The following is a 57,671-nucleotide window of genomic DNA, read 5'->3' on the forward strand; positions in this document are numbered from 1 at the left end:
ATCCGATCACCCTCGAACCTGGGGAAGAGAACTATGTCCATTATGCCATTCCGATCAGAAATAAGATGGATTTGAAAAGTTTGTCGGTCCTGACGCCAGAAGACTTTGTGGGTGAGGACAACAAACATACCGAATATCTGATTGGCAGATTGACAATAACACCGCCAGGAGCTAACGATGTGCGGTATTTTATGAATCAATTATCACAATATGAGTGGAACAAACCGCTTCAGATAGACCCTTTAACGAAGCTGATTCGGCCAGAAATCAGTGTTTCCATGGTAGATCTTCGCGTCTATGAAAGTGCGGGTGGCGGATTTAAAGCCGCTGTGGCCAAATTCAAGCTGCTCAATAAGAGTGAAAGCCCCTTGCAGGTTCCTCTTTTTCAGACGGTCCTGACAAGCAGCAGCGGTAATAAATATTTGGGTACAAGACAAAATACGCAGGTAGACACACTCATTCCTAATCTAAGCTACGTCATCTACTATTCCTTTATTATTCCGAATGCCGAAAACGGTGAGCAGTTAGCCATGGAAATTACGGATGGGAAAAGTGTACAGCCCTACAACCTGCCAGTTGCAGCATTCAAGACGAAAGTTATGGATGAGACGGATGATAAGGATGCCGCCTTCTTTCCTTTCCAAGTCACGTTGAATAATTGGTCAATTGGAATTAACTACAATATGGGACAAGGAAGTGTCCCCTACTCGTATAAAAACAATCTGGATTTCGGCATTAAACTTCAGGATGAAATCGTCGTTGATCAAAGCTTTTCCCAAATGAGACTTGAGTTCGCCGATGCCAAAAACAGAATCATGGCTTCCAAGGTCTTAACCTTTACAGGAGATAATAAGCTGGTTAGCGGCGCACAATCCATCGATTTTAACGCGGACCGATTGGAAAATACCGTCTATCTTCGGATCTATGAAATCATTGATACGCCATTTGGTGAAGCAAGACGCCTTGTCCAAACTGTGAAACGATAGGAGAGCGAATGCGATGAACGATGAAACGAAAAAAGTACCCAAACTGTATACTCGCCCCATGGTTCTAAGTCAACAGCCGGTTCGCTTTGAGACAGCGCAGAGCTGGAACAAAGGCAAAGGCAATTTGAATCACCCAGGTAAAGGGAATGGCGGCATTAATTATCCCAACCCTCCGTATACCGGACCTCATAATGGCAATGGAAACGGCAAGAATAAGTGAATTTATTCGAAGAGGTTAACGGCTAGCTGCCGTTGGCCTCAACGATCAATAAAGTCCCAAGGGGATGTACAATGGCGCGCATTCACACAACGATTGGAGAGCATCTGGTTCAAATGATTTGCGACTCCGATCAGATGACATACTGGATTGAGCGAAATTTCCCCGTGATAGATACGAGCAATAGGAACCCGGATCTCTTCATTCAACTTACAGGGGGATATGGGACTCCTTTCGTTGACTATCACGTGGAGATATCCAAAGAAACACACAAGATCTTATTTCAAAGGGCTGATTATTGCATCGAGACCAGCTTGGATTATCAGGACTCCAACATTTCTGTGCATAATGAGTTGGCGTTAAAGCACGCGCTGATGAATCTATACAGCTCCTATCTGGTCTACCATCAGTGCGGACTGCTGATCCACTCATCCTGTGCGATAGATAAGGGCAAAGCCTATATGTTTGCAGGACACTCGGGGGCCGGAAAATCTACGGCGGCTAAGCTGTCGCATCCCCGGGAGCTGCTTTCCGATGAGGCAACCATTATTAAAATTTCTCCTGGTCAGATTACCGTCTATGATTCACCATTTCGAAGTGAACTGGTTAGAACAGGTGCAGGAGAGACTAGTCCGTTGACCAACATCTATCTATTGCATCAGGCAATGGATAATCAGATCGTTTCGCTTAGCAAATCGAACAGCCTTCTTTTTCTTATGAATAAAGTGTTTTATTGGTCTCACAGCTTGGAAGAAACAAGGAAAATCTTCCGTCTGCTGCAGCAGGTCGTTCATTCGGTTGCGATTTCCGAGCTGCATTTTCAAAAAAACGAGACATTCTGGGAGCTGATATCCTAATGACCAAATACCTTCGGATGAATGATTATGAGTTTATACAGCTGGATATGGAATGTATTATTTTGAACACGGATGAATTTACGTTGACGAAATTAAATGAAGTAGGCGGTTACTGCTGGTCGTTACTTGGTGTGGCTCAGACAGTAAACTCCATAAGCGAAGCGGTTCGCGAGGAGTATGCCTCCGTCGGTGAGAGCGTCGAAGAGGATGTTGAAGCCTTTTTGACGGAGATGATAGGGCGGGGTTTGGTCCAATATGCTGTTTCCTAAAGAATCGATCCAACTTCTTACACGTGTGATGGCCAAAAATGGCTGGATTGAACTTCCGGCACGAGGAACAAGCATGTATCCTTTTATCAAAAAAGGTGACATTTGCCGTTTCAGCATTACGAACACGAAAAGCATAAAGAAAGGCGATGTCCTTTTATTTCGTACGTTAGGCGGAAACTTGGTTGCTCATCGATTTTGCCGGATGGTCACAAGGAATCAGCAGTTGTATTACCTATGCAAAGGTGACACCAATTTAAAGCATGATGAAGCTATCGGGCTGGATCAATTGATCGGGAAGCTGACTTGGATTGAGCGGAAAAGGCGGATCATCCATACAACAGATCTATTTGCTTATGTTTGGGGAAGAATTATTCTGACATTTCCAATGATAGCGTTATTATTAAGATTTTATCTAAATCGGAAAGAGAGCTTTCAAGTCTAGACTTACAGTGGAGTGTCGCGGGTATGATGGGAAGATTGGCCATAAAAGATGTTCGCACGACTTACTCCATATTGAAGCCCTACATGATTGCGCATCGTAAGGCATACATGGGGCTATTCCTTTTGTTATTCGTGGATATCGGTTTAACGTTATCCTTCTCATGGTTTTTTGGCCATCTCACGGATGCGGCCATTCATAGTCATTTTGGGCTTATGAAATGGTTGGTGCCTTTAGGCGCGTTGCTGGTTGCCGTAAGTATTGCTTCGACGTATCTCACAACACTGTGGGAGACCATTGCAACAAATGGGGTAAAAAGGGACTTCTCCGCTGATGTGTTCAAACATATTTTGCAGCTGCCTGGAAAGCACATCGACGGTAAACATTCCGGGGATTTATTGGCGCATTTCACGAATGATATTCATAACCTTGATGGCATTATTGGCAGCAGCCTTATTTATTTGATTAAATTACCGTTCATCTATGTGGCTGTTTTCATTTATTTGCTTCAAATCAGTTGGAAACTGGCGCTCGTTAGCGTGTTTGTGGCGCCTGTTGCCATGGTTTCCGGGGTTGTTTTTGGCTTCATGCTTCGGAAAAATAACCGGCTGATTCAGGATTTAGTAGCACGAATGAACGTGTTGCTGAATGAAACGTTCAGCGGTTTGTTCGTTATCCGTTCTTTCCTCATGGAAAAGTTCATTTTCGCGAAATATGTAAATAGGAATCAGGAACTATATGCACTGGAGCTGCAGAACGCCAAATTGCGCGGATGGTTTTATGTGGGGAGTCAGGCTGCTGCTTCCGTCACATTTCTGATAAGCCTATGTTTGGGTTCGTACTACGTCTCAAGCGGTGTCTTGACCGTAGGTGCCCTATTAACGTTTATCAACCTTGTTAACCACTTGGTATATCCGCTGACAGAACTGGCCGGACAATGGGCAGGCCTTCAAAAATCCATTTCCGCCATGGAAAGGATATTTAAGATCCTGGAAATAGAGATTGAATCCGACAGCTTGCCTGAGGCGATTGCTTATAAGCCTATGCTGTCAGCCATTCATTTCAAAGATGTTTCGTTTAGCTATGATGGGCAAAAGCTTGTTTTCGATCAATTTCATATGCAAATTCCGCCCGGAAAGATCGTCGCTATTGTCGGTTTAAGCGGGGCAGGAAAGAGCACCTTGTTTCATTTGCTTCAGGGCTTTTATTTGCCGCAATCAGGCAGCATTACAATCAACGGTCGTTCGACTGCTGCGCTGACCGTTTCCGAACAGAGAAGCTTATTCGCTCATGTTTCCCAAGAAACCGTGTTGTTCAGCGGTACGGTCAGAGAGAATCTGCAGCTAGCCAAACCTGGCATCACAGATGCCCAGATGATACAGGCGGCGTCTATTGCCGGCATCCATACCTTTATCACCGCTCTTCCGAATGGATATGATACCGAAATCGGGGAGAGAGGCTCCAGACTATCCGGTGGGCAGCGTCAGCGTATGGCTATTGCACGTGCCTTGTTAAAGGATGCTCCGATCCTTCTGTTGGATGAAGGCACGTCAGCTTTGGACAGCGAAACGGAGTATCATGTGCAAAAGGCGATGGAAAAGCTGCTGCATAATCGCACCACATTAGTGATTGCTCATCGACTATCCACCGTACAAAATGCGGACCTCATCCTTGTTATGGATGAAGGAAAGATTGTGCAAATGGGCCGTCATGAAGAGATCATTAGGCAGGAAGGGCTATATCGTCGATTATACCGGTTGCAAGCGGAGAAAGGAGCTCCTCCAAGTGATGATCATTCCTTTGATACACGCGTTGTATGATCCGCGGGCTTCTTTACCTCAGGATGTTACCTTTTATGAAAAAGCGTTAGAGGATATTGCGTACTTTGGCGTAGCTTCCCAGGTTTATTTCTTAATCCAACAACAAGGCAGAGGGTCGCAAGTTCCGCTCTTTTTTCAAGAACGATTAAAACAGGAATATAATGAAACGTTATATCTCAATCTTTTTATTAAAAATCAAACGGACCGGCTGCTGAAGAAATTCGAGGAGTTGGGGATTTCTGTCATTCCGCTTAAAGGCGTCTATTTGGCTGAAAAATATTTTGGCCACCTTGGAGCTAGAGGGACAACCGATATTGATGTGTTGGTGCAGAAGCATGATCTGGAGCGGGCTATTCAGTGTGTGAAGTCACTGGGATATACCAACGAACAAGAGAGCACAATGTCGCATTTCCACTGGAGCTTATCCAAACCTTTGCCCCACTGTTCAGTTCCGCTCACGGTTGAACTCCATTGGGATTTCCTGATCGAGAAAACTTCGAATTTAAATATGGACGAATTTTGGGGAGAAGCGCTGCCGATGGCCTCCTTCCAATATGTCAAGGAGCTGTCTGTTTACCATTCGTTTTACATGATTTGCCTGCATGGCTGGAGCCATTATATGAATTCGCCCAAATATTTCATAGATATTATCCAAATTCTCCAGGCAAGGCATGATCAGATTGACTTTAACCGGTTATTAGAGGATGCCGCTGCACATAAAACGCTGCGCAGAATGATAAGAACATTGCTTATCGTGTATCGTTATTTTCCTCATTTATCGGAGATCAAGGAATTGCCGTTGCGATTGCCGCTTCGAAGTAAGCTCAACTTTGAGGGGGCGTATAGGGGAAGAAGCCGTCGAAATTTCAAGCAATTTGTAAGTAAAGTTTATGATAAGTTTTTCAATTTTGATTCCCTTGGACATTCATGGGCAGCGCTTGTTCAATTCGTATGTAACCTAGGAAAAATGATGTTTTCGAGCGAGATAAAAAAGTTTTAGGAAGCAGTTGACAGTAAAGAATGAAGATGATATCCTGAAATTGTTCTCGATAAAGAACGACAAGTGGTCAAATAAATAAAAAGTAAGTCGGGTAATTGAACTAGATTTATAAGGCATACGTTCACTCGGTTGTTCTTTAAAAAGAACATCCAGGCAGTGAAATGCCAATTACTAATTGTACTGTGGGGTAGAAAATGAGTGCCATCGCCGGGATATTCCATTATGATCAAGAACCGATAAATACGGAACATGGTCATCGTATGATGTTCGATTTAGAGAAATATCCTGCTGACGATATTCAGGTATGGCATCATGAGAAGATCTTCCTGGGCTGTCATGCACAGTGGATCACGCCAGAGTCGATTGGTGAGCGATTACCCTACTATGATCAGAATAGAAAGTTAGCGATAACCGCTGATGCGATCATTGATAACCGAGATGAATTATTTGAGAAGCTTCAAATAGAGCGAGACCGGAGAGCTAGCATACCGGATAGTGAGCTGATTTTACTGGCCTATCACAAATGGGCTGAGGATGCTCCAAAGTACTTGATTGGCGATTTTGCTTTTATGATTTGGGATGAGAGGAAGCAAATGCTTTTTGGCGCCCGGGATTTTTCGGGGAGTAGGACGCTTTATTTTCACTCTAATGCAAAACGGTTTGCGTTTTGTACGGCCATTGAGCCTTTGTTGACGCTGCCCTATGTGAAGAAGGAGCTTAATGAACAATGGCTGGCGGAATATTTGGCCATCTCTGCTGTGGTTGAAGCGGTAGATGCTTCAATAACACCGTATCAACATATTGATCAATTGTTACCTTCTCACAGCATTTCGATTACCGGCGGGCAAATAAAGCTTACAAGATATTGCACGCTAACTGCGGGAGAGCGGTTGAAACTGAAATCAAATGATGAGTACGTAGAAGCTTTCCAAGACGTTTTTCGAACAGCTGTCCAATCGCGTCTACGGACGAATCGTGGGGTCGGTGCTCAATTAAGCGGCGGATTAGATTCTGGCTCCATTGTCAGTTTTGCTGCTAATGCTCTAAACAAGAATGCCAAACGATTGCATACATTTAGCTATATCCCTCCCAAGGATTTTAAGGATTATACACCCAGGCATTTAATGGCGGATGAACGACCCTTTATTCAATCGACCGTGCAGCATGTGGGTGGCATAAACGATCATTACTTGGATCTTGAGGGTAAAAACTCGTATACAGAAATTGACGATTTTCTGGAAATAACGGAGCTTCCCTATAAATATTTCGAGAACTCCTTCTGGATTAAAGGCATATTTGAGAAAGCGCAGCAGGAAGGAATTGGCGTGTTATTAAGCGGCGCGCGAGGGAATTTGAGCATATCCTGGGGATCCGCTTACGAGCATTACGCCCTACTTTTTAAAAAAATGAAGTGGGTTCGTCTTGTACAAGAGCTGCATCACTACAGTAGTAAAGTGGGAGGGCCAAGACTGCGGAGGCTTCCAGAAGTGGCTAGAGTAGCCTTTCCATTCATCGACCGAATATTTCCATCAGAGGATAAATCCTATATATTCCCAAGAATCATTAATCAGAATTTAGCTAAAAGAACGAATGTATTTAACAGACTAAAAGACTACGGTATAGATCAAACAGGTTGGTTTTCCTCTACTGCTAATCTGCATGAACTAAGGAGAAAGCATTTCAAGGATGTATTCCACTGGAATACGACAAACACATTAACGGCAAAGTTGTCATTACGTTACTCGCTATGGCAGCGTGATCCAACCAACGATTTACGGGTGATCCGGTTTTGCCTTTCTGTACCTGAAGAACAATATGTGCAAAACGGTGTTGATCGGTCTCTTATACGAAGATCTACAGAAAAGTTATTGCCGGATAAGGTCAGGTTAAATCTGCATTATCGAGGGGTTCAGGGTGCTGACTGGGTTCATCGGATGATTCCACATTGGGATACATATAAAGCTGAGTTAAAACAACTCAGCAAGGATGATAGAATCTTGAGCTATTTAGATGGTGATGTGTTAAATGCTGCGTTGGCAAAGGTTGAAGCTGGGGCTATCCCGGAATATGCGACCGATGCTGATTATAAGATTTTAATGCGCAGTTTAATCCTATACCGATACATGAAAAAATTTGCTTGAAAGGAGGTGAATATATATGAAAAAAGAATGGCAAAAACCGGAATTAGAAGTGTTGAATGTAAACATGACAATGCTTGATCCTAAAAACGGGAATCACCTCGATCATAATTATCCGACAGGAACGCCTAAAGACCAATTAACATGGAGCTAAGATTAACTTAGCTTAAAAACTAACTAGATTTCTTACATATGTTAAAGCCCTTATACATCAAGACAGTATAGGGGCTTTAACATAATCATGGTAACAATGGAGTGAAATAATGTTAGAAGTCAAACAAAAACTTATTTATAAAGCCTTCGGGTTAACCATATCAAGCGATATGGATTTGCCGGAATTAATCAAAGTGAGTGAGCAGCAAGAAGTAGCGGATATTGAAATACGTATTGACCCGGATCTCACGCCATTATACTTTGATTTATCCGATGATCCCAATCAATTTCTAGTCAAAGAGAATTTAACGATGTTTCATATTCCTGAAATCGCAACGTTCTCTATTCAGGATGGGAAAAAAATCACGGTTTCACCGATGAAAGAAGCAGAAGAAGGCGAGATTCGACTTCTCGTTCTTGGAACATGCATGGGTGCCATCTTGATGCAGAGAAAAATATTTCCTCTGCACGGAAGTGCTTTAGCAATTGATGGTAAGGCTTACGCAATTGTTGGGGATTCAGGTGCGGGGAAGTCAACGCTAGCTTCAGCGTTCATAACTCGTGGATATCAGCTTCTAAGTGATGATGTGATAGCAATCACGTTGTCACAGGATAACATCCCATACGTTACTCCATCCTATCCACAACAGAAGCTATGGCAAGATAGTCTTACCAAGTTTGGTCTGGTATCCAGCAATTATCAGTCTTTATATGGCAGAGTGGATAAATATTATATCCCGGTATCCACAAGCTACTGTACGGAATCCTTACCTCTCGCCGGCGTGATTGAGCTTGTGAAAACAGCGAATGAAGATATAGAGATTCGTCTCATTGAAAAGCTCGAACGTTTCTATCCGTTATTTTATCATACCTATCGCAATTTCTTTATTCCTGGTCTAGGATTAGTCGATTGGCACTTTAAAACATCGGCGAGCATTTTGCATCATATTCAAATGTTTCAATTAAGTCGACCAGTATCTAGCTTTACAGCTCCTCAATTGGTTTCGACCATCCTGGGAACATTAAATTTGGGGGAATAAACCATGATGAATCATGAAACAATTTCACTGCAGGATTGTGTATGTCAAGGAAAAGGGAACATCGTCAGCGATATGGGCGGTGAAAAAGTCATGCTAAGTGTTCAGAACGGAAAGTATTACAATCTAGGAGAAATTGGCGGTAAAATATGGGATTCTATTGAAAATCCTATTTCCATTGGTCAGTTAGTTTCTACATTAATGCAGGAATATGATGTCGACCAAAACGAGTGCGAGCAGCATGTAAAATCCTTCTTAGCACATATGGCAGGAGAAGGCTTGGTTCAAGTTGGAGCCGATGGGCATCGTGAATAAAGTTAGAAGTTTTTTCTCATTAGATACGAAAACAATGCTTTTATTTATAGAAGCTTATATCTATTTAGGGTGGGCGCGTTTGCTGCTCTTTCTTCCTTTTTCTAGGGTCGCACCTTCGTTAGGCGCTCAGATGGAGGAAACAACGAATAACCAAACCTTACCTAACAAGGCCACATTAAGCAGAGTTCACGATGCGATTCAGATTATGAGTCGACATACGTTCTGGGAGAGTAAATGTTTGGTTAAGGCTATAGCTGCTTTAAAAATGCTTGAAAAACGTCAAATCGAAAGCACACTGTATCTTGGGACCGGCAGGGACGAGTCTGGCAAAATGGTAGCTCACGCTTGGCTCCGCAGCGGTCCCTATTATATTACCGGAGCAGATGGCATGGAACGGTATGCCGTTGTTGGTAAATTTGCTAAAACTATCAGTCGGTAGATAATGAAGGAGCAGATCAAAAATGATGGACAATACTGTTCGTTTGGATTCGGCACCTTTTTCTGATGAATTGAATTTATTGCTATCCATCATGAGAGAGGATCAGGTAGAAATAACGAATATCGATTGGGATAAATTCCTTGCCCTGGGAAGACATCATCGGGTTTACTCCATTCTTTTTAACCATCTCAGGAAAACAGATGAAGTGGGGATTCCACTGAGAGTCAAGCAAGCTCTGAAAAAAGACTATGAAAGTAACACCTTCAATATGCTGCGCTTGAGCGCACAGATGGAAGAACTTTGTAAGCAGTTCTCCGAAATGGATATCCGCGCTATCGTCTTGAAGGGACCCGTACTTGCAGCTGATCTTTATGGCGATGTATCCCTTAGAACATCACGCGACTTAGACATCCTGATTCCCATACATGATTTGAACAAAGCAGAGGAATTGCTCAGAGGATACGGCTACGTGAAAGAAGAGGAATACAAGACGATACTGAATGATTGGAAATGGAGACATCATCATGTCACCTATATCCACGAAATAACGGGAGTTACCCTCGAGGTGCATTGGAGATTAGGCCCAGGTCCTGGGAAAGAGCCTGCTTTCGATGACTTGTGGGAACGAAAACGGATAAGTACGATTACGAGTAATCCTGTCTATTACTTAGGGAGAGAGGATTTATTTCTATTTCTTGCTGCACATGGGGCTCGCCATGGATGGTCCCGTCTTCGTTGGTTGGCCGATATCGATCGGATTGCCAGGCAAAACCTGGACTTCCCTAAGCTATACAAACTGCTGAAAGAATTCAGACTGCTCCACATTGGTGCACAAGCGCTTATTTTGGCTAAACAGCTTCTACATACTCCGTTAACCATGGATCTGGAATCAATTACTGCAACCAAGAATGCTAAACAATTAGCAAATGACGCCCTATTCTATATTGGGCAAATGATTAATCTTCATACGCCTCCTTTGCCGGAGCATGTGGCTAATTATCATAAACGTCATTTATTTTCACTGATGCCGACTCCACATAAGATCCTTTTCGTCATGAGTTTCTTGTATCCATACCCGGAAGATGCCGAGACACTGCCTTTACCTAAACAATTGCAGTTCCTCTACTTCCCTTTACGTCCTGTCTTGTGGGCATGGAGAAAAACATGGAAGCGTAACTTGTCACAGGGAGAAGTGTAATGGAACATCTCTTATATTTTATCAAACAGTTGCATGGCTACGCGGGTAAGATTTTATATGTGAACCTTCTGGCTATGATGCTTATCAGCTTCCTTGACGGCATGGGGATATTTTTATTGCTCCCATTGCTCGGCATTAGCGGTATCATGGACATTAATACGGGATGGAGCTCCCATCTAGGCATCATTAAATTACTGAATGAGCTTCCTAAGTCAGTATCGCTGATCATCATCGTAGGTGCGTATATTGCACTAATAACAGGTCAAAGTTTAATTCAGCGGAATCTCAACCTTAGAGATATCAAAATCCATACCGGATTTATCAATCACGTAAGATTAGAGACATACAACGCCTTACTTCATGCGAACTGGGATTTTTTCATTAAGAAAAGAAAATCAGATCTCATTAACTCGTTGACTGGAGAGTTGGGGCATGTAACAACGGGATCCTATGTTTTTATGCAGTTCTTAACATCGATTATATTTACTTTAATCCAAGTCGGGATTGCCTTATGGTTATCCGTCAAATTGACGGTCTTTGTCCTATGCTGCGGACTAGTCGTCTCATTCTTTTCTCGTACTTTTATTAAAAAAGCAAACAAGATTGGAAATCAGTCTCTAGAGATCGGGAGAAGTTATATTGGCGGAATAACGGATCACTTCAATGGAATCAAGGACATTAAAAGCAATATGCTGGAGGAGTCACGCCGTAACTGGATGATAGATTGGTGTCAACAATTCGCACGGGAACGATTTGCAGCTGCTAAAATTAGTGCGAATTCCCAGCTGTACTACAAGGTTTCGTCATCACTAATCATTGCTGTTTTTATTTACGCATCCGTTATGCTCTTCCATACACAAGGACAGCAGCTGATGTTAATTATCCTCGTGTTTTTTAGACTTTGGCCTCGATTTCAAGGTGTTCAGACGAATCTCGAACAAATCGCCACGGCAATTCCTGCTTTTAAATCCTTGAAGGCATTACAAAATGAATGTCGAGCATCAAGGGAAGTTAAAGAAGAGAACCGTGACTTTAATTATGTGAAACCACTTCATATTGCGGATTACCTCGAATGTCGTGATGTGTCTTTTCGATACAATCGCAATGAAGAGGTTCGTTCACTCCAAGATATTAACTTGCGAATTTACTCCAATCAAATGACAGCAGTTGTCGGTAGATCCGGCGCAGGCAAAAGTACTTTAATTGATATCCTGATGGGATTGCTACAGCCCGAGAAAGGGCAGGTCCTTGTGGATGGAGTTCCCCTTACAGGAACGAATTTATTATCTTTGAGAAAATCGATCAGTTATGTCCCCCAGGATCCGTTCCTTTTTAATGGAAATATACGTGAAAACCTGCTAATGATCGCTCCGGATGCAACAGAAGAGCAGCTCTGGGATGCCTTAGAGTTCGCCGCATCGGCTGAATTTGTCAGGAAGCTTCCTCAAGGGCTGGATACACTCATTGGAGACAGAGGCATCCGATTGTCGGGTGGAGAAAGACAACGACTTGTTTTAGCGCGAGCCATATTACGCAAACCTTCCATCCTGATTTTGGATGAGGCGACCAGTTCGTTAGACACAGAGAATGAGACGAAGATTCAAGAAGCGCTGGATCGGCTTCAAGGCAAGCTGACCATTATTGTCATCGCTCATCGCTTGTCGACAATCCGAAATGCTAATCAGGTTATTGTCATGGATCAAGGGACAATCGTTCAAAGCGGCGGATTTAACAAATTAGCGGAAGAAAAAAATGGGCTGTTTGCAAAATTTCTAGGGAATCAATTGACAGACTTGCAAACGACGGCTGCGACGTAAATCTAAATTTAATAATCCGGATCATTGACATGTTCTTTATTAAGAACTACAATTGATATGAAAGACAAGGCGTTATTTCTTTCCCCTCATTGCTTCTTTAATTACTCATGTGTAGTAGTTCACTATAAAGAACGAATGATGTGCCAGTAGTAAGCTCTGGAATATTTATATGATCTAGGGGGCAATATCCTTGAATAATAAAAGCAACAGAATTCCAAAGATTATCCATTATTGCTGGTTTGGCAAAAACGAGCGGCCAGAAATCGTTAAAAAGTGCATAGCCAGTTGGCATAACCATTTAACTGACTATCAATTCATAGAGTGGAATGAAAGCAACTTTGATGTCAACAGAAATGTCTATGTGAAGCAAGCGTACGAAGCAGGTAAATTTGCATTCGTTAGCGACTATGCAAGGGTGTTTGCACTATATCACTTCGGCGGCATCTACTTAGACACGGATGTTGAAGTGTTCAAATGCTTTGACGACCTACTGCATCATGAGTCATTCTGGGGATTTGAGCAGGAGAATTTTATTGCAACGAGTACGATCGGGGCTGCGAAAGAAAATAAGCTGATCAAAGTTTTTATGGATTCCTATCAGGATAAGAACTTCATTCGGGAAGATGGCTCCTTTGATTCGTTAACCAACGTTGCCTTGATAACGAGGATGTTAGGAGACTGGGGAGTTAAGCCCAATGGCCTCTATCAAGAGATAAGCGAGGTTGGCACTTTTTATCCTCAAACGTATTTTTCCCCCTATGATTACATTAACTGCAGAACATTTATGTCCAGTAATACTTATGCCATGCATCATTTTTATAAGAGCTGGTTGCCGCCTAAAGCGCGGTTTAAAGGTCAGATGAAATGGATGTTGGCCAAAGTAATTGGTGGCAACAATATTGCAAGAATGAGGGAAGCTCTCAGGAGGATCCAATGAAGAATATATTAATTGCATCCTTTGATATGGAAGTAGGGGGAGTAGAGAGAAGTCTGGTCAGCATGCTTGATCAGTTTGACTATAACTCGCATGAGATTGATTTAATGCTCTACAAACATCAAGGTGAGTTTATGAATTTGATTAATGATAAAACTAATTTATTAAATGAAGTCCCGCAGTACACCACTTTTAGAAAGTCAATTGGAGAGACCTTTCAAGATAAGCATTACACAATTGGCATATCAAGAGTCTTATCCAAATTACACGCGGAAATGTTTAGACGAATCAGGCGGGTGGCTGAGCCGGGATATTATCAAATGCAATTGATGTGGAAATATGCGCTGCCCTATTTACCCCAAGTTGAGAAAGAATATGACGTGGCAATCAGTTATTTATGGCCTCATTATTTTATAGCCCATAAGATTAAGGCAAAGAAGAAGATAGCCTGGATTCATACCGATTACTCCAATGTAGAAACAAACGTACAGATGGATCTGGAAATGTGGAGAGAATTTGATCACATTGTAGCCGTCTCGGATGCATGTAAGGAATCGTTTTTATCCAAATATGGGGAATTAGAAAATAAGGTAATCGTTATAGAAAACATTACCTCTCCAGACTTTATTAAAGTTATGGCTGATAAAGAATCAGCTGAACCTATTATGAATGATCCAAGATTTAAATTAATGACCGTAGCTAGACTATCACATGCCAAAGGGATTGATAATGCTGTTAAGGCTTTAAAGCTTTTAAAAGATAAGGGCTATAAGGATATTGCATGGTACGTTGTTGGCTACGGCGGGGATGAGGTGGCCATAAGGGAGTTAATCGAGAGTAATGGATTAGAAGACCAATTCTTCCTGTTAGGCAAGAAAACAAATCCGTACCCGTATATAAAAGCCTGCGATCTGTATGTACAGCCGTCCAGGTACGAGGGCAAGGCAGTCACCGTAACGGAAGCGAAAATTTTAGGTAAGCCTATCTTGATTACGAATTATGCTACCGCGAAGAGTCAGGTCGAGGATGGTATTGATGGGGTTATCTGTGATCTTAATATAGAAGGTATAGCAGCTGGAATAGAGCGGCTCTACAAAAAATATGAGCTAAGAAACAAATTAATTAACCATATTACGAATCAAGATTACAGTAATACGTACGAATTAGAAAAGCTGTATGGGGTGATGTAGACATGAATATTAAAGTGAGTGTAATCATCCCCGTCTATAACGCTGAAAATTATTTGAATCATTGCTTGGATTCTCTTATTGGTCAGTCCTTACAGGAGTGTGAGTTTATTTTTGTTAATGATGGCTCCAGAGATCAAAGCGGGCACATGATTGAAAACTATGCGAAGCATGATCCAAGAATAAAATTGTTTCATCAGGAGAATAAAGGTGTAAGTATGGCTCGAAATAAGGGGCTAGAAGAAGCTGCCGGTGAATATATCGGATTTGTTGACGCAGATGATTTTATTGAAGAGGACATGTATGCGACATTGTATAGCGCAGCTCGTGAAGGTGGCTATGATGCCGTTATTTCGAATTTTGAAAGTGAGATTGAGGGGCGGAAGGTTACAACCAGGTATCCTTTCCCAACCAATACCATGCTTACAAGGGAATATATTGAGGAGAACATATTACCTTTCTTCTTGCAGTCTGATCAATTAAATACAGCTTGCAACAAGCTTTATAAACGCCAAGCAATCATTGACTTCCAAGCAAAGTTTCCGGAGAAAGTTGCATTAGGTGAGGATGGAATGTTTAATATGCAATTTTTTAGCCGTGCCGGCAGTTCGATGTATATGGATTATACAGGCTATCATTACCGTGAAGTGGCGGGAAGTGCAACTAGAAACATTTTGGAAAAGGACTATTTCAAAAGAGCATTGGAAGTGTACACACTCGCCATGCCAGAAGCGCTTATGAGGGGTGTGAATCCATTAAGGCATAAGCAACTAAAATCGATCAAATTAATTCATAGTGTAATGTCTTATGTTTATGTATATCTAAATGCATCAAACGGGTTAAATTTCAGCAAAAGACTTGGCTATGTGAATGATATGATAAATAACCCTTATGTAAGAGAAGCCTTACCATTTTACTACAATGAAGTCTATGGGACTTTAAGTAGGTATGAAAAATTTGTCGTGAATATGATTCGAAGGAAATCAACCATAGGATTATACTGTGCCACGACTTACAGCCGAATAAGAAATAAATCGAGTTAAGGAGATCAGAACATGAAGATTATGATGTTTGCTCATGATGGCAGTTTGAATAGAGGTTGTGAGGCAATTGTTCGCGCTTCGACTAGTATTATTAAAGAGAAGATGACAGGAGCCAAAGTATTTTTAGCCTCGGGGAAACCGGAGACGGATCGTATCATTGCCAAAATAGATGGGATTTATGACGGATCACCTCGTGCTATTAAGAGATATTCGTATGACTGGCTTCTCTCATCAGTTAACGTAAAGCTTTTTAACAATGAATCGTATGCACTTGGAAAAATACACAATAACATCGTTAAACATATTCCTCAAATGGATATTTGTCTTTCTATTGGTGGGGATAATTATTGTTATGGTGAACAACCTGGCTGGTATGAAATTAACAAAAGAGTAAAAGCACAAGGCAAAAAGCTAGTCTTATGGGGATGTTCGATAGGTCATGAAGATATGTCAGACAGGAAATTAGAAGACTTAAAGTTGTTTGATCTCATTCTTGCTAGAGAAACGTTGACGTATCAAATGTTAAAAAGCAAGGGTTTGAATAACGTCAAATTATGTGCAGACGCCGCATTCACAATGGAGAAGGAAGAGCTGGATCTGCCTAGTGGGTGGCAATCTGGAAACACTGTTGGTCTTAACTTTAGTCCTTTGGTGTGGAAGAAAAATGAAAAATCTCAAACGGCAGTCAGAGACCTCATTACCCATATCCTAAAAACAACTGATATGACCATAGCTCTTACTCCTCATGTCATTGAAAATGGAAATAATGATCATGAAATTCTTCAGAAGTACTATGAGGAGTTTCAGCATACCGGTCGGGTGATTTTATTGCCGGGTCATCTAAATGCCATTCAGTACAAGGGTTATATATCAAGAATGAGATTTTTTATTGGAGCTAGAACACATGCAACAATAGCAGCTTATTCCAACTTTGTACCAACGATGGTTCTAGGATACAGCGTGAAGTCCAAGGGCATAGCCAAGGATATTTTTGGAGAAGAAAAGTTGGTCTTAGGCATCGATGAAATCTCGAATAGCCTACGCTTAATTTCTAAATTCGATGAGATGGTTAGAGAAGAAGAAACAATCAGAGAGACTCTGCAAGTGTCAATTCCTCGTATCAAACAAATGTCCTATAAAGCTGTTGAGTACCTAGACCAACTAGTTCAATAAAAATGAGGTATACAATGAAAAAAAAATTACTCTTTGTTATGCCTAGTCTAAGCGCAGGTGGCGGGGAAAAAAGTTTAGTCACTCTACTAAACAGAATTGACTTCAAGGTCTATGAGGTAGATTTGTTTCTATTATCTCACGAAGGGATATTTATGGAATTTATTCCGAGTGAGGTACGCCTTTTACCGTTACCGGAAACCTATCATTTATTTTCATTACCTTTGTTGCACTCAGTTAAGGAATTTTTGCTTAGAGGCAACGGTGGGTTAGCCTTTAATAGATTGATGTTCTCTATAAAGAATAGATTTCCAGGAAATATAGCAAAAAAAGAACAATATAGCTGGAAACATATTTCAAAATCATTAGAACACTTACAAGATAAGTATTATGCTGCTATTGGGTTCCTAGAAAAAACCTCTACATACTTTTGTGTGGATAAAGTGGCCGCCGCGGATCGAAAAATAGGTTGGGTTCATATCGACTATGATCAGCTAGGAATGGATTCGCGGTTCGATAATGATTATTTTGAAAAGTTGGATCATATTGTTACCGTCTCGGAAGAATGTGCTCATATTCTTGAGAAGCGCTTTCCTAAACAAAAAGATAAAGTAGAAGTTATATACAATATCGTATCTCCATCAATCATTAATAAAATGGCAACACCAGATGCCCTAGATGTATATGAAAAGCAGGGAGACGAAATAATCATTCTTTCAATTGGCCGATTACACTATCAAAAGAACTTTGATTTGGCAGTTGAGTCTTGCAAGTTATTGGTAGATCGTGGTTACAAGATACAATGGAATATCATTGGGGATGGTGAAGAAAAGGAAAGGCTTTTGAAGCTAATCGAAGAAAACCATCTAGAGAACAATTTTAAGCTACTGGGCTTAAAGTCAAATCCTTATCCTTATATCAAGCAAGCTGATATTTATGCACAAACATCAAGGTTTGAAGGGAAGTCTATAGCTATTGATGAAGCCAAGATATTGAACAAACCAATTATTGTTACAAATTTCAGCACAGCTAAGGATCAAGTTAATGATGAAATTGATGGATTAATTGTAGATATGGATGCTATTGCAATGGCAGATGGGATTGAAAAGTTAATTAAGGATAGTCATCTTAGAAAAAGACTAACCACTAATCTTGCGAATTTGCAATTGGGTACAGAAGAAGAAATCGAAAAATTATACGATATCATAAATAGGTGATGTTATGAAAAAAAAGGTGCTTTTTGTAATGAACAATTTATGGTGTGGTGGGGCCGAAAAAGCACTCATTTCATTATTAGAGACCATAGACTACTCGAAATACGATGTCGATCTATTTTTACTTAAACATGAAGGGCTTTTTCTGAATAACATTCCAAAGCAAGTGAACCTGTTAGCAGAACCACCAGAATATAAGTATTATGATATGCCTATTAAAACGGCAGTATTAGACTGCATTAGAAATGGAAAATTGGATGTTGCTCTTTATAGAATCCTAGCTGGTACCATTTATAAGAGTGAAAAAAATAAGATTCGATGTGAACAGCGAGTCTGGAAATACATATCGAAATCATTAAAAGATATAAATATGAAATATGATGTTGCTATCGGATACCTTGAAAAAAATCCGATTTATTTTTGTATAGATAAAGTCAACGCTGCTAATAGAATTGGCTTTATTCATAATGACTATGACAAATTAGGTATGGATCCTGCTCTGGATCAGCCTTATTTCGATAAGTTGGATCATTTGGTTACCGTATCAGAAGAATGTGGCAACATTCTGAAAAGAAGGTTTCCGATGTACAGCAACAAAGTGGATGTGATGCATAATATTGTATCTCCAACTGCTATTCATAAATTATCAAAAGAACAGATCGCTATGAATGATACCGAGATTAAACTAGTATCCGTTGGAAGACTAAATTACCAAAAGGGCTTCGAGCTTGCAATTGATTCGTGCAAAATGCTTGTCCAGGCCGGATATTCTGTGAAATGGTATATCATCGGCGAGGGAGAGGAAAGAATTAAGCTCGAACTAATGATAAAAGAGCAGGGGTTGGAAGGAATTTTCATACTCTTAGGCATTAAGGAAAATCCTTATCCTTACATAAAAGAAGCGGATATTTATGTTCAAACATCCCGATTTGAAGGGAAATCAATTGCCATCGATGAAGCCAAGATTCTACAAAAGCCGATTGTTGTAACTAATTTTAACACGGCTAAAGATCAAATTAATAATCTTGAAAATGGGATCATTGTAGATATGACCGCTGAATCTATAAGCGAGGGAATTAAAACATTAATTGATAATGAGGACTTGAGACATCAATTTAAATTTAATTTATCTAATGAACATCTAGGCACTGAGGATGAAATCCATAAGCTTTATGCGCTGTTTAATTGATCGGAAAGGACAGAAAACAATGATTTTTCAAATATTAGGACTTTTAATCTTAGGGATAGTTGGAATCGTTATATTAATTGATGTAATTCCTATTTTTATGGATTGGTTAAGTCGGATTCATATCGGAAGATTTCAAGAAAAACAGATATGGAATAAGTCCATAACCAATGTAGGAATAAAATGGTTACAATCGACTCCCAAGATAAAAGTGACCGATCAGACAAGATTAGTTGCCATCGATATGCTACAAGGGAACTATACCAAAAATGCCATTCAATATTGGCAAGAAGCCTCTCTATTATTAGGGTTGGCTGGGTATGTAAAGAATAGTCCGGATAAAGAAATTAAACAAGGAATCATAAGGTTCTTGGATTCAAAATTTAATAAACAAGGTGATTGGATAAATAAACCAAAACATGTAGATGCGGCTATACTTGCTTACGCTGTTATGAAGTTAGATTTTGTCGACATAGATCGCTATAAGGCTGCGCTCGACTCTGCATGGGAATTAATTCGAGAGCATATTGGTGAAGAGGGGTCTGTTACCTATCGAAAATTCATGAAAGATTATAGGTATGTGGATACTATCGGATTTATTTGCCCTTTTCTGGTTGCATACGGTATTCGATATGGCCATGAAGAATGTATAGAGTTGGCTGTAAAACAAATAAGAACCTATGAAGAACACGGTATGCTTGAAGGATATTATATTCCAAGCCATGCCTACCAAATAAATAGCAAAGTACCTCTTGGATTGTTTGGGTGGGGAAGAGGCCTCGGTTGGTTTGCCATAGGTCTCATAGATGCTTGGAATGAACTACCCCAAGAACATGTGTATAAAGGTGTTTTAGAAACAAGTGTCAAAAGATTCGCAAAAGCTGCTATTCAATTTCAACAAGAGCAAGGTAATTGGAATTGGACTGTAACTAGGGGAGAGAGTAGACCAGACTCCTCAACAACAGCTACATTAGGATGGTTCATGCTCAATGCTTCACAGATCACAGAAATATCTGAAGAATGTTTAGTAAGCGCGAAGAAAGCTACCAACTACTTGATGAAGGTTACAAGAAGGAATGGAGCAGTTGATTTTTCTCAAGGAGATACGAAAGATATAGGTGTGTATTCGATGTTATTTAATATACTGCCGTTTACACAGGGCTTCTGTATTCGCATGATGAATTCTCATTTCAGTTCTAAGGTTATATAAAATATAAATGAGATAGGATTTGTGGTATGAGAACAAAAAATTCAATAATCAACATCTCTGTAGGAGTAGGTAACCAACTTATTATTACTTTCCTAAGCTTTTTCTCACGAACTGTTTTTATCCACACACTAGGGGTAGAATATTTAGGTATAAACGGTCTGTTTACAAATATTTTAGCGATGCTCTCTCTAGCTGAGGCAGGAATAGGATCCAGCATTATTTATAATCTTTATAAGCCTGTCGCGGATAATGATAAAGAAAAGATCATAATGCTTATGAAATTATATAAAAAGGCGTATCTAGTCATAGCATTAATTGTCTTAATGTTAGGGCTATCTATAATGCCTTTCCTTTCATATTTTGTAAAAGATACAAAGGTTGAGCATATTCATCTGATCTATCTCGTTTTTTTAGTGAATACGGTTACGCCTTATTTATTTCAACATAAAAATTCTTTCCTGAATGTGAATCAAAAAGGATATATTGTGACAGGATTGTTTTCAATATCATCCATTCTATCCATGTGTTTGAAAATTGGCATTCTTTATGCGACTAAAAACTTTTTATTGTATTTAATTATTGATAGTATCATAACAATCATAAACAATGTTATTTTATCGATAATTGCTAATAAGTTATTCCCGTTTTTAAAGGAGAAAATAGCAAAGAACATCGATGCTTTGACCAAGAGTAAACTGATCAAAAATATAAAGGCTATTATCTTGCAAAACATTGGTTCCTACCTAGTATTTGGTACTGATAATATTATTATTTCTTATTATGTAAGTGTGGCGGCTGTTGGGTTATACTCCAATTATTACATGCTTATTGAAATTTGCAGAACTTTTATTAATCAAATATTTAATAATATTTATCATAGTGTAGGAAATTTAGTGGCTAAAGAAAGCAAAGAGAAAGTATATTCTGTATACAAGGTTACGATGTTTCTTAATTTCTGGTTATATTCCATGTTTGCAATTATTCTATTTGTAACTCTAGAACCATTTATAACCTTATGGATCGGCCCAGAGTTTCTTATGGATAAATTGATATTAATTGTATTAGTGGTTACCTTTTATGAAAGAGGAATGAGAAACTCAATCACAACAGTGAAAACAACCGCGGGAATATTTCATGAGGACAGGTATGTTCCATTGTTTCAAGCTGCGGTTAATCTTGTATTCTCTATCATTTTGGTTCAATCCATTGGGATTGCTGGTGTATTTATCGGTACGTTAATAAGTGCAATGATTGTTCCTTTCTGGACGACACCATATTTTGTATATAAGAAAGTATTCCAAAAGCCATTAATTGAATATTTTATTAGTTATTTTTACTATGCAGGAGTAGGAGTTGGCACTTGCCTGGTCACGTACTACGTATCTCATTTATTTGTTGCAGATACGATTATAACGCTATTGATGAAGGGGCTTACGTGTTTGATCCTGCCTAACTTGATTTACATACTCCTATTTCATAAAAGTGATGAGTTTAAATATTTAATGGGAATAGTCAAAAGTATAATATCTAGATTGCAGCAAAAATTTATGCCTAAAGGTAGAACTGAAACTTATTAACTTACTAGATACTGCTGTATTATTGTTCTTAATAAAGAATATTTCAAAATTTAGACTTAATTGAACTTCCTGATTATTTCCAAATCTTTGTATAATAGAAGAAGTAAGTCGCTTTGTGTCGTTTCTATTTCTATAAAAACAGAGGGGGTTATAAATTATCTTAGTTTGTAAATAATGAAAATTAGTTAAACACCGCTTCAAGGATTCTTAATAACAGTTTTGGGTTTAAGATAATCTTATAAGGAGTGAAATTTTAAAATGCGTAGGGTTGTTTTTATGGCATTGTCAGCTTTTATGCTTTTCTTCTTAACGTGGCCTGGTGCTTCAGAAGCACAGACCACGTTTTCTGTGTCTAATCAAGAGCGTGTGTATGAGTTGGATTTAAAAAAGTGGAATATCTACAACGATAATTCTCATGCAGCTGAAACAACAGACGGAATAAATAATGCACTTACATGGGCCCATGAGCAAGGATATACTGTTTTCAAAGTTCCCGCAGGAACGTATCGCATAGCGAAAGGAACCAATGGACAATGGGACCCTCGCGGACGCATCAACATGGTCAGTGACATGACATTTTGGCTTGACGAAAAAGCCATTATTCAAAAAGAAACAAATGGATATGCAGCATACTCTACATTACTTGTTGATGTAGGAGTCAAGAACGTAACTATCAAGGGCGGCACTTATATTGGCGACAGGGAGACACATAATTATTCAAGCGGCGGAACTCACGAAAATGGATACGGAATATTAACTAAAGGTTCTTTTAATGTAATGATCGATGGTGTAAAGACACTAAACTTTACAGGAGACGGGCTTTGTGTAGGCGGCGGAAGTGGTACTATGCAGGATTTGTATGCGAAGGATTTTGAAGCTGGAGGGATTGACGACAACGGAAAACTTATACCTGATCAGACAAAGGTCAGAAGCAAGTTGAGTTGGAAACTTACGCATCCTTCGTATGAGTTAACACACGCTGTTATTATTGACAATGCGCAGTATCTTTCAAATGAGTTTGATATTTACTTTTACAAGGCTGATGGTACGTTCTTATCTAAAGCAAAACAACAAAGTCAAGGAGAGTATATTTCTATTCCTCCTGGGAGCGACTCCATAAGGCTTGCTTTTAAAGGGACTATTCAAAAAGGACAATATCTAGAAATATGGAACAGGGTTCAATCGACTAATGTTACTGTTCAGAATTCGGAATCTTCTTTTAACCGCAGACAAGGATTGACCATTAATGGCGGTAAAAATGTTCTGGTACAGGGCAATAGCTTTCATGACATTGGAGGCAAAGACGGTACTGCTCCTATGGCAGGAATCGATGTGGAAGGAGGAGCGGGTGATAATGGCTTTATCAATGAAAACATTTCGATCAAAAATAATCAGTTCTACAAAAATAGCAGATATGATGTTATTTTCTACGATGGTCATGATGGGACGCTAGAAGCTAATCAGTTAGCTTCTGTTGGAGCGATTGGCTTAGCAGTGTCAGCTCCGTTTACAGGTGCTACAATAAAAAATAATAATTTTGAAGGTACAAGTATTTATGCAGCTCATGATGTGACGTTTATTGGAAATACGATGACTGATTCACTAACGCATTTTGAAGGCCCCAATATCAATATTAAAGGGATGACTGTAACAAATACGAACTTTGCTATCAGCAGCTCAGTTCCATTTGGTGTAAACGCTTCAGATGTAGTTATTAATATAACCAAAAGGACTGCAAATGCAGGTTTATCGATATGGCAAAATCCTGTTCATTTGACTAACATCACAATCAATGGAGCACCCTCATTAAGATCAGTTTCAGGTGGCAAGGTTGAAGGAAATATTATTGATAATCTAATAGTAAATGATTACAATTCAACCTACGGATTGGATTTGCCGCCGGGGACTTACAACAATTGTGTATTTAAAGGGCCTAATGATGGAGGGAAAGCAGTACCAAGTGTAGGGCAGTCTGGAGAATATGTATTCAATAATTGCTCATTCACTGGATATGGCGGAATCAGTGCTGGGAACCCGAACTTGGATCTTACAGTTACGAATTCAACATTTTATACGACTGGAAATACAGCTGCCATTTCTGTAGATTCAGCTAAAAAGGTCACAATTGAAAATAACGTGATCGTTGCGAATGGGATTACTACAAAAACAACAGAAATTATTAAAATGAATGATTACTGGCAAAAAGACAAGCCATACGATATTTTATCGGCATTGATTAGAAGTAATAAAATCACCTCCAATATCGAAGCGATTGGGATATCTACGATATATGCTGGAGTTGGTGCACCTGCATTCACAATTGACGGTAATATTTTGGAAAATGCAAATTTTAGTTTAAAAGCCAACGATATTAACGATAACAATTAAACAAATGAAAAGGGAAGACAGGGATTTCCCAATCTTCCCTTTTCAGATTGCAATTAGAGGCTAATGTTATCGATCATTCTAGTATTCGAGTTAGTGTCTGCTGTTACATTTTTGAAAATGCATCTTGCGATTGTCATGGATTTATCACGTGTGAGCCAGTGGAAATTGAGTTTTGTATCTTCAAGATAGCTAGTACTGATGACAGCCATGTTGACATTATCAGCTTTACTGATACTTGAAGTGATAAAAGTGCTGCGATTGTTTGTTACGTTTCCATTAAAGTTTATTCCTACATTTTGAAATGTACAGTTATCGACAACTAATTTTCTTGTATAGCGCGCATCATTCGTTCCCAGAGAAATATCTCCACCAAGAATTCCGGTTTTACTTCTGGTAAAGGAACTATTGATTAAATTACACCCTTCAAAGTTAGCTCCACCTTCAATAAGGGTAATCCCATCTATCTGTATGGGTCTACCTACGTAATTAGCAAGTGGGCGAACATCAATTTCATAGTTTTTAACAGTAACATTTCTAATGATTCCACCTGTCAGAATCAATTGGAAATTGGGGGATAACGTATTGTCGTTTCTCCAATCCCGTTCCACAACAATATCTGAGATATAACATCTGCCGTAATTAAATCTGCTTATGTTGAACCCAGTTATCCCACTGTCTGTTATCGCCACAGGAGCACCGTTTAGTGTTTCTGATACTTGAAAACTATTTGTTTTAACATTTACAGTGTAGTAGAGTTTATCCACACTGATGCCAGTAGGGACTTTACCAACCCACTGTTCAAAAGAAATCTTTGCACCATTTCCCATTCCGTGCGGCGTACTATAAGTGAACGTGCTTGAAGGAACATCGACCGTGGGAGTGCCAAAATATCCATATACACTTGAGCCGTAGAAAAGGCCATTTTTTACCTGACAATTTGAAATTATTGCTCCTGTAATATCAGCGATTTTAATATTACCGTTATAACAAATTGCTCCATTTACAAAATTGTCGCCTTTGACGACAAGTTCACAATTAATTATTGTATTGTTGAGATATTTTACGTACATGTTGTTCGGGTATGAACTGATTCCGCCAACATTGTAACCTTCAAATGTGTTATTCTCTAGAACTACATTAATACCATCCGCATTCACGAAGTGCCCGCGGCTATTATTAGATATATAGTTGTCTCTAATATAAATTCTAGTGTTGAGTTCTAAACCAGTTTGATTAAGCTCGGGTCGCCATGTTGGTATGTTTGTTTCTGACCACATTGACTCGATGTCGATGCCGAACATGGGGGCGGTTCCATCTTCAGTTACGCCATCATCAGCTTTACCAATATGATGGATTTTATTGTTCATAATCGTTACATCAGTTGAGCCAGCATTAGAAATTCCCTGTCTCCTGCAGTGATTGAGATCACAGTCATGAATATAGATATTGGATCCCATTTGTTCTTGGGTGTAATCAGTAGGGTTAAGTTTGTATTCTAGCCAGGAAGTAAAGATTGCATCTCCAGTGCAATTACTGATATCTACATGATCGATTTCAATATTGTTAGAGCCGGCAAGTTCAATACCATGTCCCCATTCATGAGTGTAGTTTTGGGAATCAACTTTTGCATTAATTTGTGTAATCTGTGCGTCACTTAGAGGGCTTGAAGTAATGTCGATGGCAAATACCATTTTGTTAGCATTCTCAATTTCTGCAAACCACCCACGTCCTGTTGGGGCTGCGGGAGCGAATTGTCCGTTCGTTCTGGACCCAACTAACGTACTATTGGATACCGTATCTTTGTATTGATAGAAGCTATAGCCTGAGGCTGTTACTCCACTGATACTCCAAAGCCTGAATGCTTTTAATAACCCGGGATTACTATACCTGTCCACGATCTCGCTGCGGATGGAGTTAGCATTATTGTTTAGTGAGCCGTCGGCATTAACTCCTCCTCTTACAAACTTTACGCTTAGTTGGTATATGTGTGTTTTCTTGTCACCTACAAGTGTTCCACCAGAAATTCTTCCATTTGTTACGCCTTTTAAACTGAAGATCCTATACCAAGGTGATGAATTCGCTTCCAATTGTATAATACAACCAGCAGACATTTCGAAATGCATATCGCTTTGCATAAGAATACAAGTGAAGGAGGTGCTGTCAATTTTTAAAGTATAAGTACCACTTGGCAATGTGCAATGAGTAATATTTTGGGATTTTGCCCAGCTAAGTGCGTCGTTAATACCTTTTGTCGTAGCAGCGGACTCAGTGCCATCATTTTTTATGTTCCATCTGTTTAAATCAATGACAAATGGATTAGAAACAGCACCACTTGTAGTAGGTTTCTTTGGAATCCAACTGGATTGAGTACTGTCATATGTCAGGACATCATTGTTAGTAGGGAGATTGGCCGTTAAGTTAACGTCATCCAGGTCTCCAAGATTAGCTTTTATCACTACCGATCACCTCTTTCTACTTTTCTAGTAGTGTATGATTTACCAGATAAAATAGTTCCAATTTAGAGTCACAATGGGCTGAACAACTCAAATTCTTATTGACATGTTCTTAATAAAGAACTAAACTCAGGGGAGTTGATTGCAAATAATAGAGAGAATGTAATGATTCATTCTTCATTAAGAATGTTGGAGGTTCTTATAGATATAAATAAGTCATTTAAACTCTCATCGCAATATGAAATATTAAATAGCAGAGGTGAAAGTGTGAATAAACTTTATAATAATTTCTTAAAGGCTAATAGCCTATTAGAGGGAAGAGTATCTATTTATTTGGATTTTTTACGAGGGTTAGCTGCGATTTTAGTATTGATGGAACATCTGGGATCTAGACTATTCCTAGGCTATGGATATTTACAGAACCCCACCGTAATTATTAAATTACTCTATCTTCTTAACTTACTTGGAGGACCATCAGTTATAGTTTTTTTTGTTCTTAGTGGATTGTTTATATCGAGATCTGTTTTAAAATCAATCGTTGACAATAAATGGTCTTGGAAATCATACCTTGTTAATCGACTGTCAAGACTATACGTAGTATTAATTCCAGCTTTATGTTTAACACTCATTGCCGATAAACTAGCTAGTTATTATTTTGATTATAGTAAGTACAGTGATAACTACACCAACATTAAGGAATTTGTTGGGAACCTATTCTATTTACAAAATATTTATGTCGGTAATTATGGGTCAAATGGGCCATTATGGAGTCTGGGTTATGAGTTTTGGTATTACATGCTATTTCCTATTATTATTTTGCTACTTCGAAATCAGAAGAAAATCTTGAAAGTTGCGTACCTATTTACTGCTCTAACTGTCATTTTCTTAATTGGGCAACGAATGAGTTATTATTTCTTAATATGGTTGGTGGGAATGCTCGTTTTACTTTTGCCAGCTACCTCAAGAGCAAAGAATAAATTTATTATGACGACATCATTCTTGCTTGTTTGTTTGGCAATGTTCATGAGACCGCTGATAAACAATGGAAGACTATTTGTTGAACACCATACAAATAACTTATTTATTATAGATTTTTTTATAGGGCTATCCTTAGGTCTTCTAATTTACATACTTATACATGGTACTGCAGCACAGAAAGCAAAGACTGAAAATAAAAATAAATGGTTTGAAAAAACCTCAAAGTTGGTAGCTAGTTTTTCATTTAGTCTTTATTTAATTCATTATCCCATTATTAATTTTGTTTATTATTGGGCATCTAAAAATGGTTTTAACGGATTACAACCAAACTTATTATCTGTACTAATTGAAATATTAATCATAGCCTTAATGTGCACAATTGCTTTCATGTTTTCAAGAATAACTGAAGTACGAACTAATGTTGTAAGAGCTATGATAATGAATATTTTAGAAAGATTTAATTATAATCATCAAAAAACAAAAGTGATGAAAATGGAAAACAATCTATCTAAATAAAGAGATCCTCAAGCCTCGAGTCAATCGGGGCTATTTTATGTGCGACGGGTAGACGTAACTTTAACTCGTGCTAATAGTGTATTTTTTATACTTGTAAAAAAACAATCGATCTGATATTCTTTAAAAAGAATACATTGTTCTTTATAAAGGATTTAAGGAGGGTTGTATGCATAGTCGATATGATGAATTAGATTCTCTAAGGGGTTTAGCTGCATTAGCTGTAATGATGCTTCATTTTTACGGAATTTTTTCATTTGACCAAACAATAAAATTCCTAATTGAATATAGTCCATTAAGAATATTTATCTCTGGTGGAGAAGCCGTTATATTATTTTTTGTTCTAAGTGGGTTTGTATTATCACTACCATATTATAATAATAAGCAATCAAACTATCTTCCTTTTATAGTAAAACGTGTCTTTAGGATTTATATCCCTTATATAGTTGCTATGATTGGAGCGATAATTTGTAAAGAGTTATTTTATCATGGGAAGATTTATGGCCTTAGTGGTTATTTTAATTCGTTTTGGAACTTACCCATTAGTAGTCAGTTACTAAAAGAACATCTAATATTAATCGGCACTTTTCTGAGTAATTTAGATCCCGTTGTATGGTCACTTGTTCATGAAATGAGAATTTCAATAATTTTTCCAATTTTAATGTACATTTTAATAAAGTTAAGTTGGAAAAAAGGAATTGGCTTAGCTCTATCATTTAGTTTAGCTAGTGTAATTCTATTTACCCTTTTTAAATATGATGTTTCTACTGCTACTGGAACAGAATTAGTAGCTACTATTAATTATACTGGTATGTTTATATTCGGTGCATTACTCGCTAGACATAGGGAATTTATTCAGAATAAATTCATGGGTTTTAGTGTGAAACATAAAGTTTTACTATTTGTACTAGGATTGATGATGTATGCCTACTTACATCCTTCATTTGCTATTAAGATGTTCATTTTTCACAATATTGACCTTTTTTACAGAACTGTTATTGATTCATGGGCGGTAACGTTTGGAGCAGCAATACTAATTATAACAGCAATGAGTTCATCATTATTCTCGAGAATTTTAAGAAATAAAGTAATAAATCATTTAGGTAAAGTATCCTATAGTTTTTACTTGATACATGTAATTATTTTATATGCTTGTGTGCATGCACTGCATAGAACAATTTCAGTATGGGCTATTTGTTTGATTGCGTTTTTTTTAACAATAATTGTTTCGAGTATTATGTATACGTTAGTCGAAAAACCCTCAATGATATTGGGAAAGTTACTATTTAATAAAAATATGAAAGTGAAGCGTTTACCTAAAAGCATGTTTGAGAAGAAAGTTGGGCAGGAAAATAATAATACGATTTAGTGATTTTCTTAAATTCTAAAAGACCAAAATAATTTAAAGATTTAATAGGCGGATTCACTGAGATTCGTCTATTTTGCTTTAATTTTTAATAGTTGAAGTGGAACTGATGCCGTAGCTCCTAATGAACGTTCACAGTCATGTTTTTAATATAGGATTAATGGGGTTATCGCAGTTAGCACGTAATATTTTAACGGAAAGTAGTTGTTAAGTTAGCAACATCCGAATTAGTATTTATCACGTTTACAAGAAATATATGTTTTAAATGAAATAGTTCCAGCTCAAAGTAATAATAGTAGGTCTTAGAATATTTTTCGTTGACACGTTCTTTATAAAGAACTACAATTGAGCTAAGAGAAATGGCAATCTGTTTTAAGCGTTGAATTCTACACGTTAGTTCTTTATAAAGAACAAATGACAATTATAATGTTCTTTATAAAACCTTTAAGGATTAGGTAAAACTTTTTGTTCTTTATATGGAACACCTCAAGGTGGGTGTATTAGATCAGATGTCACACGAGTAGCTAACATTAAATTTACTTCGGTGATGCCTCCTAACCGTTATCAACGGAGGCACTCGGCCATGCTGTGGGTTGAATCGACCTTAGACGCGAGTCGTCAAAAGTGTGGTGCGAGGTGGGGTTAGATGCCCTAATAAGATTAAAGGATTTAATTATATGGTCTTTTTACACAAAGGCCTTATACTTAAGAACTTTAGTGAGAGGGTGCATTCATTTGTCATATCGACAAAGATTATCTTTATTAGTCTTCATTGACTCCTTTATCGTTATCACCTCCATTTTCTTTAGCCGTTTTTTATTGAGTGCAAGTCTAGACGTAATCACGTTGCCTTTGGTTGTTAGCTCCATCACCTTACTACTTAGCCATCATGTATTTTCTTTCGTGTATAAGCTGTATAAGAAAGCTTGGGAACATGCGAGTATTGGGGAACTCATTTTTATTATAAAAGCTACTACCTACTCGTTAATTACCGTCGCTTGTGTTCAGCAGTTAATTATTCATGATATTTACTTTCGGTTACTTGCGGTGACATGGATGCTGCATATGATTCTTATTGGAGGTTCACGTTTCTGTTGGCGAATCATTCGGAATACATACATTAAGAAGTCAGTTGTTAAGAAAAGAACACTGATTGTGGGCGCTGGGTCAGCTGGAACCATGGTGGTCAGACAGTTGATCAAAAACAACGATACCGAAATGTTTCCTGTAGGTTTCATTGATGATAATGTGAAAATTCACAATCTTGATATTTTGGGGATTCCTGTTATTGGGGGAATTGATCAAATAGAACGCGCGGTTAAAGAGCTAAATATCGATAACATCATCATTGCAATCCCATCCCTCAGCAAAAAAGACTTAAACCTTATCTTCCAGGAATGCACAAAAACCAACGCGAAGACGCAAACTCTCCCCAAGTTAGAAGATCTGGTATCCGGAAAACTTTCGGTAAATCACTTCATGGATGTGCAGGTAGAAGACTTATTAGGCCGAGATCCTATCGATTTGGATATAGATAGTATTTCAGGATATGTCACGAATAAAGTGGTATTGGTAACCGGCGCGGGTGGTTCGATTGGTTCTGAAATTTGCCGTCAGGTCGCGAAGTTTACTCCTCAGAAGCTGGTTTTGTTAGGCCATGGTGAAAACAGTATCTATTCCATCGAAATGGAATTAAAGGACTTATACGAGTCTACATCCATAGAGCTCTTTACGGAAATCGCAGATATCCAGGATGTTAAGAAGATGATGTCGATCATGAACAAGTATCATCCGGACGTCGTTTATCATGCCGCTGCTCATAAACATGTGCCTTTAATGGAAAGAAACCCTGAAGAGGCACTTAAAAACAATGTGATAGGTACGATGAATGTAGCCATTGCGGCAAGCCAAAGTGCGGTAGATACGTTCGTCATGATCTCTACGGATAAAGCTGTGAATCCAACCAGTGTCATGGGCGCCACCAAAAGAATGGCCGAGATGATTATTCAGGATATGGATCGAAACAGTAACACGAAATTCGTGGCGGTTCGTTTCGGCAATGTGCTGGGAAGCCGTGGCAGCGTCATTCCTCGTTTTAAACAGCAGATTGTAAAAGGCGGTCCCGTCTCTGTCACTCATCCTGATATGATCCGCTACTTTATGACGATTCCAGAAGCCTCCCGGCTAGTCATTCAAGCAGGTGCGTTAGCCAGAGGCGGGGAGATATTTGTCCTTGATATGGGAGAACCCGTGAAGATTGTTGATTTGGCCAAAAACCTGATCAAGCTTTCAGGAAACTCGCTAGAAGATATAGGCATTGAATTTACGGGTATGAGGCCGGGCGAGAAGCTGTTTGAAGAGTTGTTAAATAGCGATGAGATCAATGAAAAACAGGTCTATCCGAAGATTTATATCGGGAAAACATCGGAATTGTATATGGAAGAAATAAAGGAAATGATATCCACCTACACCACACTAGATAAAGAAAGCCTAAGAACTCAATTATTGAACCTAGCCAATAGTCATGTCATACCAATTCCGAAAAAATTAATCTCAATTGTTTGAAGAGGAGTTTTGAATCCATGAAAGTACGTAAAGCCATTATTCCAGCTGCCGGTCTAGGCACAAGATTCCTGCCTGCAACGAAGGCTATGCCTAAAGAAATGCTTCCCATTGTCGACAAGCCGACCATTCAGTATATCGTAGAAGAAGCAGTGGAATCGGGAATTGAAGATATCATTATTGTGACGGGTAAAGGGAAAAGAGCGATTGAAGATCACTTTGATAATTCCTTTGAACTTGAACAAAATTTATTTGAAAAACAAAAGTTTGACTTATTGACCGAAGTTCAGAAGTCGTCCAAAGTAGATATTCATTATATCCGCCAAAAAGAGCCTAGAGGCCTGGGGCACGCGATCTGGTGTGCACGAAAGTTCATAGGCGACGAACCATTCGCTGTGTTGTTAGGAGATGACATTGTTCGTGCGGATAAGCCGTGTCTGAAGCAAATGATGGATCAATATGAGTATCGCCATTCCTCTATCATTGGTGTCAAGCACGTTTCTGACGATGAAGTATCCCGCTACGGCATTGTGGATGGAAGACAAATTGAAAAGCAGCTATTTAGCATCAATCATTTGGTGGAGAAACCTAGGAAAGAAGAGGCTCCGTCTAATCTTGCCATCATGGGGCGTTATATTTTGACAGCACGAATTTTTGATATTTTGAATGACCAAAAGCCAGGCGCCGGAGGGGAAATACAGCTTACGGATGCCATTGAGGCGTTAAATGCCCTCGAATCGGTTTATGCTTATGAATTTGACGGTGAACGGTTCGATGTGGGTGAGAAATTGGGTTTTATACAAACCACGATCAATTACGCCTTGCAACGTGAGGATTTAAGATTCGATTTACTCAAATATCTTTCTTCCGTTCTGGAGAAAGAATTAATTAAGTAGGGGATACAGATGTCTAAAAAAGTGCTGTTATGCGCCACTGTTGATTATCATTTTAAAGCATTTCATTTACCTTACATGAAGTGGTTTAAGGAGCAGGGGTGGGAGGTCCATGTTGCCGCTAGCGGTAATATGGACCTTCCTTATGTGGATGCAAAGTTTAATATTGCCATCCAAAGGTCCCCTTTTAAATTAAAAAACCTTAAAGCCTATGGAGAGTTAAAGTCAATTATAGATGAAAATAAGTATGACATCATTCACTGCCATACGCCAATGGGTGGTGTGCTCGCACGTTTAGCAGCGCGGGAAGCACGCAAGAGTGGGACAAAAGTGATCTACACCGCTCATGGGTTTCATTTTTGCAAGGGAGCTTCACGCCTAAACTGGATGGTTTATTATCCACTTGAAAAGATTCTTTCTTATTTGACGGATTGTCTTATAACGATTAATGAAGAAGATTATCAACTGGCCGTTGATCGCCGTTTCAGAGCAGGTCGAATAGAGCATGTGCATGGTGTAGGCGTAGATACCGTTCGATTCCATCCCATAAATGATTTACATAAGTATGAGTTGAAAGTAAAAGCTGGTTACCATTCAGAGGACATCCTCCTTTTTTATGCCGCAGAGTTTAATCAGAATAAGAACCAGCAAATGCTTATTCAGGCTTTAGCCTTGATCAAAAACGATGTCCCGAATACCAAATTGTTGCTTGCAGGCGAGGGGCCGCTACAAGAGCAGTGCCGTAATCTCGCTAGAGAGTTAGGTGTGGAACATCAAGTTGATTTTCTGGGGTATCGAGATGATATTCACCTCATTCTGCCAATGTGCGATGTTGCCGTTGCATCAAGCCTGCGTGAAGGGCTGCCTGTAAATATGATGGAGGCTATGGCTTGTGCTCTCCCAGTAGTTGCTAGCAGCAATAGAGGACATAGAGAGCTGGTACGTAATGATAACAATGGCTGGATTGTAGAGCCCAATGATTATGAGGCAATGGCAATGAAGATCAAGGAGTTAGCTCAGAATAAAGAAATTCGATCAAAGCTAGGCCAGCACGGTAGAAATATGGTTGAGATCAGATATGCCATTCAAACTGTGCTAAATGAGAAAAGAAGTATTTATTCCCTATACATGAACGAAAAGGTGGATGTCATGTGGGCGATCCAATAAGGATTTTGCAAGTCGTCGTCAATATGAATCGTGGTGGAGCGGAGACCCTGCTCATGAATTTATATCGTAATATGGATCGATCCAAGGTTCAATTTGATTTTCTTACCAACAAACCTGGCGTTTTCGATGCTGAAATCGAAGAAATGGGTGGAAGAATTCATCGCATTCCGTATGTATCGGATATAGGTCATACGAAATATATGCAAGCTCTGGAGCAGTTCTTTGAGACACATCCCCAATACCAAATTGTGCATGCTCATATGGACAAAATGAGTGGTTTCGTCTTGCGGGCCGCGAAGAAAGCAGGCGCGCCTGTTCGGATTGCTCACAGCCACAATACAAGTAGTGAAGGTGGAGTTGCCGCGAGAGCCTACAAGTGGGTCGCTGGAACATTTATATCCTCTTGTGCAACTCATTTTGTAGCATGCTCGAATAAAGCGGCAAAATGGTTATTTGCCAACAAGGTGAATAAAGCGATGATTTTAAAAAATGGGATTGAGAGTGAGAAGTTTGCCTTCTCTCCTGAGGTTAGAGAGCAAGTTAGGCAAGAGTTGGGGCTTTCTTCGGAGAGTTATGTTTTAGGGCATGTAGGAAGGTTTGCGCATCAGAAAAATCATTCGTTTCTTATTGATATTTTTGCACAGCTGCATCAAGAGAAACCGAATGCTGTCCTTATCTTAGCAGGTGATGGACCGCTGCGTGCAGAGATCGAAAAGAAAGTAGAAGCTTTGCATATACAGGATAAGGTAAAGTTCCTAGGCGTACGAAGTGACATTACCCGTTTACTCCAAGCTTTTGATATGTTTGTATTTCCCTCTTTACATGAAGGTTTACCTGTTACACTCATTGAAGCGCAAGGGGCCGGTTTGCCTTGTCTTATATCCGATGAGATTACCCAGGAGGTGGATATGGGCATTCAATTGGTAGAGCGGATATCGCTCGAAAACAAGTCGGTTTGGATAGAGCGGATAAATAGTGTTATCGCAAGAAATTTACCGAGGCATATCCCCTCGTTCTCTTTATCGAACAATGGATACGACATTAAGAACAGCGCATCCTGGACGGAAGGGTTTTATTTAGGCGTATTGAGGTGATTGGATGAAGAAACTTACTGTGTTTACACCTACATATAATAGAGCTTATTGTCTGCATGTTTGTTACGAAAGTCTTAAGCGACAAACATCCAAAGATTTCGTTTGGCTGATCATAGACGATGGCTCGACGGATAATACGGAACAAGTAGTGGCAGGTTGGATTTCGGAGAATGAGATCCAAATTCGATATCACCGCCAGGAAAATCAAGGGATGCACGGCGCCCATAATACAGCTTACAGGTTAATTGATACAGAGTTAAACGTATGCATTGATTCCGATGATTATATGCCGGATGGTGCCGTGGAACAAATCAACGCTTTTTGGGAAATACACGGTAGCGAGCATGTAAGTGGAATCGTTGGACTTGATTCTTTTACAGATGGCCGTATTATCGGCACGAAGCTGCCGGAGAATATGAAGCGTTCAACACTATTTCAGCTATACAGCAAACATGGCGTAACTGGGGATAAAAAGCTGGTTTATCGAACAGCACTTACACGGGAGTACCCTTATCCCATTTTCGAAAATGAAAAATACGTCGGCTTAGCCTACAAGTACTATAAGTTAGACGAGCAGTATGAATTGCTTCTTATGAATGAAGTGCTTTGCTGCGTGGAGTATTTACTGGACGGCTCTTCAATGAACATGCTGAAGCAGTACCGCAAGAACCCAAAGGGGTTTGCTTTTTATCGTAAGGAGCTAATGAAGCTGCCGTTCGCTAGTTCACTTTTTAAATTCAGGCAGTCTATCCATTATGTGTCCAGCAGCCTGACTTCCGGCAATCGCAATTTCATGAAAGAAACACCTGCGAAACTGCTCACTCTTCTCGCAATTCCCCTTGGTGTCATGCTTTACTGGTATGTTATCAGAAAAACGAGTGTCACATAGTACGCGAAAGGAAATCAAAAATGGCCATCCTATGGGTTAATCTGATTGTTGTCTATATCGCCTCCTATTTTTCAAGGATTTTGGCCAAACCTGTGGCAATTGGTGCTGAGGCCCTAGCAGTGAAGCCTAATAAATGGCTGGCGGGTATCGTTATGGCAACATTCGTAGTCATAGCCGGGCTCCGCAATAATATTGGTGATACTTTCTTTTATATGTATTCTTACAGATTAAATAATTACACATGGGAACAAGTAAAAGCTGAGAAGGATATAGGCTTCGGTATTTTACAAATGATATTGCAGAAAATCACTGATGATCCACAGTTGTTAATATTTATTACAGCATTAGTGACTAATGTACTCATTGTCTATGTGTTATACAAATATTCGAGAATGTTTGAATTAAGTATTTTTATATACATAACTTCGGGGCTATTCTTAGTTTCCATGAGCGGTGTTAGACAGTTTTTGGCTTCGGCTATTATTTTTGCTGCAACCAAATATCTATTTGAAGGAAACTGGAAGAAATATTTTCTTGTGGTATCTTTCGCCTCTTTATTTCATGGTAGCGCCCTAATTCTTATACCTATGTTTTTTGTTGTGAGAAGAAAGGCATGGACGTCATCCACCTTCGTCATCCTAATATTGGCTATGTTATTAATTCTTGGATATAGTGTATTATCTGATGCAATATTCTCTGCAATCGCCGATACGCACTATAGTGAGTATCAGAATTTCCAAGAGGGGGGAGCTAACATCATTAGGGTAGCTATCAGTGCCATTCCTCTAATCTTTGCTTTTATTGGAAGACATAAGCTTAGTGAAATTTTTCCTTATAGTGATTATGTTGTCAATATGTCAATAATAAATTTTGTTGTAATGGCAGTTGCTACTCAGAATTGGATTTTCGCTAGGTTTACCATCTATTTCGGAGTATATAATGTGATACTTATATCATATGTCATAAGTCTATTTGTAAAAAGAGAACAGAAGTTGATGTATTACATGCTCCTAGGTTTTTACTTGATTTATTTTTACTACGAGAATGTAGTTAGTCTAAATATTATTTATCGAAGTGACTACTTAAAATTCTAACTAACAGTCAGGAGGTTCAAAATGCCAATACTTATAACCGGTGGAGCCGGCTATATCGGAAGTCATACTTGTGTAGAGTTACTGAACGCAGGATACGAAATTGTTGTTGTTGATAACTTAAGCAATAGCAGCCTAGAGTCTTTGAAACGAGTAAAAGAGCTAACAGGTAAAGACTTTGCATTTTATCAGATTGATCTGTTAAACCGTCAGGATGTAGAGTTGGTTTTTAAACAAAATAAAATTGAAGCTGTGATTCATTTCGCAGGACTAAAAGCAGTAGGTGAATCCGTTCGTTTACCATTGCGATATTACCACAACAATATAACGGGCACGATTGTGTTATGTGAGCTAATGCAGGAATATGCGGTGAAAAAAATCGTATTCAGTTCGTCAGCAACCGTATATGGCATGTCGGATCAAGTGCCAATTACAGAAAATTTTCCACTAGGTGCAACAAATGCATATGGTCGTACAAAACTGATGATTGAAGAGATCATGCAGGACATGTATGTGTCCGATCCCACATGGAGCATTGCGCTGTTACGCTACTTTAACCCGATTGGGGCTCATAGTAGTGGCAGATTAGGCGAAGATCCAAACGGCACACCTAATAATTTAATGCCTTACATTACTCAAGTGGCAGTAGGGAGATTAAAGGAATTAATGATTTATGGAAATGATTATCCAACTGTAGATGGCACGGGTGTCAGAGATTATATCCACGTCGTTGATTTGGCATGTGGGCACGTGAAAGCATTGGAGAAGATTATGGCAAGTACAGGGGTAGAGGCATACAACCTTGGTACGGGGCAGGGGTATAGTGTTGTGGAAATGGTGTTAGCATTCGAAAATGCAACCGGACAACATATTCCATATCTGATGACAGATCGAAGACCAGGTGACATAGGCGTCTGTTATTCGGATCCGAACAAGGCTAAGCGTGAGTTAGGCTGGAGTGCTCAGAGGGGCATTAAAGAGATGTGTCTGGATTCCTGGAGATGGCAAGCCCATAATCCATATGGTTTTCATAAAAAAGAAGAAGAAGTAACGGTATAGCGAGGGCTTACTCATGCGTATGTCGGTACTGACTGAAGGGGGATGAATGTTTGTTCCCTATAAATCGGAAGTTTCTTAAAAAAATAAAGAGTTTAATTTCCCTTATGAAGAAGGGAATAGTTACTCAGATTTGGTCGATCAAGGTTTTCAGTTCCGCTGATATGATCACGACGTTGCTAAATGAAACCGAATTAGACATGGATAAACCATCTATACAAGCTTCAGACGTAAATGATGCGCCTGCTGAATTTGTAGCAGATCCCTTTATTGTCAAAGAGGATTCGAGGTTTTATCTGTTCTTTGAGATCTTTAATAAAGAACTTGAACGTGGGCAAATTGGCTTAGCCATAAGTGCTGATGGGTTGAAATGGGAGTATCAACAAGTCGTTCTAAGTGAAAACTTCCATTTATCTTATCCGCAGGTTTTTAAAGTTGAGGACGAGATGTTTATGCTGCCTGAAACGATAGAAACCAATCGTGTTTTATTGTACAAAGCCAAACAGTTTCCTAATCAATGGGAAGTTGCATGTGAGCTGTTAGATGGTAACTTCATGGATCCCTCTATTATCAAATACGATAATAAATGGTGGATTTTTGCAGGGACTGAAGGTGGGAATCTTCACTTATTCCATTCGGAGCAATTGGAAGGACCTTATTTCGTACATCCCCAAAGCCCAATAATTACTAGTAACCTGATGATTAGCAGACCCGGAGGAAGATTCATTTTTTCAGATGGAACGATCTATAGGTACACACAAGCGGATTATCCTCATTATGGCGATTCGGTAAGAGTGTTCAAGGTAAACAAGCTAACGGAGTTTGAATATGAGGAGGAGGAAATCTCCTTAATCTTGTGCGGTACGAAAAAAGAAGGCGATTGGAGAAAAGATGGGATGCACCATATCGACCAGCTAATGATTGATGATAATCAATGGTTAGTAGCTGTCGATGGTCACAGTACCCAGAAGTCCAATTATTTTGTATGGAAGCTCAGCCGTTTGAAATCAAAATTTTTAGTTAAGACCAATAGGAGCATGATTATGATGAAGCGATTTTTTGATTTACTAATCTCAATTCCTTTATTACTCCTTTTTTCCCCGGTTATCGGCATTGTCGCTGTTTTGGTTCGAGCAAAGCTAGGATCACCGATTATCTTCACACAGTTAAGGCCTGGATTGCACGGCAAACCGATTAATATCTATAAATTCCGAACCATGACAGATGCAAGGGACAACGAAGGGAATTTATTGCCCGATTCCATACGCTTAACTTCCTTTGGGGAATTCCTTAGAAAATACAGCCTTGATGAGTTGCTCCAATTGGTGAATGTGATTAAGGGAGACTTAAGTTTAGTTGGTCCAAGGCCGCTGTTAATGGACTATTTGACACTATACACGGAAGAGCAGGCCAAACGCCATCAAGTACGCCCTGGAATTACGGGATGGGCTCAAGTTAACGGGAGAAACGCCATCTCATGGGAAGAAAAGTTCAGGCTTGATGTTTGGTATGTGGAGAATCAAAGCCTTCTTCTTGATTTCAAAATTCTAGCTCTAACTTTTGTGAAAGTGATTAAATCGGATGGAATCAGCCACGGGAATCATGTGACCATGGAGAAATTCTCCGGATCAAATCTATCATGAAGGGTTTGGTACAGGTTGGATTTAGTCGTTATTGGTGAGGGTGGCCATAGCAAGGTCATCAAGGATTTGATTCATTCAAAAAGTGATGTTAAAATCATTGCCGTTTTGGATGACAAGTATGACGAATTAACTGTAATTAATGAGATATATATAGGGCCGACCTCTTCCGCACATCTTTTATTGAGTCAAAGGAACCATCTTAAATTTGTAATTGCGATAGGGAATAACGAGGTTCGAAAGTCGATTGTGACAAAGCTTGGCCTAGCCAAGGAAAACTATGTTTCACTCATTCACCACACAGCGATTGTCAGTTCGAGTGCTTCTATTGGGATCGGTACAGTTATTATGGCTAATACCATTGTCAGTGCTGATACATGCGTTGGCGATCATGTGATCATCAACTCGGGTGCCATCGTAGAGCACGACAATCACATTGGTGACTATGCCCACATTGCTCCTAAAGCTACACTTACCGGTTCCGTGACTGTAAAAGAAGGGACTATGATTGGTGCGGGAGCGACCGTCATTCCTGGGAAAAGCATCGGAGAATGGGCAATTATCGGAGCGGGTGCCACCGTCATTAGTGATATCCCGACGAATAGTACAGCAGTAGGAACCCCGGCCAAAATTATTAGCAGCCGAAAGTTCGCCTAACAGCGCCGAAGGCGCTTTTTTGGTCCCAAGAACCCATATAAAGGAAGTGCATACCCTGTGTTCACGCATACAAAAAGAATATATCTTTCCCCTCCGCACATGAGCGGGAATGAAATGACCTATATTCAAGATGCTTTTGATACCAATTGGATCGCTCCGCTTGGCCCCCATGTCGATGCATTTGAGAAAGAGCTTGCCTCCTATGTGGGCGTTAACGACGCGGCTGCGGTTAGCTCCGGAACGGCGGCCATTCATTTGGCTCTGCGGCTGCTGGATGTTCAAGCGGGGGATACGGTTTTTTGTTCAAGTCTAACCTTTGTTGCGAGTGCTAACCCGATTGTCTATTTGGGAGCTTCACCGGTATTTATTGATTCCGAGCCAGAAACATGGAACATGTCCCCTCAAGCGCTAGAACGTGCCTTATATGATGCTGCTCAAGAAAAGAAACTGCCTAAGGCAGTCATCGTTGTTAATCTATATGGCCAAAGTGCGAAGATGGATGAAATTTTGGAGATTTGCCAAACGTTTGATATCCCTGTAATCGAGGATGCAGCAGAATCGTTGGGCTCCACGTATAAAGGGAGAGCGAGCGGGTCATTCGGGAAGTTTGGCATCTATTCCTTTAATGGCAATAAAATTATTTCGACTTCCGGCGGGGGGATGTTGGTTTCCAACGAAGGCGAGGAGTTGAACAAAGCTCGTTTCCTGGCAACCCAAGCGCGCGACTATGCGCCACACTATCAACATAGCCAGACCGGTTATAATTATCGGATGAGCAATGTGCTCGCCGGGATTGGTAGAGCTCAGTTAGAGGTGCTGGAAGAGAGAGTTAACGCAAGAAGAGCGATTTTCAGAAGATATGTTCAAGAGTTAGCGCATGTTCCAGGCATCGCGTTTATGCCCGAGCTGCCCAATACGCGTTCGAACCGTTGGCTTACTGTATTAACTTTGGACGAAAATGAAGCCGGTGTATCGGTTGAGGCGTTATTGGGAGCTTTGGCGGAACAGAATATCGAGGCACGTCCAGTTTGGAAACCGCTTCATATGCAGCCTCTATTCGAAGGGGTTCAGTTTTACCCACATAGTGACAATGAGATTATATCCGAGCAATTGTTTAAAAGGGGACTCTGTTTACCATCCGGATCCAGTCTGTCGGAAGATGAGCAGATGCGGGTCATCACCTGTATCAAAGAGTCATTGATTAAGGCCAAAAGCATGAGCGTTTAACGCTGCGCCAAGCTTAAGCGCCTTCATTCATCTTCTGTCTGTGGTGCTGCATCTTTTCAAATAGTGCTTCCTTCATTTCTATGTCAAGGCAGTCTCTATAAAGTATAGAATTGTATGCATGCAAAACCTTATGGTAAGTACGCTGCGCCTTTTTCCATACACTCGTCGAAAGTGAATACATGACAGAATCCCTCCCTTTTTAAAAACTTATGTGGGAATTGGAGCATGTATTCAATTTATAGCGAATTATTACTCAATTGTTCTTTATTAAGAATTTTATTTCAAAGGAGATTTAAAATGTGTGGAATTGTAGGATATATCGGTAATCAGGACGCGAAAGCAATCTTGATTAAAGGTTTAGAAAAACTGGAATACAGAGGGTACGATTCTTCCGGAATTGCTTTATTGAATGAAAGAGGTACACATATATACAAAGAACAGGGACGAATAGCTGCCCTTAACGATGTGATTGATCAACAGAAGACAGCGTTAGTTGGTATTGGTCATACAAGATGGGCGACACATGGCAAACCTAGCCGCAGGAATGCACATCCTCATCAAAGCAACAGCGGTCGCTTCACTCTTGTCCATAATGGGGTTATTGAGAACTACGAGGAAATCAAGCAGCATTTTCTATCTGGAGTCCCTTTCTCAAGCGATACGGATACGGAAGTGATTGTACAGTTGATGGAGAAATTAGTGGAAAGCGGTTTAGAGGTTGAAGAAGCTTTTCGGCAATTGCTCGTCACAATGAAAGGTTCTTACGCCGTTGCTTTATTAGATAACGAAGATATCAATACGATTTATGTTGGTAAAAATAAAAGCCCCTTGCTTATCGGACTAGGCCAAGACTTTCATGTTATTGCAAGCGATGCTATGGCGATGCTGCAGCTAACGAATCAGTTCGTGGAATTGATGGATGAGGAGATGGTCATTCTTCGCCAACATTCAAAAACGATTAAAACCTTGAGCGGAGAGCTCATGCAGAGGAGGCCTTTTCAAGTCAAGCTTGATGCCAGCGATATTGAGAAAGGGATATATCCACATTATATGCTGAAAGAAATTGACGAGCAGCCCTTTGTCATTCGTAAAATTGTTTCCAAATACCAAGATGGCAATGGAGAATTGATCATCGATTCTAACATTCGCATTAGTATGAAGGAAGCGGATCGTATCTATATCATTGCTTGCGGAACAAGTTATCATGCGGGGCTGGTTGGTAAACAGTTGATTGAGAAAATAGCCGAAATTCCTGCTGAAACTCATATCGCAAGTGAATTTTTGTATAATAGACCGATTCTCTCCAAAAACCCACTTTTTATCTTTATTTCTCAAAGCGGAGAGACGGCGGATAGCAGAGGTGTATTAGTAGCCATCAAGCGGCTGGGCTATCCGACATTGACGATTACGAATGTACCAGGTTCCACGTTATCACGTGAAGCGAACTTCACTTTGCTCACTCATGCCGGACCCGAAATCGCGGTAGCCTCAACAAAAGCCTATACAGCACAAATTGCTGTATTAGCGATACTCGCATTTGACAGCGCGCGTGCCAAAGGAATCAATCAGGAAACCAACCCTTTCCACGAGTTAAGTATTGCCGCGAATGCGATGGAAATTATGATTAACAAGAAGGAGATGATGGAAGAGAACGTATGGAAGTATTTGAATGCGTCACGCACCTGCTTTTTTATAGGGCGAAGCATGGATTACTACGCATGTCTGGAAGGCGCATTAAAGCTTAAGGAGATTTCCTATATTCAAGCCGAAGGATTCGCTGGCGGAGAATTGAAGCATGGAACCATTGCCTTAATTGAAGAGGGCACTCCCGTTATTGCGCTTTTAACCCAATCTCATATTAGGGGCAATATAAGGAGCAACGTCCAAGAAGTTCTGGCACGCGGTGCTCATGTTTGTATGATCAGCATGGAGGGGATGGAGGAAAAACACGATCAAATCGTCCTGCCTGCTATTCACGAGCATCTTACCCCGTTGGTTTCGGTTATTCCGTTACAATTAATTGCCTATTATGCAGCCGTATATCGAGGTTGCGATGTTGACAAGCCAAGAAATCTTGCCAAAAGTGTCACCGTGGAGTGATGATAACCATGATCGGTCAAAATATTTCAAGTATACGGAAGCAGAGGGGGTACACATTGTCTGAGCTCTCAGAGCGGACAGGTATTTCCAAATCCTACTTAAGCAATATCGAAAGAAATCTCAAACAGAACCCCTCCATTCATGTGATAGAAAAAATCGCAGAGGTTCTTAATGTGGATCTTAAGCTCTTACTGAAAATTACGGAAGATACGGGAACGAATCATCAACTGGATCAGGAATGGATGGATTTTATAGCTGATTTGAAACAATCCGGTATCGCCAAAGAACGCATTCATGAATTGAAAATTTTGATAGAGTTCATGAAATGGCATAATGATAAAGTTAACTAGTGAGTATTCTCAAGTCATCGGTTTGTACGATCCTGACTGCTGTTATAGATGATGTTACCCGTCTGCAAGGTTTACAAAAAAAACAAGAAGTTAAATCCAAGCAAGAAGCAAAAGCCCCGCAGGGGGCTTTTTTCTCATTGTTCTTAATAAGAAACATATTTGTTCTTTGGAGGAAATTCTGATATAATTATGAGAGCACCCATCACTTTGAGATAAGGGAAGATATGAAATGATTGGAAAACGCGTACAACAATTGAGGAAAGAGAAGGGCCTGTCATTGACAGAACTCGCTGAACGTGCAGGGGTTGCTAAATCTTATATTAGCAGCTTGGAGCGGGATATTCAGAAGAATCCTTCTATTCAGTTTCTTGAGAAAATTGCAGCTGTCCTTAAAGTGCCTGTCGAGAGATTAATCGATGAGCAGGATGAGACATCTCAGGATGGGCCTCAGCTCGATCAGGAATGGTATGACATTATTAAAGAAGCCATGTCATCTGGGGTTGATAAGCAGCAGTTTCGTGAATTTCTGGATTTTAACAAATGGAGAATGAAGCGGCCTAACGATGAATAATCCAGATAACCTTGTGTAGATCTATGGGGACATACAAGGATCATTTTCAGCTGAATTTTGTGATTTTTGAGTCGTTTGGAAAGGGCTTCTTAGGAATGCGCGAATTTCGTCCATCGTAAAACCCATCTTACGTGCGTTCATAATAAGTTCGATCCACTCCGTATCAAGTTCTTCCAAATCCGTCTGATGCATCTGATGATTCACAAGTGACCCCTCCAAAGCATTCTTTGTGATACAAATCGTATCTGGTAATTTATTATCGCACGTTTTTTCCGCGAAATCAATCCCGATCATATTAAAATTATACAAATTGTATCGACGCTTATGTGATTCCCCTCGACAAATTCCGCATGAGCCTCCGCAGTTAGACCTAGAGATACTCGTAAGGGAAGGGGACATCTAGTGACCAATAAACGTATGAATCGCAGGGCGTTTCTTAAGTATAGTATGTCTGCGGTAGGATCTTTGGCGGCGCTTGCGGGAGTAAGCGGTCTATATAGCATCTTCGGCGAGAGGTATTGGATTCAGTTAAAAACAGTTCCACTTGCGTATCGTCGGTATCCGGCAGCATTCGCGGGCATGCGCATTGTTCAGTTCAGCGACACACATCTCGGTAAGTACTATAGCTTGGACCAATTGGCACGAGTGGTCAAGCTGGTTCAGCGGCAAAAGCCTGACTTGATTTGTTTTACAGGAGATTTATTTGATTCTAATTACGGTCAAATAAGTGACGATGTGATTCCGATTCTATCGCAGCTTCAAGCTAAATTGGGCAAATATGCGGTTCTCGGCAATCACGATATGCGCCTGGACCCTGGGCGGGTAAGGGATGTACTTGAACAATCCGGCTTTACGGTGCTAGTCAACGCAAATAAGTCGATTGTACGCGGAAATAGCCGTTTATGGATAGCAGGAATAGATGAAATGTTCCACGGTAAACCGGATCTGCCTCTCGCTTTAAAAGGTACCAAAGAAGACGAGTTCGTGCTGCTGCTTGCACACGAGCCGGATTTCGCAGATACCGCCTTGAAATTTCCTGTTGACTTGCAGCTCTCAGGCCATAGTCATGGCGGGCAAATTCGGATTCCTTTTTACGGGAGCCTATTTACACCGGATCTGGGACAGAAATATGAGGTAGGACTTTATACCTTCGAAAAAAGTGAATTTCACGTTTACACAAACCGCGGCATAGGAACTACATTGTTTCCAATAAGGTTCAATTGCCGGCCTGAAATTACCGTGTTTGTCCTGGAAGCGAAGCAGCCATAACCGTAAAAAACTCCGCCAGCTGATGCTGACGGAGTTTTTTATTTGTTAATAGCAGAACCACTTTTTCCAAATATCATAGGAATCTGGACAATCATTATTGCCCCAATCGATGTCGTCCCAGCAGTCTTCATACCAATTGTTGTTATTATTGTTGTTATTGTTGTTATTGTTATGATTGTCGTTGTTGTTATTATTGTTATTGCTGTTGTTGTTATGATTGTTGTTATTGTTGCTGTTGTTATTGCTACTGCTGTGATTATTGTTGTTGTTGTTGTTGTTGTTGTTGTTGTTGTTGTTGTTACTATTACTATTGTTATTGTTGTTCTGGTATGTACTTGAACTAAATAACTTACTCAGATTAAACAAAGAAGTAAGCTGTGATAAAAAACTATTTTTCTGAGAAGAGCTTGACTCATAACCCGAAGCGTAAGCGGATACTGGAAACGTTATAGCACTGAAAATGAGAAGGATGAATAGAAACCTAGCAATTTTTAACAATGTACGTGGCCTCCCTCCATGAGTTGTTAAAGGATGAAAACGTTCTTTATTAAGAATTATACCGTAGATATTAGCTTTTGAGAACAGGAAAAGGCATAGATCATTTATCAAATTTGTGATACAATATGTAACATACAATAATTAGGAGGATTGATAGAATAGAGTACCTTGAGTTCATATGTAATAGCAAAAAATGGATACATACAATGAAATTTGATTATGGTCATGTGAGGTGCTATTCATGCAAGTTGTTCAACCGATAAGAGATCAAGAGAAAATTGAACAATTACAAGAAGTTTTAAAAGAACAATCAATTCGGGACTGGCTTCTCTTTACAATCGGGATTAATTCCGGACTCCATCTTAGCGATCTTCTATCATTGAAAGTAAAAGATGTGAGGGATCGAAATGTGGTAAGTGTTCGGGAGGAAAAAACGGGTAAAGTTAAGACATTCCAGCTTTCTTCACAGCTTAAGGCCTTTATCAAGGAGTATATTCAATATATGGACGAGGATAATTACTTATTTCCGTCCCAACGAACGGGCAATCCTATCAAGAGAATTCGCGTGTATCGAATTTTAAATCAAGCGGCGAAACAAGTTGGATTAACAGATATTGGCACTCACACACTCCGTAAAACATATGGCTATCATTACTATTTAAAAACGAAAAATGTCTCTGTACTTAGAGATTTGTTTAATCAGTCCGCGCCATCCGTCACCTTGAAGTATATTGGTGTAAATAAGTAGTAGCAGGCGAACATCGCTATTCTGTCTCGTGACAGATACATAACGTATCGAAAGTAACGGAAAATGAATTTTTACTTTTTAAGAAAAGCTGAGCGTTGGGAGTAGGTCCACATATGAATCAAGAACTTAAGATTTCAATCGATATTCATCAGATTCTTCTCTATCTTGGCATCGACAAACAGAAATTTCAGGCTCATAAAGTCCAATTTGCTCGGCAATCAACTACTCCAACGAACGCTCAGCCCTTACAAAGGCAATGAACCGTTTTGCTTCATCTGGCGAAAGCTTTCGGCCATCAACGGTTAATGAAAACTTTTGCAAAATATTTTCATCTGTTAAATCAAGATTTTCTACAAAGTCCCGAACATCGTTATCAAGAACAGTTTGCTGAAGGTTCGTGCGTCCAAGCAAATAGTCAATGGAAACATTAAAAAAGTTCGCTATTTTATTAATGGTTTCGTAATCGGGCTCGCGACGGCTTGTTTCATAGTGAGAAAGGGATGCCCTGGATATACCAATTTTAATGGATAATTCTTCTTGGGTCAGTCCTCTCTTTTCACGTAAGAGGGCAATACGGTCTCCATACTTCAGCTTGATCATTCCTCACTGTTTATTTTTCTACCATTATATCCACGGTGTTTAACCAAATATACCAGAAAACCATTATAACAAAGCAAAGATTCATTTGACTAGATACAATATGTATTAAGGTGGTGTGAAGGCTTTGACGATCGGAAAAAGAAGCAAGTTAACACTGACTACCCCTTTAGAAGGTAAATTAACAATTGTTCAAATGTATGCGAGAAATATACATACGAAGTATGCACTAATCGATATCTTGGAATTAGAGAAGTCACAATTTACTTTCGAAAGTTCATTGATTTTACCTACGGATAACGAAATTATATACGGCTTTGAGCTTATCGTTGCGAATCGAACGTTCCATTGCGAGGGTTGCATAGACCTTGTGAGTAAGAACAAAGATATTTATTTGTATAAAGCGGCTGTTCAACCTAATGACTACGTAGAATTCGAATTGCTTTATGAAATAAATCAACTTGCAACTTTACATAATAAAGAATTTGCCAGAATCACAAAAAGCTACGAACCAGATCGATATTACGATGACGTTGTGGTCAATTATATCTGTTAATAGGAACAAACCCCTTGTTAAGTTACGAAATGTATCTTATAATCATTTATATATACATAATGTAACAATAAACGACATTAAGATTCAGTAAAGGGGAGAAATTTATGTTTAACTTAGATATGGTGTATTGCGTGAAATGCGAATCGGTGATGTCCAGAAACAACGCGGAGAAAGTGTTCAAAACAGGGTATTATAAGACGACGATCCCTCTGTGTCACTGCAAGGACTGCGCCAATGAGCGTTTGGAGAAATTAAGTGCTGAGTTGTCCGGAAATTCGCAGATTTGTTATTCCGGTTTTGAAGCCTCCGCATTTTTATTTACGACATAGGAGGCATGACCATGAGTCTGTTTGACAGCCGCCATAATAAATAAAGCCATCCCTTGATTCAAAGGGGTGGCTTTTTCATTTTTACTGAAGCAAATGCTTATAGGCACTATAGTCGATCTGCTCTCTCTCAAGGAAGCTGGTCAAGCTGCGGTAGTCACGCTTCGGAGTTGCAAGAATGTACCCCTCGATACAGTGAGCTCTCGTTACCTCATTGGCGTTGGCCTCCAAAGCAACCTGTCCGATGCGAGCCGCGATGGAGTGCTTGGCAATATCTCTAAAAGCTGTTGGCACGGGAGAAACCAGCTGATCTAGGAATGATTTGGAGTCTTCTGTCCAAAGATGGCGAGAGTTGTCGACGTAATGATTTTGCCAATCAAGCTTCGACTTTCCGTCCTCTTTGGGGAGCACCTTCAGGAACTTGCGAAACATGAAGTATCCGCCTACAGACATGAAGAATAGCAGGACAAACACCCAGAAAATAATGAACCACATGAAAAAATCGTTAGCCATTTATTTGTCACCTCACTACCAAACGGTCATATATGATAAGAATTATACCTTATTTCTAGATTTCTTGCGACAATCCGAGTAAAATAGGAAGGTAGTAGATAGACACTCAATAAAGGAGCAATGAACCATGCCCAAAATTGGCTCACACGTTTCGTTCTCAGATAAAGGCTTGTTAAATGCAGCTGAAGAAGCAGTTTCATACGGTTCTTCCACGTTTATGATATACACAGGCGCACCACAAAATACGCGCCGCAAACCCATTGAAGATCAATACATTGAAGAAGGCAAAGCTGTGATGGACAAGCATGCAATGAACGAAATAGTCGTTCATGCTCCTTACATCATTAACTTGGGTTCCTATAAAGAGGATACCTTTGAACTGGCTGTTCGCTTCCTTCAAGAAGAGATTCGCCGAACGGCCTACATCGGTGTGCGCAATATCGTTCTTCACCCAGGCGCCTATACAGACAAGGATGCAGAGTACGGCATTGAACGTATCGCTGAAGGTTTGAATGAAGTACTGGCTGGTGTGAAGGACACTGACGTGAATATTGCGTTAGAAACAATGGCTGGCAAAGGCACCGAAATTGGCCGCAGCTTCGAGGAAATTGCGGAAATTATGGAGCGCGTGGAGTTTAACAGCAAACTTACGGTTTGTATGGACACTTGCCATATTCACGATGCTGGTTATGATATTGTTAATGATCTGGATGGCGTTCTGCATCATTTCGATAAAGTTATTGGCTTAGAGAAGCTAGGCGTCGTTCACTTAAACGACAGTAAGAATCCTCGCGGGGCTGCGAAAGACCGTCATGCGCCGTTAGGCTCAGGTTGGATCGGCTTTGAAGCAATGAACAATGTGGCTAATCATGAGAAGCTGCAGCATTTACCGATGATTCTAGAGACGCCTTGGATCGGAAAAGAAGACAAAACGCAGCGTCCGATGTACGAAGCGGAGATCGCCCTCTTGTCCGGTAACCTCAAAGGCCGCTTCGGCGAAGAGTTCCTGGATCATGTAGAGCGAATCGACCATATGTTTGGCAAAAAGGATATTCATTTCCGCGATTATGTGCTGAAAACTTGGGAGATTCTGAAAAACGATGCGAAAGCGAAAAAAGCGGACGGCCGCGAGCCGTTAGAGCGCTTGTACGATATTTTGCATGAAGAAAGATTGTTGTCCGACCTAAGCGAGGAGCAGCTTAACCAACGTCTTATCGTTTGGCTTGCCGGTCAGGATATATTGAAGAAGGCTTAATGCAGATACAGATACAGATAACTTTCGAGTAGAAAGCAACTAGGGGGATTCACATGGAACGGGGAAATGCAAACAGTCTGACTCGCAGGGAGAGCGAATGGGCGAATAGAGCAAGAATGTTGATCTCCTGTCCGGATCAGCCGGGCATCGTGGCGGCAGTGTCACAGTTTTTGTATGAATATGGCGCGAATATTGTGCAGTCCGACCAGTATACGATGGATCCGGAAGGCGGGATGTTTTTCATCCGCATCGAGTTTGACTTGGATAACCTAGAAAACCGCGTGCAGCAATTGAAAGAAGCTTTTTCAGTCGTTGCTGACAAGTTCTCCATGGATTGGAGCCTGTCACTTGCTAGTCAGAAGAAGCGTATTGCGATCTTTGTTTCGAAGGAAGATCATGCTTTGCTTGAGCTTCTTTGGCACTGGCGTGCAGGCGATTTGAATGCGGATATTGCGATGGTGATCTCCAATCACCCGGACATGCAATCGCTGGTAGAGCCATTCGGCATTCCGTATTACCATATCCCGGTTACGGCAGATACGAAGGCTGAAGCGGAGCGCCGCCAGCTGGAAGTAGTGGGAGATAAAGTGGATGCTATTGTATTGGCCCGCTATATGCAGATCGTCTCACCGTCTTTCATCAAGCATTACTCCAACCGTATCATCAATATTCACCATTCTTTCTTGCCTGCCTTTGTAGGTGGTAAGCCGTATGCTCAAGCGCATAACCGCGGCGTGAAAATTATTGGCGCAACCGCACATTATGTAACGGAAGAATTAGATGGCGGGCCTATTATTGAACAGGACGTTCAACGGGTTAGCCACCGTGATAATGTGGAGGACTTGAAGCGAATTGGCCGGCATATTGAACGGATCGTTCTAGCCAGAGCTGTTGCTTGGCATGTGGAAGATCGTATTATTGTTCATAATAATAAGACTGTTGTTTTCAATTGATGGGAAAACTAGGCTGTATCCAATTTAGGATGCAGTCTTTTTTGCTGGTATGCGCAAATCCGACGAGTTTTAACGGTTTATTGTGGCAAAGCCTCAAAGCAAATGGTACAATAATGCAAGCGAGAAAAGTCACTTGTATGTACAAGTTAAGACTTAGGTAAGTAGAGACATATAGGAGGGAATTTTCGAAATGACAGCAACAAATAAAACAATCGAACAATTAGCAGTTGACACGATTCGTACGTTAGGTATCGATGCCGTTGAGAAAGCTAAATCCGGTCACCCTGGTATGGTCATGGGGGCTGCTCCAATGGCGTACGTGCTGTGGAAGCAGCATATGAAGCACAACCCGGCGAATCCGAAATGGGTTAATCGTGACCGTTTTGTACTTTCTGCGGGTCACGGCTCCATGCTCCTATACAGCCTTCTTCACTTGTGTGGATATGATTTGCCGATCGAAGAGATCAAAAACTTCCGTCAATGGGGAAGCAAAACACCAGGACATCCGGAATACGGTCACACGCCAGGCGTTGACGCAACAACCGGTCCACTTGGACAAGGGATTGGTATGGCTGTAGGTATGGCAATGGCGGAAGCTCACCTGAGAGAGACATATAACAAAGAAAACTTCCCTGTTATCGACCATTATACATACGCGATTTGTGGCGATGGCGACATGATGGAAGGCGTTTCCTCTGAAGCGGTATCCTTGGCGGCTCACCTGAAACTGGGCAAATTGATTATGCTTTACGATTCAAATGATATCTCGCTGGATGGCGAGCTGAATATGGCATTCTCCGAAAACGTGCAGGCACGTTTTGAAGCTTATGGCTGGCAAGTGCTGCGTGTAGAAGAGCAGAACGATCTTGCTGCAATCTCCAAAGCGATCGCAGAAGCGAAGGCTGACACAACTCGTCCGACGTTGATTGAAGTGAAAACAACAATCGGTTTCGGTAGCCCGAACAAAGGTGGAAAAGGCGGACACGTTGGACCTCACGGATCCCCACTTGGCGGCGACGAAGTGAAATTGACGAAACAAGCATACGGCTGGCCGGAAGAACCGGACTTCTTGGTTCCTGATGAAGTTCGTGCCCACTATGCGGAAATTGGTAAAGAAGGCGCTGCAGCTGAACAAGCTTGGAGCACACTTTTAAATGATTACATTAAAGCTTATCCGGAATTGGGTAACCAATTCAGTGCAGCGGTTAATAACGAACTGCCTGCAGGTTGGGATGCAAACCTTCCGGTTTACAGCACATCGGACAAGCCTATGGCAACTCGTGTAGCTTCCGGTAATGCGATCAATGCGATTGCTCCTTTGCTTCCACAATTGATTGGTGGCTCCGCGGATCTGGCGAGCTCCAATAATACGATGATCAAAGGAGAGTCCAACTACAGCGCGAGCAACTATGCGGGCCGCAATCTATGGTTTGGTGTTCGTGAGTTCGGTATGGGTACAGCCATGAACGGTATGGCACTTCACGGCGGCGTGAAAGTATACGGTGCAACATTCTTCGTGTTCTCCGACTATCTGCGTGCGTCCATCCGTCTAGCGGCACTTATGCAGCTTCCGGTTATCTATGTTCTTACACATGACAGTATCGCAGTTGGTGAAGATGGACCGACACATGAGCCGATTGAGCAATTACCAGCGCTTCGTGTTATTCCGGGCATTACTGTCATTCGTCCTGCGGACGGTAACGAAACTTCCGAAGCATGGCGTTATGCGGTTGCTGAAGCTAAAGGACCAGTTGCGCTCGTATTGACTCGTCAAAATCTGCCGATTCTCGAAGGAACGGTTGAAGGTGCGAAAGCGAACCTGAGCAAAGGTGGATACGTAGTATCCGATGCAGCTAACGGTAAGCCGGATGCTCAAATTCTTGCAACAGGATCCGAAGTACAATTGGCTGTCGCGGCGCAAAAGCTGCTTCAAGCTGAAGGTATCAACGTTCGCGTTGTCAGCTTGCCAAGCTTGGAACTGTTCGAGAAACAGTCCAAAGAATACAAAGATTCCGTCATTCTTCCAAATGTCAAAAAGCGTCTTGCTGTTGAGATGGCATTCCCACTTGGTTGGGAACGTTATGTTGGCGATGAAGGTTCCATCTTAGGCATTTCCACGTTCGGTGCATCCGCGCCTGGCGATTTGGTTCTGAAAGAGTACGGCTTCTCACCAGAGAACGTTGTAGCTAGAGTTAAAGCTCTATTGGCTTAGAACAAACATAGCCGCGTTATTCACATAGCCATAGCCCACCATGCGTGGGCTTGGCCTTATTTTATAGCCATTTTAGAGGGGGAACTATTGATCATGTCCAGCTTTGAAAATGTAACAGTATTGACGAAAGCTAACGTTTATTTTGACGGCAAAGTAACAAGCCGCACGGTACAATTCGCGGATGGTACGAAAAAAACATTGGGGATTTTGCTTCCGGGTGAGTATGAATTCGGAACTGATGTGAAAGAAATTATGGAAATCCAAGCTGGTGAGCTGAACGTACTTCTTCCAGGCAGCAGCGAATGGATCAGCATCAATGGACAAGGTGAGTTCACTGTTCCGGCGAATGCAAAATTCAAGCTTGATGTGAAAACAGTTAGCGATTATATCTGCTCTTATATTAGTGAATAGGTAATCCTATCCCATACATCGGATGAACATTGTTCATGGATGTGTGGGATTTTTTTATTTGGGGGGCTTGCGAGAGTCACTCCAAGGGTACAAAGTGCGGACCTCCATCTGAAGCACTTCTTCGATGTCGTTCATTCGCAGCCAAAGCTGCTGGATATCGAAGAGTCCTTCTAGATGTGTAGCATGTCGAAGCTTCAAACTGGAGAGGGAAATACCAATGGTGTGAGGACGCCCCGGATGGACGATGAGGTCCTCCAACAGCACGGTGATGCCGGCATCGAATTCGTTAATCTCCTCCATGTTCAGCTGCTGAAAAGGTGCTCCAAGCGGTACATAGAGCGAATTTTTGCTGAAATCAAGCTCGTTTGGCCGAAACCGCAGCGATAGAAGGATGGGAACGATGCCCTCCTCATGATAATCATAAAAGACGGTTAGCTTTGCCACCTGCAGGCACCCCCCTAGATTTTAAAAACTCCAGCTTGTTCATGATCAAACGGGTAGCTTCGGACCAATTGGACGGATCGTATTTCTTGCTTGACTGGTTCTGGGTATATTGTTGAAACTCGTAGTCCAGGGATCCCTGCAGGACGCGCCTCTCAATTTGGTCGATCCGCGCTTTGGCAAGCCGGTAAGTGACTTGGAATTCTTCAGAAAGATAGGCGATCAATTCATTCTTGTTCTCAGGCAGCGCGAGGTTTCTCAGCATGGAGAGGGGAAGCGCCGCATAGAGTTGGAAAGCGGATGCGTCCTGTTCCTGCCAATTTACATAACGATCAGGCATTGCCATCTGGTTGCCGGAGTGCCGAAGAACATGGCAGAGTTCGTGCAGGAAATCTTCCCACTGCTCCTTGGGGGAGAGACGACGGTCAACATTAATGCTGAACTGTCCGTTACTTTCGATCGCCATACTGTTCATATCCATGGTATACACCCAAATGCGCAGTTTAGCCGCCAAATGCGTCATGCAAAGCTGAGAGGGCATTGTGATTTCATGCTGCTCATATAAAGCTTCGACCCATTGTTCCAGAGGGGTTGTTTGATAGTGAGTAAACAGGGAAAACACCTCGTTATGATTGAAATGAGAATATATGTTCGATTTATAGTGATAAAGAAAAGCCCAAGGGGCTTAACTTCCTATCATATGTACTATTGCTCGCTATCCGGCGTACGGTTACTCTGCTGCTCTTTGATAAAGTGCCAGAACCGAAGCATTTCGTCCCGTCGTTCCTTAGGCGCACTTTGGAAGTCCTTAAAGAATAGGCTGACCTCAGGATCATCGATATCGCTAACCCCAGGTCCTGAAGGGGCATCCAGTGACTCTTCATCCGTCGGCGCAAAGCCAGCGAGCAGCAAGAGCTCGTCCTTGTCAGCGCGATTAAACGCATCGGCTAACGCAATGACCGTTTCCCTGGATGGATTGAAGCGGTTATTTTCTATGGAGTTAATAAATGAATAACTAACGCCGGACCGCTCTCCAAGCTCTCTAAGGGTAAAATGGTTCTGTTTGCGGAGCTGCCGGATTTGAAGGCCGAACTGGACCATATCTTTCATCGATTCATCACCTGTTCCTTATTGTAAATGGTTTGAGGTACAAAAAACAAGCGTTTTTTTCGTTTCTCAAAACTTTTGTGTTGAAATTATAAACAAGTTTAGCGTATGATTTGTTTATAATTTCAAAACGACAAATTTTGGGAGATGATGAGGATGTTGGAACAAATTTTACACATAGAGCAAAATCAGATCGACAAGCGGGCTACGCGGAAAAGGGTGGAGAGTCTGCTGGAGACCGTTCGGTTATACCAGACGCTCGGAAGTGTTCGCAAAGATAGTGCGATGCATGATGCGCATAAGGTGGCGGAAATGTCTGCTGAATATATCGTGGCATCTGCACGGGAGGAGCAGGCAGCGCTCTTATATGCTGAGGTTGAGCAGGCACTGTCGCGTTTGGACGAGCAGGAGGAGGAGATTATACGGAGACGCTATTTGCAGAAGGAGAAAGTGCTGGATTACTTGCTGTGTTACGAGGTGAATATGAGCGAGCGTACCTATCGAAGGGTGAAGGCACGTGCGATAGAAAAGCTGGCCTATATGCTTAGGGCGGAGGTGGTCCGGACACTTGGTTAATGTGGTTGCTAGTTGGCCGCTTGTTGGCAATGCAAGAGAGTGGAGGCATGGTAAGATCGATGTGTAGACCAAGAAGGCGGTGATGCTGCTGAAGAAGATCGAAGTAATCAAGATCCTGAAGTCTTTAAGCAAGGCTCATTGGGAGTAGATGAAAGGATGTGGTTGAGGTAAAGAAAAAAATGTTTTGAATTTCAAAACAAAATAAGAAAAGAGGTGAGAGAATGAATGATTAACATGGCCAAACAATTGGCGCTGTTTTTACAAGCGAAAGGAGAGGGAACGCTCGGCACGGATCTGTTTGTGGATAGCGATTCTCAGAGCCACGATGAGGCTATTACCCTTTGCCATATCGGAGGCAGCGCGGAATTCAAGCTGGACGCTCCTGGCAGTTGGCGCAAGCTGAGCCTGCTGGTTAGAAGCGCAACCGCTGAGGGTGCCCAGGAGAGAATTTGGCGTCTCATTGGCCGCATGTTGGAGCCGGAGGAGGGTACCATTCAGGTGGATGGTGGACTGTATACGGTGCAAATTACGTCGCTGCCGGCAGGACAAACTTTAGATGCACAAGGCAGAACTTCTATGAAAGCCGTCTTCCTGCTTAAGCAGATCAAGCCTGTCGTCGAATCGTGGCTGGAAGCTATCTCGCAATTCACGGAAACCGCACTTGGCGTGCAATGGCGTGTTTATCGCGGTTTCAATGGAACCTGCCGGCCCGCAGTCTCATGGCAGTGTACAGGTTGGCATAGCGCAGCAGCCTCGCGAGGGGTTCAGCAGCTGTCCAAGCAATTCGTCGGCCAAATTGCCGCTAGATCGGCAAGCGAATACCAGCTGGCAGCGCAAGTGCTGATGCTTGGCTTGGCTGAGCAGGCCAAATTGCCACTTGGTGGATTAGGCGGCAGATGGTTAACGGTGCTGGGAGCTCAAGCAGCGGTTCGCTCCGGTGATTTGTCTACTGGGGTGTTGACGGTGACGTTGACGGGTGCTGCCGGGGTCACACCTGGTTCAAGTCCT

At 40.8% G+C, this 57,671-nt stretch carries 56 protein-coding genes and 1 pseudogene (2 of these 57 only partly in view); 50 read left to right on the forward strand and 7 right to left on the reverse strand.

The genetic code is table 11. The annotated features are described in order from the left end of the window. From GON05_RS04055 to GON05_RS04165, 23 genes are all read left to right on the forward strand, one after another. Positions 1-986, forward strand: partial view of a hypothetical protein gene (locus GON05_RS04055; protein ID WP_157317918.1) — the 3' portion only. 736 nt of this gene lie to the left of the window's left edge; 986 of the gene's 1,722 nt are visible here — the last part of the coding sequence; its start codon lies off the left edge, out of view; it ends in the stop codon at positions 984-986. A 13-nt stretch (positions 987-999) separates the two neighbouring features. After that, the gene (locus GON05_RS04060) at positions 1,000-1,206 is read left to right on the forward strand and encodes a hypothetical protein (protein WP_127455418.1); all 207 of its coding nucleotides are present in this window, start codon (positions 1,000-1,002) and stop codon (positions 1,204-1,206) included. A 71-nt stretch (positions 1,207-1,277) separates the two neighbouring features. Continuing rightward, a complete protein-coding gene (locus GON05_RS04065; RefSeq protein WP_157317919.1) occupies positions 1,278-2,060 on the forward strand; it encodes a hypothetical protein in 783 nt (260 codons plus the stop codon). Next, positions 2,060-2,329 carry a PqqD family protein gene (locus tag GON05_RS04070; protein ID WP_157317920.1) on the forward strand — a complete coding sequence of 90 codons (270 nt, stop codon included), beginning with the start codon at positions 2,060-2,062 and terminating at the stop codon, positions 2,327-2,329. The genes GON05_RS04065 and GON05_RS04070 overlap by 1 nt, the downstream gene beginning before the upstream one ends. Next, positions 2,316-2,771: a signal peptidase I gene (locus GON05_RS04075; RefSeq protein ID WP_157317921.1), complete on the forward strand. Its 456-nt coding sequence runs from the start codon at positions 2,316-2,318 to the stop codon at positions 2,769-2,771. The genes GON05_RS04070 and GON05_RS04075 overlap by 14 nt, the downstream gene beginning before the upstream one ends. 23 nt (positions 2,772-2,794) lie before the next feature. Further along, a complete protein-coding gene (locus GON05_RS04080) occupies positions 2,795-4,588 on the forward strand; it encodes an ABC transporter ATP-binding protein (protein WP_157317922.1) in 1,794 nt (597 codons plus the stop codon). Next, positions 4,557-5,588, forward strand: coding sequence for a nucleotidyltransferase domain-containing protein (locus tag GON05_RS04085; RefSeq protein ID WP_157318067.1), 1,032 nt, complete (start codon positions 4,557-4,559; stop codon positions 5,586-5,588). The genes GON05_RS04080 and GON05_RS04085 overlap by 32 nt, the downstream gene beginning before the upstream one ends. Before the next feature lie 194 nt (positions 5,589-5,782). After that, entirely contained in the window at positions 5,783-7,729 is a 1,947-nt protein-coding gene (locus GON05_RS04090) for a lasso peptide isopeptide bond-forming cyclase (RefSeq protein ID WP_157317923.1), read from the forward strand. A gap of 16 nt (positions 7,730-7,745) precedes the next feature. Further along, positions 7,746-7,880 (forward strand): paeninodin family lasso peptide, encoded by a 135-nt coding sequence (locus GON05_RS04095; RefSeq protein ID WP_157317924.1) that lies wholly within the window; start codon positions 7,746-7,748, stop codon positions 7,878-7,880. 109 nt (positions 7,881-7,989) lie between these two features. After that, on the forward strand, positions 7,990-8,919 hold the full coding sequence (locus GON05_RS04100) for an HPr kinase/phosphorylase (RefSeq protein WP_157317925.1): 930 nt from the start codon (positions 7,990-7,992) through the stop codon (positions 8,917-8,919). A gap of 3 nt (positions 8,920-8,922) precedes the next feature. After that, positions 8,923-9,231 carry a lasso peptide biosynthesis PqqD family chaperone gene (locus GON05_RS04105; RefSeq protein WP_157317926.1) on the forward strand — a complete coding sequence of 103 codons (309 nt, stop codon included), beginning with the start codon at positions 8,923-8,925 and terminating at the stop codon, positions 9,229-9,231. Then, a complete protein-coding gene (locus GON05_RS04110; RefSeq protein ID WP_157317927.1) occupies positions 9,215-9,670 on the forward strand; it encodes a lasso peptide biosynthesis B2 protein in 456 nt (151 codons plus the stop codon). Before GON05_RS04105 ends, GON05_RS04110 begins: the two co-directional genes overlap by 17 nt. A 25-nt stretch (positions 9,671-9,695) precedes the next feature. Further along, positions 9,696-10,868 (forward strand): nucleotidyltransferase domain-containing protein, encoded by a 1,173-nt coding sequence (locus GON05_RS04115; protein ID WP_157318068.1) that lies wholly within the window; start codon positions 9,696-9,698, stop codon positions 10,866-10,868. Next, positions 10,868-12,685 (forward strand): ABC transporter ATP-binding protein, encoded by a 1,818-nt coding sequence (locus tag GON05_RS04120; protein WP_157317928.1) that lies wholly within the window; start codon positions 10,868-10,870, stop codon positions 12,683-12,685. Before GON05_RS04115 ends, GON05_RS04120 begins: the two co-directional genes overlap by 1 nt. A 190-nt stretch (positions 12,686-12,875) precedes the next feature. Continuing rightward, complete coding sequence (locus GON05_RS04125; protein WP_157317929.1) at positions 12,876-13,622, forward strand: glycosyltransferase family 32 protein; 747 nt, start codon at positions 12,876-12,878, stop codon at positions 13,620-13,622. After that, positions 13,619-14,809, forward strand: a complete 1,191-nt coding sequence (locus GON05_RS04130) for a glycosyltransferase (protein WP_157317930.1) — start codon at positions 13,619-13,621, stop codon at positions 14,807-14,809. Before GON05_RS04125 ends, GON05_RS04130 begins: the two co-directional genes overlap by 4 nt. Positions 14,810-14,811: 2 nt before the next feature. Further along, positions 14,812-15,849, forward strand: coding sequence for a glycosyltransferase family 2 protein (locus GON05_RS04135; protein WP_157317931.1), 1,038 nt, complete (start codon positions 14,812-14,814; stop codon positions 15,847-15,849). 12 nt (positions 15,850-15,861) lie between these two features. Further along, positions 15,862-17,022: a polysaccharide pyruvyl transferase family protein gene (locus tag GON05_RS04140; RefSeq protein WP_157317932.1), complete on the forward strand. Its 1,161-nt coding sequence runs from the start codon at positions 15,862-15,864 to the stop codon at positions 17,020-17,022. A gap of 14 nt (positions 17,023-17,036) precedes the next feature. Further along, positions 17,037-18,236, forward strand: coding sequence for a glycosyltransferase (locus GON05_RS04145; protein WP_157317933.1), 1,200 nt, complete (start codon positions 17,037-17,039; stop codon positions 18,234-18,236). A 4-nt stretch (positions 18,237-18,240) separates the two neighbouring features. Further along, positions 18,241-19,422, forward strand: a complete 1,182-nt coding sequence (locus GON05_RS04150; RefSeq protein WP_157317934.1) for a glycosyltransferase — start codon at positions 18,241-18,243, stop codon at positions 19,420-19,422. 19 nt (positions 19,423-19,441) lie between these two features. Further along, positions 19,442-20,629: a glycoside hydrolase family 88 protein gene (locus GON05_RS04155; RefSeq protein ID WP_157317935.1), complete on the forward strand. Its 1,188-nt coding sequence runs from the start codon at positions 19,442-19,444 to the stop codon at positions 20,627-20,629. 26 nt (positions 20,630-20,655) lie between these two features. Next, the gene (locus tag GON05_RS04160; RefSeq protein WP_157317936.1) at positions 20,656-22,206 is read left to right on the forward strand and encodes a lipopolysaccharide biosynthesis protein; all 1,551 of its coding nucleotides are present in this window, start codon (positions 20,656-20,658) and stop codon (positions 22,204-22,206) included. A gap of 258 nt (positions 22,207-22,464) precedes the next feature. Next, positions 22,465-24,594: a right-handed parallel beta-helix repeat-containing protein gene (locus GON05_RS04165; protein ID WP_157317937.1), complete on the forward strand. Its 2,130-nt coding sequence runs from the start codon at positions 22,465-22,467 to the stop codon at positions 24,592-24,594. Positions 24,595-24,647: 53 nt separating this feature from the next. On the opposite strand, the gene GON05_RS04170 is transcribed toward GON05_RS04165, so the two are convergent. Then, a complete protein-coding gene (locus tag GON05_RS04170) occupies positions 24,648-27,050 on the reverse strand; it encodes a right-handed parallel beta-helix repeat-containing protein (RefSeq protein WP_181646632.1) in 2,403 nt (800 codons plus the stop codon). A 183-nt stretch (positions 27,051-27,233) separates the two neighbouring features. Between GON05_RS04170 and GON05_RS04175 the strand changes: the two genes are divergently transcribed. The 16 genes and pseudogenes from GON05_RS04175 to GON05_RS04250 all read left to right on the forward strand — a co-directional run bounded on the left by GON05_RS04175 (position 27,234) and on the right by GON05_RS04250 (position 45,201). Further along, a complete protein-coding gene (locus GON05_RS04175) occupies positions 27,234-28,541 on the forward strand; it encodes an acyltransferase family protein (protein WP_157317938.1) in 1,308 nt (435 codons plus the stop codon). Between the two features lie 166 nt (positions 28,542-28,707). Continuing rightward, positions 28,708-29,907 carry an acyltransferase family protein gene (locus GON05_RS04180; protein ID WP_157317939.1) on the forward strand — a complete coding sequence of 400 codons (1,200 nt, stop codon included), beginning with the start codon at positions 28,708-28,710 and terminating at the stop codon, positions 29,905-29,907. A gap of 732 nt (positions 29,908-30,639) precedes the next feature. Further along, a complete protein-coding gene (locus GON05_RS04185; RefSeq protein ID WP_157317940.1) occupies positions 30,640-32,469 on the forward strand; it encodes a polysaccharide biosynthesis protein in 1,830 nt (609 codons plus the stop codon). Between the two features lie 17 nt (positions 32,470-32,486). After that, on the forward strand, positions 32,487-33,362 hold the full coding sequence (gene galU / locus GON05_RS04190; RefSeq protein WP_157317941.1) for a UTP--glucose-1-phosphate uridylyltransferase GalU: 876 nt from the start codon (positions 32,487-32,489) through the stop codon (positions 33,360-33,362). Between the two features lie 9 nt (positions 33,363-33,371). After that, the gene (locus GON05_RS04195; protein WP_157317942.1) at positions 33,372-34,526 is read left to right on the forward strand and encodes a glycosyltransferase family 4 protein; all 1,155 of its coding nucleotides are present in this window, start codon (positions 33,372-33,374) and stop codon (positions 34,524-34,526) included. Continuing rightward, positions 34,511-35,620 carry a glycosyltransferase family 1 protein gene (locus GON05_RS04200; RefSeq protein ID WP_181646634.1) on the forward strand — a complete coding sequence of 370 codons (1,110 nt, stop codon included), beginning with the start codon at positions 34,511-34,513 and terminating at the stop codon, positions 35,618-35,620. Before GON05_RS04195 ends, GON05_RS04200 begins: the two co-directional genes overlap by 16 nt. A 4-nt stretch (positions 35,621-35,624) precedes the next feature. After that, positions 35,625-36,509: a glycosyltransferase family 2 protein gene (locus GON05_RS04205; protein WP_157317943.1), complete on the forward strand. Its 885-nt coding sequence runs from the start codon at positions 35,625-35,627 to the stop codon at positions 36,507-36,509. Positions 36,510-36,529: 20 nt separating this feature from the next. After that, positions 36,530-37,603 carry an EpsG family protein gene (locus tag GON05_RS04210; RefSeq protein ID WP_157317944.1) on the forward strand — a complete coding sequence of 358 codons (1,074 nt, stop codon included), beginning with the start codon at positions 36,530-36,532 and terminating at the stop codon, positions 37,601-37,603. Positions 37,604-37,624: 21 nt separating this feature from the next. Further along, on the forward strand, positions 37,625-38,659 hold the full coding sequence (gene galE, locus GON05_RS04215) for a UDP-glucose 4-epimerase GalE (RefSeq protein WP_157317945.1): 1,035 nt from the start codon (positions 37,625-37,627) through the stop codon (positions 38,657-38,659). 197 nt (positions 38,660-38,856) lie between these two features. Continuing rightward, positions 38,857-39,600, forward strand: a pseudogene (locus GON05_RS40045) (glucosamine inositolphosphorylceramide transferase family protein); the annotation flags it as partial. A gap of 102 nt (positions 39,601-39,702) precedes the next feature. After that, complete coding sequence (locus tag GON05_RS04220; protein WP_157318071.1) at positions 39,703-40,299, forward strand: sugar transferase; 597 nt, start codon at positions 39,703-39,705, stop codon at positions 40,297-40,299. Between the two features lie 15 nt (positions 40,300-40,314). Continuing rightward, the gene (locus GON05_RS04225; protein ID WP_157317946.1) at positions 40,315-40,953 is read left to right on the forward strand and encodes an acetyltransferase; all 639 of its coding nucleotides are present in this window, start codon (positions 40,315-40,317) and stop codon (positions 40,951-40,953) included. Between the two features lie 99 nt (positions 40,954-41,052). Continuing rightward, a complete protein-coding gene (locus GON05_RS04230) occupies positions 41,053-42,180 on the forward strand; it encodes a DegT/DnrJ/EryC1/StrS family aminotransferase (protein ID WP_157317947.1) in 1,128 nt (375 codons plus the stop codon). 297 nt (positions 42,181-42,477) lie between these two features. Next, entirely contained in the window at positions 42,478-44,280 is a 1,803-nt protein-coding gene (glmS, locus tag GON05_RS04235; protein WP_157317948.1) for a glutamine--fructose-6-phosphate transaminase (isomerizing), read from the forward strand. Between the two features lie 8 nt (positions 44,281-44,288). Continuing rightward, positions 44,289-44,630: a helix-turn-helix domain-containing protein gene (locus GON05_RS04240; protein ID WP_127455448.1), complete on the forward strand. Its 342-nt coding sequence runs from the start codon at positions 44,289-44,291 to the stop codon at positions 44,628-44,630. A 229-nt stretch (positions 44,631-44,859) separates the two neighbouring features. After that, positions 44,860-45,201, forward strand: a complete 342-nt coding sequence (locus GON05_RS04250) for a helix-turn-helix domain-containing protein (RefSeq protein ID WP_127455449.1) — start codon at positions 44,860-44,862, stop codon at positions 45,199-45,201. Between the two features lie 21 nt (positions 45,202-45,222). Here GON05_RS04250 and GON05_RS04255 read toward each other — a convergent pair whose 3' ends face one another. Then, entirely contained in the window at positions 45,223-45,405 is a 183-nt protein-coding gene (locus GON05_RS04255) for an anti-repressor SinI family protein (RefSeq protein WP_309492628.1), read from the reverse strand. Between the two features lie 198 nt (positions 45,406-45,603). On the opposite strand from GON05_RS04255, the gene GON05_RS04260 reads away from it, so the two are divergent. The 3 genes from GON05_RS04260 to GON05_RS04270 all read left to right on the forward strand — a co-directional run bounded on the left by GON05_RS04260 (position 45,604) and on the right by GON05_RS04270 (position 47,716). After that, positions 45,604-46,470 carry a metallophosphoesterase gene (locus GON05_RS04260; protein ID WP_309492629.1) on the forward strand — a complete coding sequence of 289 codons (867 nt, stop codon included), beginning with the start codon at positions 45,604-45,606 and terminating at the stop codon, positions 46,468-46,470. A 42-nt stretch (positions 46,471-46,512) separates the two neighbouring features. Then, entirely contained in the window at positions 46,513-46,809 is a 297-nt protein-coding gene (locus GON05_RS40220; RefSeq protein ID WP_157317950.1) for a hypothetical protein, read from the forward strand. Positions 46,810-47,209: 400 nt separating this feature from the next. Then, complete coding sequence (locus tag GON05_RS04270; RefSeq protein WP_127455452.1) at positions 47,210-47,716, forward strand: tyrosine-type recombinase/integrase; 507 nt, start codon at positions 47,210-47,212, stop codon at positions 47,714-47,716. Between the two features lie 222 nt (positions 47,717-47,938). Here GON05_RS04270 and GON05_RS04275 read toward each other — a convergent pair whose 3' ends face one another. Continuing rightward, positions 47,939-48,307, reverse strand: a complete 369-nt coding sequence (locus tag GON05_RS04275; protein ID WP_174806797.1) for a helix-turn-helix domain-containing protein — start codon at positions 48,305-48,307, stop codon at positions 47,939-47,941. 133 nt (positions 48,308-48,440) lie between these two features. Here GON05_RS04275 and GON05_RS04280 point away from each other — a divergent pair, with 133 nt between their 5' ends. Both GON05_RS04280 and GON05_RS04285 read left to right on the forward strand, forming a co-directional pair. Next, positions 48,441-48,869 carry a hypothetical protein gene (locus tag GON05_RS04280; RefSeq protein WP_157317951.1) on the forward strand — a complete coding sequence of 143 codons (429 nt, stop codon included), beginning with the start codon at positions 48,441-48,443 and terminating at the stop codon, positions 48,867-48,869. Positions 48,870-48,973: 104 nt separating this feature from the next. Continuing rightward, on the forward strand, positions 48,974-49,198 hold the full coding sequence (locus GON05_RS04285) for a hypothetical protein (RefSeq protein WP_157317952.1): 225 nt from the start codon (positions 48,974-48,976) through the stop codon (positions 49,196-49,198). Positions 49,199-49,279: 81 nt separating this feature from the next. On the opposite strand, the gene GON05_RS04290 is transcribed toward GON05_RS04285, so the two are convergent. Further along, on the reverse strand, positions 49,280-49,708 hold the full coding sequence (locus GON05_RS04290) for a DUF2621 domain-containing protein (protein ID WP_157317953.1): 429 nt from the start codon (positions 49,706-49,708) through the stop codon (positions 49,280-49,282). 127 nt (positions 49,709-49,835) lie between these two features. Between GON05_RS04290 and GON05_RS04295 the strand changes: the two genes are divergently transcribed. From GON05_RS04295 to ppnP, 4 genes are all read left to right on the forward strand, one after another. Further along, positions 49,836-50,963 (forward strand): deoxyribonuclease IV, encoded by a 1,128-nt coding sequence (locus GON05_RS04295; RefSeq protein WP_157317954.1) that lies wholly within the window; start codon positions 49,836-49,838, stop codon positions 50,961-50,963. 53 nt (positions 50,964-51,016) lie between these two features. Beyond that, entirely contained in the window at positions 51,017-51,916 is a 900-nt protein-coding gene (purU, locus tag GON05_RS04300) for a formyltetrahydrofolate deformylase (protein ID WP_157317955.1), read from the forward strand. A 190-nt stretch (positions 51,917-52,106) separates the two neighbouring features. Further along, the gene (gene tkt / locus GON05_RS04305) at positions 52,107-54,128 is read left to right on the forward strand and encodes a transketolase (RefSeq protein ID WP_157317956.1); all 2,022 of its coding nucleotides are present in this window, start codon (positions 52,107-52,109) and stop codon (positions 54,126-54,128) included. Between the two features lie 93 nt (positions 54,129-54,221). Continuing rightward, the gene (gene ppnP / locus GON05_RS04310; protein ID WP_157317957.1) at positions 54,222-54,539 is read left to right on the forward strand and encodes a pyrimidine/purine nucleoside phosphorylase; all 318 of its coding nucleotides are present in this window, start codon (positions 54,222-54,224) and stop codon (positions 54,537-54,539) included. A gap of 54 nt (positions 54,540-54,593) precedes the next feature. Here the strand turns inward: ppnP and GON05_RS04315 are convergent, their stop codons facing one another. The 3 genes from GON05_RS04315 to GON05_RS04325 all read right to left on the reverse strand — a co-directional run bounded on the left by GON05_RS04315 (position 54,594) and on the right by GON05_RS04325 (position 56,090). Beyond that, positions 54,594-54,983: a hypothetical protein gene (locus GON05_RS04315; protein WP_157317958.1), complete on the reverse strand. Its 390-nt coding sequence runs from the start codon at positions 54,981-54,983 to the stop codon at positions 54,594-54,596. Beyond that, a complete protein-coding gene (locus GON05_RS04320) occupies positions 54,958-55,503 on the reverse strand; it encodes an ImmA/IrrE family metallo-endopeptidase (RefSeq protein ID WP_157317959.1) in 546 nt (181 codons plus the stop codon). The genes GON05_RS04315 and GON05_RS04320 overlap by 26 nt, the downstream gene beginning before the upstream one ends. A gap of 182 nt (positions 55,504-55,685) precedes the next feature. Continuing rightward, positions 55,686-56,090, reverse strand: a complete 405-nt coding sequence (locus GON05_RS04325) for a helix-turn-helix domain-containing protein (protein ID WP_157317960.1) — start codon at positions 56,088-56,090, stop codon at positions 55,686-55,688. A 153-nt stretch (positions 56,091-56,243) separates the two neighbouring features. Here GON05_RS04325 and GON05_RS04330 point away from each other — a divergent pair, with 153 nt between their 5' ends. Beyond that, a complete protein-coding gene (locus GON05_RS04330) occupies positions 56,244-56,663 on the forward strand; it encodes an ArpU family phage packaging/lysis transcriptional regulator (protein ID WP_157317961.1) in 420 nt (139 codons plus the stop codon). A gap of 225 nt (positions 56,664-56,888) precedes the next feature. Beyond that, positions 56,889-57,671: the 5' portion of a minor capsid protein gene (locus tag GON05_RS04335; protein ID WP_157317962.1), read on the forward strand. The gene runs 36 nt beyond the window's last position; only the first 783 of its 819 coding nucleotides appear in the window; its start codon is at positions 56,889-56,891; its stop codon lies off the right edge, out of view.

Origin of the sequence: Paenibacillus anseongensis (assembly GCF_009757995.1) — a bacterium.
GTDB classification, from domain to species: domain Bacteria; phylum Bacillota; class Bacilli; order Paenibacillales; family NBRC-103111; genus Paenibacillus_E; species Paenibacillus_E chondroitinus.

Bases quoted from the DNA above. Each gene is read 5' to 3' on its own strand.
- purU (WP_157317955.1), top strand. From the start codon at position 51,017: ATGGAACGGGGAAATGCAAACAGTCTGACTCGCAGGGAGAGCGAATGG.
- GON05_RS04160 (WP_157317936.1), top strand. From the start codon at position 20,656: ATGAGAACAAAAAATTCAATAATCAACATCTCTGTAGGAGTAGGTAAC.
- GON05_RS04080 (WP_157317922.1), top strand. From the start codon at position 2,795: ATGATGGGAAGATTGGCCATAAAAGATGTTCGCACGACTTACTCCATA.
- GON05_RS04155 (WP_157317935.1), top strand. From the start codon at position 19,442: ATGATTTTTCAAATATTAGGACTTTTAATCTTAGGGATAGTTGGAATC.
- GON05_RS04140 (WP_157317932.1), top strand. From the start codon at position 15,862: ATGAAGATTATGATGTTTGCTCATGATGGCAGTTTGAATAGAGGTTGT.
- tkt (WP_157317956.1), top strand. From the start codon at position 52,107: ATGACAGCAACAAATAAAACAATCGAACAATTAGCAGTTGACACGATT.
- GON05_RS04175 (WP_157317938.1), top strand. From the start codon at position 27,234: ATGTTGGAGGTTCTTATAGATATAAATAAGTCATTTAAACTCTCATCG.
- GON05_RS04085 (WP_157318067.1), top strand. From the start codon at position 4,557: ATGATCATTCCTTTGATACACGCGTTGTATGATCCGCGGGCTTCTTTA.
- GON05_RS04285 (WP_157317952.1), top strand. From the start codon at position 48,974: ATGTTTAACTTAGATATGGTGTATTGCGTGAAATGCGAATCGGTGATG.
- GON05_RS04070 (WP_157317920.1), top strand. From the start codon at position 2,060: ATGACCAAATACCTTCGGATGAATGATTATGAGTTTATACAGCTGGAT.
- GON05_RS04240 (WP_127455448.1), top strand. From the start codon at position 44,289: ATGATCGGTCAAAATATTTCAAGTATACGGAAGCAGAGGGGGTACACA.
- GON05_RS04325 (WP_157317960.1), bottom strand. From the start codon at position 56,090: ATGAAAGATATGGTCCAGTTCGGCCTTCAAATCCGGCAGCTCCGCAAA.
- GON05_RS04295 (WP_157317954.1), top strand. From the start codon at position 49,836: ATGCCCAAAATTGGCTCACACGTTTCGTTCTCAGATAAAGGCTTGTTA.
- galU (WP_157317941.1), top strand. From the start codon at position 32,487: ATGAAAGTACGTAAAGCCATTATTCCAGCTGCCGGTCTAGGCACAAGA.
- GON05_RS04150 (WP_157317934.1), top strand. From the start codon at position 18,241: ATGAAAAAAAAGGTGCTTTTTGTAATGAACAATTTATGGTGTGGTGGG.
- GON05_RS04180 (WP_157317939.1), top strand. From the start codon at position 28,708: ATGCATAGTCGATATGATGAATTAGATTCTCTAAGGGGTTTAGCTGCA.
- GON05_RS04210 (WP_157317944.1), top strand. From the start codon at position 36,530: ATGGCCATCCTATGGGTTAATCTGATTGTTGTCTATATCGCCTCCTAT.
- glmS (WP_157317948.1), top strand. From the start codon at position 42,478: ATGTGTGGAATTGTAGGATATATCGGTAATCAGGACGCGAAAGCAATC.
- GON05_RS04145 (WP_157317933.1), top strand. From the start codon at position 17,037: ATGAAAAAAAAATTACTCTTTGTTATGCCTAGTCTAAGCGCAGGTGGC.
- GON05_RS04120 (WP_157317928.1), top strand. From the start codon at position 10,868: ATGGAACATCTCTTATATTTTATCAAACAGTTGCATGGCTACGCGGGT.
- galE (WP_157317945.1), top strand. From the start codon at position 37,625: ATGCCAATACTTATAACCGGTGGAGCCGGCTATATCGGAAGTCATACT.
- GON05_RS04130 (WP_157317930.1), top strand. From the start codon at position 13,619: ATGAAGAATATATTAATTGCATCCTTTGATATGGAAGTAGGGGGAGTA.
- GON05_RS04095 (WP_157317924.1), top strand. From the start codon at position 7,746: ATGAAAAAAGAATGGCAAAAACCGGAATTAGAAGTGTTGAATGTAAAC.
- GON05_RS04135 (WP_157317931.1), top strand. From the start codon at position 14,812: ATGAATATTAAAGTGAGTGTAATCATCCCCGTCTATAACGCTGAAAAT.
- GON05_RS04250 (WP_127455449.1), top strand. From the start codon at position 44,860: ATGATTGGAAAACGCGTACAACAATTGAGGAAAGAGAAGGGCCTGTCA.
- GON05_RS04110 (WP_157317927.1), top strand. From the start codon at position 9,215: ATGGGCATCGTGAATAAAGTTAGAAGTTTTTTCTCATTAGATACGAAA.
- GON05_RS04065 (WP_157317919.1), top strand. From the start codon at position 1,278: ATGGCGCGCATTCACACAACGATTGGAGAGCATCTGGTTCAAATGATT.
- GON05_RS04330 (WP_157317961.1), top strand. From the start codon at position 56,244: ATGTTGGAACAAATTTTACACATAGAGCAAAATCAGATCGACAAGCGG.
- GON05_RS04230 (WP_157317947.1), top strand. From the start codon at position 41,053: ATGAGCGGGAATGAAATGACCTATATTCAAGATGCTTTTGATACCAAT.
- GON05_RS04195 (WP_157317942.1), top strand. From the start codon at position 33,372: ATGTCTAAAAAAGTGCTGTTATGCGCCACTGTTGATTATCATTTTAAA.
- ppnP (WP_157317957.1), top strand. From the start codon at position 54,222: ATGTCCAGCTTTGAAAATGTAACAGTATTGACGAAAGCTAACGTTTAT.
- GON05_RS04115 (WP_157318068.1), top strand. From the start codon at position 9,696: ATGGACAATACTGTTCGTTTGGATTCGGCACCTTTTTCTGATGAATTG.
- GON05_RS04320 (WP_157317959.1), bottom strand. From the start codon at position 55,503: ATGACGCATTTGGCGGCTAAACTGCGCATTTGGGTGTATACCATGGAT.
- GON05_RS04290 (WP_157317953.1), bottom strand. From the start codon at position 49,708: ATGGCTAACGATTTTTTCATGTGGTTCATTATTTTCTGGGTGTTTGTC.
- GON05_RS04205 (WP_157317943.1), top strand. From the start codon at position 35,625: ATGAAGAAACTTACTGTGTTTACACCTACATATAATAGAGCTTATTGT.
- GON05_RS04100 (WP_157317925.1), top strand. From the start codon at position 7,990: ATGTTAGAAGTCAAACAAAAACTTATTTATAAAGCCTTCGGGTTAACC.
- GON05_RS04165 (WP_157317937.1), top strand. From the start codon at position 22,465: ATGCGTAGGGTTGTTTTTATGGCATTGTCAGCTTTTATGCTTTTCTTC.
- GON05_RS04270 (WP_127455452.1), top strand. From the start codon at position 47,210: ATGCAAGTTGTTCAACCGATAAGAGATCAAGAGAAAATTGAACAATTA.
- GON05_RS04060 (WP_127455418.1), top strand. From the start codon at position 1,000: ATGAACGATGAAACGAAAAAAGTACCCAAACTGTATACTCGCCCCATG.
- GON05_RS04220 (WP_157318071.1), top strand. From the start codon at position 39,703: ATGAAGCGATTTTTTGATTTACTAATCTCAATTCCTTTATTACTCCTT.
- GON05_RS04075 (WP_157317921.1), top strand. From the start codon at position 2,316: ATGCTGTTTCCTAAAGAATCGATCCAACTTCTTACACGTGTGATGGCC.
- GON05_RS04105 (WP_157317926.1), top strand. From the start codon at position 8,923: ATGATGAATCATGAAACAATTTCACTGCAGGATTGTGTATGTCAAGGA.
- GON05_RS04090 (WP_157317923.1), top strand. From the start codon at position 5,783: ATGAGTGCCATCGCCGGGATATTCCATTATGATCAAGAACCGATAAAT.